The 57339-nt window shown below is 70.8% G+C and carries 48 protein-coding genes and 4 pseudogenes (1 of these 52 only partly in view); 30 read left to right on the forward strand and 22 right to left on the reverse strand.

Annotated features, from left to right (window positions below; all coding sequences use genetic code 11):
* Window positions 1–119 precede the first annotated feature (119 nt).
* From ABFX51_RS16175 to ABFX51_RS16185, 3 genes are all read right to left on the reverse strand, one after another.
* Window positions 120–1724: a succinic semialdehyde dehydrogenase gene (locus tag ABFX51_RS16175; protein WP_091509992.1), complete on the reverse strand. Its 1605-nt coding sequence runs from the start codon at window positions 1722–1724 to the stop codon at window positions 120–122.
* Window positions 1725–1790: 66 nt separating this feature from the next.
* Entirely contained in the window at window positions 1791–2552 is a 762-nt protein-coding gene (locus ABFX51_RS16180) for a hypothetical protein (RefSeq protein ID WP_091509994.1), read from the reverse strand.
* Between the two features lie 118 nt (window positions 2553–2670).
* Complete coding sequence (locus ABFX51_RS16185; RefSeq protein WP_091509996.1) at window positions 2671–3309, reverse strand: TetR/AcrR family transcriptional regulator; 639 nt, start codon at window positions 3307–3309, stop codon at window positions 2671–2673.
* Window positions 3310–3379: 70 nt separating this feature from the next.
* Between ABFX51_RS16185 and ABFX51_RS16190 the strand changes: the two genes are divergently transcribed.
* The 4 genes from ABFX51_RS16190 (at window position 3380) to ABFX51_RS16205 (ending at window position 6834) form a co-directional block, all read left to right on the forward strand.
* Window positions 3380–4525 carry an acyl-CoA dehydrogenase family protein gene (locus ABFX51_RS16190; protein WP_091509999.1) on the forward strand — a complete coding sequence of 382 codons (1146 nt, stop codon included), beginning with the start codon at window positions 3380–3382 and terminating at the stop codon, window positions 4523–4525.
* An 11-nt stretch (window positions 4526–4536) separates the two neighbouring features.
* Window positions 4537–5679, forward strand: coding sequence for a CaiB/BaiF CoA transferase family protein (locus ABFX51_RS16195; protein WP_091510001.1), 1143 nt, complete (start codon window positions 4537–4539; stop codon window positions 5677–5679).
* Between the two features lie 207 nt (window positions 5680–5886).
* Window positions 5887–6054: a hypothetical protein gene (locus ABFX51_RS16200; RefSeq protein ID WP_177228787.1), complete on the forward strand. Its 168-nt coding sequence runs from the start codon at window positions 5887–5889 to the stop codon at window positions 6052–6054.
* A gap of 294 nt (window positions 6055–6348) precedes the next feature.
* Window positions 6349–6834, forward strand: coding sequence for a transcriptional regulator (locus tag ABFX51_RS16205; protein ID WP_091510003.1), 486 nt, complete (start codon window positions 6349–6351; stop codon window positions 6832–6834).
* A 71-nt stretch (window positions 6835–6905) separates the two neighbouring features.
* Here the strand turns inward: ABFX51_RS16205 and ABFX51_RS16210 are convergent, their stop codons facing one another.
* Complete coding sequence (locus ABFX51_RS16210; protein WP_346054137.1) at window positions 6906–7064, reverse strand: hypothetical protein; 159 nt, start codon at window positions 7062–7064, stop codon at window positions 6906–6908.
* On the opposite strand from ABFX51_RS16210, the gene ABFX51_RS16215 reads away from it, so the two are divergent.
* The 3 genes from ABFX51_RS16215 to ABFX51_RS16225 are packed head-to-tail and all read left to right on the forward strand — an operon-like array spanning window position 7063 to window position 8734.
* Window positions 7063–7956: a lysozyme family protein gene (locus tag ABFX51_RS16215; protein WP_428832476.1), complete on the forward strand. Its 894-nt coding sequence runs from the start codon at window positions 7063–7065 to the stop codon at window positions 7954–7956. The two genes, ABFX51_RS16210 and ABFX51_RS16215, sit on opposite strands and share 2 nt — an antisense overlap.
* Before the next feature lie 26 nt (window positions 7957–7982).
* Complete coding sequence (locus tag ABFX51_RS16220) at window positions 7983–8378, forward strand: hypothetical protein (protein ID WP_091510006.1); 396 nt, start codon at window positions 7983–7985, stop codon at window positions 8376–8378.
* Window positions 8379–8389: 11 nt separating this feature from the next.
* Window positions 8390–8734: a DUF3817 domain-containing protein gene (locus ABFX51_RS16225; protein ID WP_091510009.1), complete on the forward strand. Its 345-nt coding sequence runs from the start codon at window positions 8390–8392 to the stop codon at window positions 8732–8734.
* Here the strand turns inward: ABFX51_RS16225 and ABFX51_RS16230 are convergent.
* The 5 genes and pseudogenes from ABFX51_RS16230 to ABFX51_RS16250 form a co-directional block, all read right to left on the reverse strand.
* Window positions 8700–9545, reverse strand: a pseudogene (locus ABFX51_RS16230) (spermidine synthase); the annotation flags it as partial. The gene ABFX51_RS16225 and the pseudogene ABFX51_RS16230 sit on opposite strands and share 35 nt — an antisense overlap.
* Window positions 9546–9566: 21 nt before the next feature.
* Window positions 9567–9998 (reverse strand): annotated as a pseudogene (speD, locus tag ABFX51_RS16235) (adenosylmethionine decarboxylase); the annotation flags it as partial.
* Window positions 9898–11004: a type III PLP-dependent enzyme gene (locus tag ABFX51_RS16240; protein WP_091510014.1), complete on the reverse strand. Its 1107-nt coding sequence runs from the start codon at window positions 11002–11004 to the stop codon at window positions 9898–9900. The pseudogene speD and the gene ABFX51_RS16240, both read right to left, overlap by 101 nt.
* A gap of 13 nt (window positions 11005–11017) precedes the next feature.
* Window positions 11018–12616 carry a solute symporter family protein gene (locus tag ABFX51_RS16245; RefSeq protein WP_091510017.1) on the reverse strand — a complete coding sequence of 533 codons (1599 nt, stop codon included), beginning with the start codon at window positions 12614–12616 and terminating at the stop codon, window positions 11018–11020.
* A gap of 4 nt (window positions 12617–12620) precedes the next feature.
* The gene (locus ABFX51_RS16250) at window positions 12621–12920 is read right to left on the reverse strand and encodes a DUF485 domain-containing protein (RefSeq protein WP_425425835.1); all 300 of its coding nucleotides are present in this window, start codon (window positions 12918–12920) and stop codon (window positions 12621–12623) included.
* 878 nt (window positions 12921–13798) lie between these two features.
* Here ABFX51_RS16250 and ABFX51_RS16255 point away from each other — a divergent pair.
* The 8 genes from ABFX51_RS16255 to ABFX51_RS16290 all read left to right on the forward strand — a co-directional run bounded on the left by ABFX51_RS16255 (window position 13799) and on the right by ABFX51_RS16290 (window position 26379).
* Window positions 13799–18148: a nitrate- and nitrite sensing domain-containing protein gene (locus tag ABFX51_RS16255; protein WP_346054139.1), complete on the forward strand. Its 4350-nt coding sequence runs from the start codon at window positions 13799–13801 to the stop codon at window positions 18146–18148.
* Entirely contained in the window at window positions 18145–18588 is a 444-nt protein-coding gene (locus ABFX51_RS16260) for a roadblock/LC7 domain-containing protein (RefSeq protein WP_091510023.1), read from the forward strand. Before ABFX51_RS16255 ends, ABFX51_RS16260 begins: the two co-directional genes overlap by 4 nt.
* A gap of 7 nt (window positions 18589–18595) precedes the next feature.
* Entirely contained in the window at window positions 18596–19378 is a 783-nt protein-coding gene (locus ABFX51_RS16265) for a DUF742 domain-containing protein (RefSeq protein WP_346054140.1), read from the forward strand.
* Window positions 19359–19970, forward strand: coding sequence for a GTP-binding protein (locus tag ABFX51_RS16270; RefSeq protein ID WP_177228788.1), 612 nt, complete (start codon window positions 19359–19361; stop codon window positions 19968–19970). Before ABFX51_RS16265 ends, ABFX51_RS16270 begins: the two co-directional genes overlap by 20 nt.
* Before the next feature lie 122 nt (window positions 19971–20092).
* Window positions 20093–23326 carry a fused isobutyryl-CoA mutase/GTPase IcmF gene (gene icmF / locus ABFX51_RS16275; RefSeq protein WP_346054141.1) on the forward strand — a complete coding sequence of 1078 codons (3234 nt, stop codon included), beginning with the start codon at window positions 20093–20095 and terminating at the stop codon, window positions 23324–23326.
* A gap of 397 nt (window positions 23327–23723) precedes the next feature.
* A complete protein-coding gene (locus tag ABFX51_RS16280) occupies window positions 23724–24542 on the forward strand; it encodes an LLM class F420-dependent oxidoreductase (RefSeq protein ID WP_091510030.1) in 819 nt (272 codons plus the stop codon).
* On the forward strand, window positions 24539–25342 hold the full coding sequence (locus ABFX51_RS16285; RefSeq protein ID WP_346054142.1) for an LLM class F420-dependent oxidoreductase: 804 nt from the start codon (window positions 24539–24541) through the stop codon (window positions 25340–25342). The genes ABFX51_RS16280 and ABFX51_RS16285 overlap by 4 nt, the downstream gene beginning before the upstream one ends.
* Before the next feature lie 47 nt (window positions 25343–25389).
* Window positions 25390–26379, forward strand: a complete 990-nt coding sequence (locus tag ABFX51_RS16290; RefSeq protein ID WP_091510035.1) for a TIGR03557 family F420-dependent LLM class oxidoreductase — start codon at window positions 25390–25392, stop codon at window positions 26377–26379.
* Here the strand turns inward: ABFX51_RS16290 and ABFX51_RS16295 are convergent.
* Window positions 26369–27289 carry a serine hydrolase gene (locus ABFX51_RS16295; protein ID WP_346054143.1) on the reverse strand — a complete coding sequence of 307 codons (921 nt, stop codon included), beginning with the start codon at window positions 27287–27289 and terminating at the stop codon, window positions 26369–26371. The genes ABFX51_RS16290 and ABFX51_RS16295 overlap by 11 nt on opposite strands.
* A gap of 145 nt (window positions 27290–27434) precedes the next feature.
* Window positions 27435–28064 (reverse strand): cholesterol catabolism transcriptional regulator KstR, encoded by a 630-nt coding sequence (gene kstR / locus ABFX51_RS16300; RefSeq protein WP_346054144.1) that lies wholly within the window; start codon window positions 28062–28064, stop codon window positions 27435–27437.
* Window positions 28065–28158: 94 nt separating this feature from the next.
* Here kstR and ABFX51_RS16305 point away from each other — a divergent pair, with 94 nt between their 5' ends.
* The 3 genes from ABFX51_RS16305 to ABFX51_RS16315 are packed head-to-tail and all read left to right on the forward strand — an operon-like array spanning window position 28159 to window position 34079.
* Entirely contained in the window at window positions 28159–30159 is a 2001-nt protein-coding gene (locus ABFX51_RS16305; protein WP_346054145.1) for an acyl-CoA dehydrogenase family protein, read from the forward strand.
* 30 nt (window positions 30160–30189) lie between these two features.
* On the forward strand, window positions 30190–32928 hold the full coding sequence (locus ABFX51_RS16310) for a DEAD/DEAH box helicase (RefSeq protein WP_346054146.1): 2739 nt from the start codon (window positions 30190–30192) through the stop codon (window positions 32926–32928).
* The gene (locus ABFX51_RS16315; protein WP_346054147.1) at window positions 32925–34079 is read left to right on the forward strand and encodes an SWIM zinc finger family protein; all 1155 of its coding nucleotides are present in this window, start codon (window positions 32925–32927) and stop codon (window positions 34077–34079) included. The genes ABFX51_RS16310 and ABFX51_RS16315 overlap by 4 nt, the downstream gene beginning before the upstream one ends.
* Here ABFX51_RS16315 and ABFX51_RS16320 read toward each other — a convergent pair.
* On the reverse strand, window positions 34055–35290 hold the full coding sequence (locus ABFX51_RS16320; RefSeq protein ID WP_346054148.1) for an alpha/beta hydrolase fold domain-containing protein: 1236 nt from the start codon (window positions 35288–35290) through the stop codon (window positions 34055–34057). The genes ABFX51_RS16315 and ABFX51_RS16320 overlap by 25 nt on opposite strands.
* Before the next feature lie 37 nt (window positions 35291–35327).
* Here ABFX51_RS16320 and ABFX51_RS16325 point away from each other — a divergent pair, with 37 nt between their 5' ends.
* From ABFX51_RS16325 to ABFX51_RS16355, 7 genes are all read left to right on the forward strand, one after another.
* Window positions 35328–36722, forward strand: a complete 1395-nt coding sequence (locus ABFX51_RS16325; protein ID WP_346054149.1) for a WS/DGAT/MGAT family O-acyltransferase — start codon at window positions 35328–35330, stop codon at window positions 36720–36722.
* A gap of 56 nt (window positions 36723–36778) precedes the next feature.
* Window positions 36779–37783 (forward strand): acyl-CoA dehydrogenase family protein, encoded by a 1005-nt coding sequence (locus tag ABFX51_RS16330; protein ID WP_346054150.1) that lies wholly within the window; start codon window positions 36779–36781, stop codon window positions 37781–37783.
* Window positions 37768–38922 carry an acyl-CoA dehydrogenase family protein gene (locus tag ABFX51_RS16335; protein ID WP_346054151.1) on the forward strand — a complete coding sequence of 385 codons (1155 nt, stop codon included), beginning with the start codon at window positions 37768–37770 and terminating at the stop codon, window positions 38920–38922. The genes ABFX51_RS16330 and ABFX51_RS16335 overlap by 16 nt, the downstream gene beginning before the upstream one ends.
* Window positions 38919–39782 (forward strand): bifunctional MaoC family dehydratase N-terminal/OB-fold nucleic acid binding domain-containing protein, encoded by an 864-nt coding sequence (locus tag ABFX51_RS16340; protein ID WP_346054152.1) that lies wholly within the window; start codon window positions 38919–38921, stop codon window positions 39780–39782. Before ABFX51_RS16335 ends, ABFX51_RS16340 begins: the two co-directional genes overlap by 4 nt.
* Entirely contained in the window at window positions 39779–40159 is a 381-nt protein-coding gene (locus ABFX51_RS16345; RefSeq protein ID WP_346054153.1) for a MaoC family dehydratase, read from the forward strand. The genes ABFX51_RS16340 and ABFX51_RS16345 overlap by 4 nt, the downstream gene beginning before the upstream one ends.
* Window positions 40156–41331, forward strand: coding sequence for a lipid-transfer protein (locus ABFX51_RS16350; RefSeq protein WP_091510062.1), 1176 nt, complete (start codon window positions 40156–40158; stop codon window positions 41329–41331). Before ABFX51_RS16345 ends, ABFX51_RS16350 begins: the two co-directional genes overlap by 4 nt.
* Window positions 41332–42098: 767 nt before the next feature.
* The gene (locus ABFX51_RS16355) at window positions 42099–42668 is read left to right on the forward strand and encodes a DUF5134 domain-containing protein (protein ID WP_091510349.1); all 570 of its coding nucleotides are present in this window, start codon (window positions 42099–42101) and stop codon (window positions 42666–42668) included.
* A 3-nt stretch (window positions 42669–42671) separates the two neighbouring features.
* Here ABFX51_RS16355 and ABFX51_RS16360 read toward each other — a convergent pair whose 3' ends face one another.
* From ABFX51_RS16360 to kstD, 6 genes and pseudogenes are all read right to left on the reverse strand, one after another.
* Window positions 42672–43529 carry a MaoC/PaaZ C-terminal domain-containing protein gene (locus tag ABFX51_RS16360; RefSeq protein ID WP_091510065.1) on the reverse strand — a complete coding sequence of 286 codons (858 nt, stop codon included), beginning with the start codon at window positions 43527–43529 and terminating at the stop codon, window positions 42672–42674.
* A 9-nt stretch (window positions 43530–43538) separates the two neighbouring features.
* Window positions 43539–43814, reverse strand: a pseudogene (locus tag ABFX51_RS16365) (2Fe-2S iron-sulfur cluster-binding protein); the annotation flags it as partial.
* Window positions 43815–44384: 570 nt separating this feature from the next.
* Window positions 44385–45128, reverse strand: a pseudogene (locus ABFX51_RS16370) (FAD-binding oxidoreductase); the annotation flags it as partial.
* Window positions 45121–45387, reverse strand: coding sequence for a hypothetical protein (locus tag ABFX51_RS16375; protein ID WP_091510067.1), 267 nt, complete (start codon window positions 45385–45387; stop codon window positions 45121–45123). The gene ABFX51_RS16375 and the pseudogene ABFX51_RS16370, both read right to left, overlap by 8 nt.
* A gap of 1 nt (window position 45388) precedes the next feature.
* On the reverse strand, window positions 45389–46513 hold the full coding sequence (locus ABFX51_RS16380; RefSeq protein ID WP_091510070.1) for a 3-ketosteroid-9-alpha-monooxygenase, oxygenase component: 1125 nt from the start codon (window positions 46511–46513) through the stop codon (window positions 45389–45391).
* Window positions 46510–48285 (reverse strand): 3-oxosteroid 1-dehydrogenase, encoded by a 1776-nt coding sequence (gene kstD / locus ABFX51_RS16385; protein WP_091510072.1) that lies wholly within the window; start codon window positions 48283–48285, stop codon window positions 46510–46512. The genes ABFX51_RS16380 and kstD overlap by 4 nt, the downstream gene beginning before the upstream one ends.
* 112 nt (window positions 48286–48397) lie before the next feature.
* Between kstD and ABFX51_RS16390 the strand changes: the two genes are divergently transcribed.
* From ABFX51_RS16390 to hsaB, 5 genes are read left to right on the forward strand one after another with little or no spacing between them, the layout of a single operon-like run.
* Complete coding sequence (locus ABFX51_RS16390) at window positions 48398–49990, forward strand: FAD-binding protein (protein ID WP_425425836.1); 1593 nt, start codon at window positions 48398–48400, stop codon at window positions 49988–49990.
* 46 nt (window positions 49991–50036) lie between these two features.
* Window positions 50037–51212 (forward strand): 3-hydroxy-9,10-secoandrosta-1,3,5(10)-triene-9,17-dione monooxygenase oxygenase subunit, encoded by a 1176-nt coding sequence (hsaA, locus tag ABFX51_RS16395; RefSeq protein ID WP_091510077.1) that lies wholly within the window; start codon window positions 50037–50039, stop codon window positions 51210–51212.
* Between the two features lie 2 nt (window positions 51213–51214).
* Window positions 51215–52063, forward strand: a complete 849-nt coding sequence (gene hsaD, locus ABFX51_RS16400) for a 4,5:9,10-diseco-3-hydroxy-5,9,17-trioxoandrosta-1(10),2-diene-4-oate hydrolase (protein ID WP_091510350.1) — start codon at window positions 51215–51217, stop codon at window positions 52061–52063.
* Window positions 52063–52962: an iron-dependent extradiol dioxygenase HsaC gene (gene hsaC / locus ABFX51_RS16405; RefSeq protein WP_091510079.1), complete on the forward strand. Its 900-nt coding sequence runs from the start codon at window positions 52063–52065 to the stop codon at window positions 52960–52962. Before hsaD ends, hsaC begins: the two co-directional genes overlap by 1 nt.
* Entirely contained in the window at window positions 52959–53498 is a 540-nt protein-coding gene (gene hsaB / locus ABFX51_RS16410) for a 3-hydroxy-9,10-secoandrosta-1,3,5(10)-triene-9,17-dione monooxygenase reductase subunit (protein ID WP_091510082.1), read from the forward strand. Before hsaC ends, hsaB begins: the two co-directional genes overlap by 4 nt.
* 507 nt (window positions 53499–54005) lie before the next feature.
* On the opposite strand, the gene ABFX51_RS16415 is transcribed toward hsaB, so the two are convergent.
* The 4 genes in view from ABFX51_RS16415 to ABFX51_RS16430 are tightly spaced (at most 59 nt apart) and all read right to left on the reverse strand, a layout consistent with a single transcriptional unit that may run on beyond the window.
* Window positions 54006–55037 (reverse strand): acyl-CoA dehydrogenase family protein, encoded by a 1032-nt coding sequence (locus ABFX51_RS16415; protein ID WP_091510084.1) that lies wholly within the window; start codon window positions 55035–55037, stop codon window positions 54006–54008.
* On the reverse strand, window positions 55034–55984 hold the full coding sequence (locus ABFX51_RS16420; RefSeq protein WP_091510086.1) for an acyl-CoA dehydrogenase family protein: 951 nt from the start codon (window positions 55982–55984) through the stop codon (window positions 55034–55036). Before ABFX51_RS16420 ends, ABFX51_RS16415 begins: the two co-directional genes overlap by 4 nt.
* Window positions 55981–57213, reverse strand: a complete 1233-nt coding sequence (locus tag ABFX51_RS16425; RefSeq protein WP_091510088.1) for an acyl-CoA dehydrogenase family protein — start codon at window positions 57211–57213, stop codon at window positions 55981–55983. The genes ABFX51_RS16420 and ABFX51_RS16425 overlap by 4 nt, the downstream gene beginning before the upstream one ends.
* A gap of 59 nt (window positions 57214–57272) precedes the next feature.
* Window positions 57273–57339, reverse strand: the end of a protein-coding gene (locus tag ABFX51_RS16430) for an enoyl-CoA hydratase (RefSeq protein ID WP_091510090.1). The gene runs 785 nt beyond the window's last position; only the last 67 of its 852 coding nucleotides appear in the window; its start codon lies beyond the right edge, outside the window; the stop codon is at window positions 57273–57275.

Consider the following 57339-nt stretch of genomic DNA (forward strand, 5'->3'; position numbering starts at 1 on the left):
ATGGTGCCTGCCGCAGTCGCGCGAGGTCGCGCCGCCGCTGCCCGAGCCCGCGCCGCCACCGCCGCACCGCCGCGACGGCGGCCCGCGGCGACCACCCCACCCCCAGCGAACCCCCGCCGTCAGCGGATGCGGCGGAGCAGGCGCAGCCCCGCGGTCATCCCGCCGGTCCACAGCTTCGGCGGCACCAGGCGCGGCGGGCGCAGCCGCAGGCCGCGTTGCACCGCGATCGACTGGGATTCCGTGTACTTCAGCAGGCCCTCGGCGCCGTTGCGCCGCCCGTAGCCGGACTCCTTCATGCCGCCCATCGGCAGCGCGACGGAACCGAAAGTCGCCGAGTAGCCCTCGTTGACGTTCACCGTCCCGGCCTTGATGCGCGAGGCCACCGCCCAGCCCGCGGCCTGGTTGCCCGTCCAGATGCTGGCGTTCAGCCCGTACGTCGTGTCGTTGGCGCGCTCGATCGCGTCCTCGATGTCGGTGTAGCCGTAGATCGACACCACCGGCCCGAACGTCTCGCCCGCGAACAGCTCCGCGGTCTCGGGCACATCGGTCAGCACGGTCGGCTCGTAGAACAACGGCCCGAGGTCCGGCCGGGGACGCCCGCCCGTCAGCACCGTCGCGCCCTTCTGCCGCGCGTCCTCCACGTGCGCGGAGATCGTGGCGAGCTGGCTTTCCGACGTCAGCGAACCCATGTCCGCGCCGTAGCCGAGCTCGCCGCCCAGCCGCAGCGCTTCGGTCTTCGCGACGAACGCGCGCGTGAACTCCTCGCGGATGCTCTCGTGCACGTAGATCCGCTCCACCGACACGCACAGCTGCCCGGCGGAGGAGAAACACGCCGTCACGGCACCGGCGGCGGCCTTGGCGACGGGCGCGTCCGGCAGCACGATCATCGGGTTCTTGCCGCCCAGCTCCAGCGAGTACCCCGTCAGCCGCCGCGCGACCTTCGCCGCCAGTTCCTTGCCCGTCGGGGTGGAGCCGGTGAAGCACAGGTAGTCCGACTCCTCCACGAGCGCGTCACCGATCTGCGAGCCGCGGCCCAGCACGATCCGCCACACGCCCGCGGGCAGCCCCGCCTCCTCGGCGAGCTCGTGCAGCCACAACGCGGACAACGCCGTCTGGTTGTCGGGCTTCTGCACCACCGCGTTCCCGGCGACCAGCGCGGGCAGGACGTCCATCGAGGTGAGCGCGAGCGGGTAGTTCCACGGGGAGATCACCCCGACGACTCCCTTGGGGTGCCGCAACTCCCCGGCCTTGGTGAGCAGCGGCAGCACCCCGGCGACCCGCCGGTCACCGAGGATGCGGGCACTGTGCTTCCCGTAGTAGCCCGCGACGAGCGCCGTCGAGGCGACCTCGTCGAACGCGTCGAGGCGCGCCTTGCCGGCCTCCAGCTGGACCAGGTCGAGGATCTCGTCCTGCCGGTCCAGGATCAGGCGGTGCAGCCGCGTCAGCACCTGCTGCCGCTCACGCACCGGGCGCGCCGCCCACGACCGCTGTGCCTCCCGCGCCTCGCCGAACACCTTGCGCACGTCGGGGTCGGTGGCCTGCGGCAGGGTGGCCGTGACGAGCCCGGTGAACGGCGCGGTGATCTCGACGGGTGCCGAGTCCTGGCCACCGGCCGCGCGGCGGGCCAGCTGGGCGGCACGCGCGGCGGACGGTGCTCCGACGACTCCGCCGACCGTGGTCGGTTTGCCTGGTTCGTGGCCCGTGGTCGCGGCAGTGCTCGTCATGGCCCCTCCGGTGGCGCAGCTACGTTACTGACGAGTACACCATACCGGCGGTATGCGAAACCAGTGTTACCTCGCGGCGGGGAGGTCGTCCTCGCCGTCGAGCGCGGAGGCTCCCGGCGCCGGCCACCGGGCGCCGGTAACCCGTGGCGGGCTCGGTTCCGGGGCGGCGCCTTGCGGTACCGGTGGGGTTGCCTCCGGGGCGCTGGGCCAGCCCCTCTCGGGAGCGGCCGTCGGCCCCTCGGACGGGCCGGGCTCCGGGTCCGCGGACAACATCGACACCTGGACCTCGTCACCCTCGTCGTCCGCCTCGGTCTCCACCCGCCGGCGGTGGGGCAGGAGCACGGCCGCCGCCGCGAGGGCCGTCGCCGCGGCGGCCACGACGAACCAGAAACCCGGTTGGATGCTGTAGACCGAGAGGTTGCCGGTGCTCGGCTCGGCGGGCTGGGCGTCGTTGAAGTTCAGCGCCGATTCGATTTCCATCCCGAGCATCAGCGCCACGACGACCGCCCCCGCCACCGCGGCGGACACCGCGAGAGCCGCCCGGCGCCCCACCCGCAGGGCGAGAACTCCCGCGAGGACCAGCCCCACGGCGACCACCAGCACCGGGATGCCGTAGAGCGGCGAGTGGATCTTCCCGTCGTCGCTGATCGTCGGTTCTCCCGGACCGGGAGCCAGGACCTGGCCCCAGCCCGTCCGGTCCATCTGCAGCAGCGGGACCCCGTTGACGGACTGCACCAGGCGCACGAGCGGCAGGAAGCTGCTCACCAGCAACAGGCCGGCGGAAGCGAGCGTGAGCACAGCGCCGAAGATGCGGGGAAAACGCGCCATTTGAACAACGTACCAGCGTCAGGGCCTCAGCTGGAGCGTCGAAAACCCGCCGAGGTACAGACCATTTCCGCACCCGAACGGGTCAAGCGAACCGCGTCATCCGCACCAGTCCGCGTCGTCACCCCTGTGTCGCGGGCCGGCCCGAGTGAGGGCCGGGCCGGCCCGCGTGCCCTACCGCGATCCGCTTCCACTCCTCCAGCAGCTGCTTGCGCCGTGCCGGCGCCCCGCCCAGCTCGGCGTCCAGCGCCAGCCCGCGCGCCAGGTTCACCGTCAGCCAGAACAGGGTCTCCACCTGCTCGGCGGGCAGGTCCCCGACGATCGACCGCACGCGCCGCAACGCGGTCCGCCCGAGCGCCCGGTCGACCGGCCGGATCGCTTCGCGCAGTGCCGGATCCGTGCGCGCGGCTATCCACAGCTCGGTCGACGCCGTGGCGAGCGCGCCCGAATACCCCTCCCACAGCAGGTCCACCGCCGCGGGGATCGCGTCGAGCCCGCCGGGCAGCGCTTCGAGGGACTCGGTGAGCGCGGCCATCCGCTTGGTCGTCAGGTGTGCCACGGCCGCCGCCATCAGCTCCGCCTTGTCCGCGAAGTGGTGCTGCGCGGCGCCTTTCGACACCCCGGCCCGCGAACAGATCTCCTGCATCGACGTCCGCGCGTAGCCGAGCTCGACGAGGCAGTCGATCGTCGCGTCGAGCAGGGCCGTGCGGGTCTGCTCGCGCCGCTGCGCCTGCGTTCGGTGTCCTCGGGGCTCGACCACGGTGCCTCCCGGATGTACATTCCGATCAGAACTTACCTTCCACGCGTAATGTTTTCTAGGAGGCCGCGCCGTGCCACTGCCACCCGCGAAGAGCGCCTGGGCCGAGGGGCTGGACGACGTCCGGGAGCTCGCCAGGACGTTCTGCCAGAAGGAGCTCGCGCCCAACCAGGAGCGCTGGAGCGCCCAGAAGCAGGTCGAGCGCGAGCTGTGGAACAAGGCGGGTGACGTGGGCCTGCTCGCCCTGTCGATCCCCGAGGAGTACGGCGGCGGTGGCGGCACCTTCGCGCACGAGGCGATCCTCTACGAGGAGCAGGCCCGCTCCGGCGACAGCGCGTGGGGCGTCACCGTGCACAACGGGATCGTCGCGCACTACATCCTCGCCTACGCCTCCGAGGAGAAGAAGCGCGAGTGGCTGCCCAAGTTCGCCAGCGGCGAGATGGTGGGCGCCATCGGCATGACCGAACCGGGCACCGGCTCGGACCTGCAGGGCATCAAGACCCGTGCCGTCCGCGACGGGGACTACTACGTCATCAACGGCGCCAAGACGTTCATCACCAACGGCGGGCTGGCCGACCTCGTGGTGCTCGCGGTGAAGACCGACCCGGACGCCGGGGCGCAGGGCGTCTCGCTCATCGGCGTGCCCACCGACACCCCGGGGTTCCGGCGCGGCCGGGTGCTGGACAAGGTGGGGCTCAAGGGCCAGGACACCGCCGAGCTGTTCTTCGACGACGTGCGGGTGCCCGCGGCCAACCTCCTCGGCGAGGAGGGGCAGGGCTTCATCCAGATGATGCAGCAGCTGCCGCAGGAACGGCTGATCATCGCCGTCACGGCGGTGGCGGGCATGGAGGCGGCGATCGACCAGACCATCGCCTACACCAAGGACCGCACCGCGTTCGGCCGCCCGATCTTCAACTTCCAGAACACGAAGTTCACGCTGGCCGAGGCCGCCACCGAAGCGGTCGTCGCGCGGGCCTTCCTCGACCAGTGCATCGAGCGGCACCTGCGGGGCGAGCTGGACGTGCAGGGCGCGGCGATGGCGAAGCTGTGGACCACCGAGCGCGTGAACAAGGTCGTCGACGACTGCCTGCAGCTGTTCGGGGGCTACGGCTACATGACCGAGTACCCGATCGCGCGCGCCTGGACCGACGTCCGGATCAACCGGATCTTCGGTGGCACCAGCGAGATCATGAAGGAAATCATCTCCCGCACGCTCTGAGGAGGACTGCTGTGAAGTCAGGTCCCCTGCGGGGGCTGCGGGTCGTCGAGCTGGCCGGGCTCGCGCCGGCGCCGTTCGCCGCGACCCTGCTCGCCGACCTCGGTGCCGACGTGGTGCGCGTGGACCGCGCGAAACCGGGTGCCGACGTGCTCGGGATCGCCGGTGACCCGCTGATGCGCGGGCGCCGCACCATCGGCGTCGACACGAAACGGCCCGAGGGCGTCGAAGTCGTGCTGCGGCTGGCCGAGCGGGCGGACGTGTTCATCGAGGGCTTCCGGCCCGGCGTCGCCGAGCGCATGGGCCTCGGGCCGGAGGACGTGCACGCCCGCAACCCGCGCGTCGTCTACGGGCGGCTGACCGGCTGGGGCCAGGACGGTCCGCTGGCGACGGCGGCCGGGCACGACATCAACTACGCCGGGATCGCCGGTGCGCTCGAACCCGTCGGGCGCGCCGGCGAACGTCCCGTGCCGCCGCTCAACCTGCTGGCCGACTTCGCCGGCGGCGGGATGCTGCTCGCGCTCGGGATCCTGGCGGCGCTGCACGAGCGGACCGGGTCCGGGCGCGGGCAGGTGGTGGACGCGGCGATGGTCGACGGCGCCGCGCTGCTCACCACGCAGCTGCACGGCATGCGGGCGGCGGGGATGTGGCCGGGGGAGCGGGGTACGAACTTCCTCGACGGCGGCGCACCGTTCTACGACACGTACGAGACGGCGGACGGCAAGTACGTGGCTGTCGGCGCGATCGAGATGCGGTTCTGGGCGGACCTCGTGAAGGTGCTGGACCTGGCGGACGAGGACCTCCCGGTGCACGTGAACCCGGCGGAATGGCCGCGGCTGCGGGAGATCCTCGCGGAGGCGATCGGCAAGCACACGCGGGACGAGCTCGTCGCGAGGGCCGAGGGCACGGACGCCTGCCTGACGCCCGTGCTCAGCCCGTGGGAAGCGGCGGAGCACCCGCACAACGCGGCCCGCGGCACGTTCGTCGACATCGGCGGCGTGGTCCAGCCCGCTCCGGCGCCGCGGTTCGACCGGACCCCGCCGGACGTTCCGGAGCCGCCGCACGAGAAGGGCGCCGACACCGCCGAGGTGCTCGCCGAACTCGGGTACGACGCCCCCACGCTGGACTCCCTCCGCGCGTCCGCCGTCATCGCGTGACCGATGCCGGGGAGACCGGAGCCGGTCTCCCCGGCATGTCGGCGGGGGTGGCGCGGCCGCGCGATTTACGCTGCAATGGACACGGAGAGTCAGCGGTGGCCGCCGACAGGGTGAAAGCCTGTCGTAAAGCCTTGTCGCCGGGCAGGATGGCGGGGTGTCCGGGCGTGGCCGCCGGAGCGGCCCCCGCGAACCGATCGGATGGAGCGTATGTCGGCGAACACCAAGAAGATCGTCATCGTCGCCGTCGTCGCGTTCGTGTTGTTCTTCCTGATCAGCAGGCCCACCCAGTCCGCGGAGGTCGTGCAGAACGTGCTCGGCTGGCTGCGGGACGGCGCGGAGGCGATCGTGACCTTCGTGCGGACCCTGTTCTCCTGACCCCATCAGCGGTTCGCCCGGTGCCGGACGGCATCGGGCCCACTGCCGTGTCCGCGTGTTTCGAGATCACGGAAAGTCACCATTCCCGGCGTTTGGGCGGGGTCGTTCGACCATCCGGGTGGATCAAGAGGATTAACGCCCTGGTCGCCGGATTCCCGGGGAAAAGGGTCTGGCGTCCAGGCCGGAATTGGCTCTACGGTGCTCACATTGCGTGACCAGCGCGTTCTGGCACGCTCCATCGCTCGATATCGCGGTTTCAGTCAGGCTTGTCGGTTGGGGCACGAGGAGGCAGGGATGACCGGAGATCCCGGGGTTGATGCGGTTATCGCCCAGTGGGCGGCCGAGCGGGAGAAGACGCCGGAGGAGCAGGAGATCGACCGCATCACGTCCGCCTGGCTCGCCGACGTCCCACAGCAGCAGCCGCCAGGGATCCCCGGTCAGCGCGCGCGTTCCGGTGCCCGTGGCTGGGCGCAGGTCGAGTCCGCCGACCCCGACTACCTCGACGCGATGCGCGCCCGGCTGCCCGGGGTGCCGCACGAACTGCTCGTCGCCGCCGCGGGCTGGTGGCAGATGATCGGTGACGTCAGCGAGGCCGAGCGGTGGTGGGACGCGGGGATCAGCCCGCTGGACCAGCGCGCGCTCGACTACCGCGCCGCGGGCCTCACGCCGGGCGACCTCAGCCGCCGCCTCGGCCCGATGACCGTCCTGCAGCACCTCCGCCGCGGCAGCGCCCCGGCCTGGTGCGTCGCCCGCCTCGCCCGCCAGCAGAAGGCCGGTTAGTTCTGGATTCGGCCTGCCGACCGGTGCGGGTAGCGGAACCTGAGGCGGCCCCTCGTTCCGGGATCGCCTCCTCATGACCGCCAGGTCACCACGTCGGCGCTGTCCTCGCGAGGAACCGCCTCAGAACCCGCGGCGGTGCCGGTTGCTCGGGTGGTAAAGCGGCTACGCCGCCGCAACAAGGTCGAATACACGCCCGTAACGTAGGTGTCCGTATGGTCGTTGGTGGTCATGCGAACACCGTTGCGGGAGGCAGGATTCTTGGGCACTGAGCAAGCCGAGCAGGAGACGGCCGCGGTGCCCGGAAGGGCGCGGTCCGGTCTCGCGGCGCTGGGGCGGCTCGGGATCGTCGCGGCGGTGCTGGCCGTGGGCGCGACGGCGGTGTTCGTCACCACCAAGGTCACCACCCCCGAGGCGGGCCGCACCACCACCGACATCCCGGCGCTCTCGGTGCCCGCGGTCGACGTCGAACCCGGGTCGACCGCTCCCGTCAACGCCACGGTCGCCGGTAGTCCCGTCGCCAACACCCAGCCCGTCCAGCAGCAGCCGCAGCCCCAGAGCAACAAGACGCCGCTCGCGGTGTGGGCGGACAAGGTTTCGACGGTCACGAACATCCCCGCGCGGGCGCTCGTCGCGTACGGCAACGCGGAGCTGGCGCTGCGTGACAGCCAGCCCGCCTGCCGGGTGTCCTGGGCCACGCTCGCGGGTATCGGGCGCATCGAGTCCAACCACGGGCAGTACGCCGGAGCGGTCCTGCAGGCCAACGGCTATCCCTCCAAGGCCATCGTCGGGGTACCGCTGGACGGCTCGGCGGGCGTGCGCGCGATCGGCGACACCGACGGCGGCCGGTTCGACGGCGACCCGAACTACGACCGCGCGGTCGGGCCGATGCAGTTCATCCCCAGCACGTGGGCGAAGTGGGGCGGCGGCTACGACCCCCAGCAGATCGACGCCGCCGCGCTGGCCGCGGCGAAGTACCTGTGCGCGGGCGGGCGCGACATGTCCAGCGCCGCCGGCTGGTGGCAGGGCATCCTGTCCTACAACAACTCCGTGGAGTACGCGCAGAAGGTCTTCGGCCTCGCCGACTCCTACGCCAAGGCCGCGCAGGCGGTCAAGGTCTCGTGAAGCGGGGCGAGTGCTAGCGTCGGGGTGTGCCAGCCGGGTTCCTCACGCCACGCCGCATCGCCATCGGCGTGCTGTGCCTGGTCAGCCTCGTCGTCTGCTGCGGGCTGGCCTGGTGGCAGTGGAACCGCTTCGAGTCGGCCAGCGGCACGTTCCAGAACCTGGGTTACGTGCTGCAGTGGCCGCTGTTCGGCCTGTTCCCGGCGTTCATGGTGCTGCGCATCCGCAAGCTGCGCCGGGAGGCCGCGGCCGCCGACGACGCGCCCGAGCCTGAGCCCCGCCAGGAGTGGGGCCGCAAGCCGGTCGCCGAGGTGCCCCGGCCGCGGCCCGCGCGCCCGGCCGTCACCGACGACGAGGACGAGGAACTGGCCGCCTACAACCGCTACCTCGCCGAACTGCACGCGCGAGACCAAGAGGAACGCTAGGAGACCCGCAGATGGTGAGCAGCACTGAAGGCACCGCCAAGGCGAGCGTGTCCCTGAAGGGACCGCTGCTGCGCTACCGGGTGCTGGCCTACGCCACCGGTGTCGCGCTGCTGTGCCTGACCGCAGCGTTCATCCTCAAGTACGCCGCAGACTCGCCGGGCATGATGAGCTGGGCGGGCGTCACGCACGGCGTGTTCTACATGGTCTACCTCGTGATGGCCGTCGACCTCGCGCTCAAGGCCCGCTGGTCGATCAAGGGCACGATCCTGGTGCTGCTCGCCGGCACCATCCCGTTCTTGTCGTTCGTCGCCGAGCGGGCCGTCACGCACCGCGTCCAGGAGGGGCGGAAGCTCTGACCCGCAGCGGCGGCACGGTGTTGCCGCGCAGCGCGGTCGCGTCGATCGTCTCCGGGCGGTAGGCCAGCTCCTCTAGGCGCAGGTCCGGTTCGCCCGGTTCGCGGCGGCCGGACAGGAACGCCCACTCGTGCTCGTCCGAGCCGTAGTAGACGACCGTCCCGAACGCCTCGGTGAACCGCCGCCACGCGGTGATCAGCGTGTCGTTGCGCCACATCGTCGGACAGCCCGCCTGGCTGGACACGACACCGCCGGGCGCGAGCACCGCGGCGCAGCGCGCCAGGAACTCCGCCCCGTAGAGCCGGTTGTGCTGTGCCGCCGGGTCGTCGTTCTCGTCCGGCAGGTCGATCACCACGACGTCGTAGCCCGGTTCGCAGTCGCCGAGGAACTCCCAGCCGTCGCGGTAGTGCACCCGCACGGCCCCGTCGCCGCGTTCGGCCGCCGCCAGTTCCTCGGGCGTGTAGCCGTAGGGCAGGTGTTCGGCGCACGCCCGCACGGCCTCGCGGTCGATGTCGACGTGGTCCACCAGTGCCCCCGCATCGGCCGCGATCCGACTCGCCACGCCCTCGCTGGAGCCGATGATCAGCACCCGCCGCAGCCGCTTCGCGAGCAGCATCGGCGGCACCATCAGCGCCTCGTGGTAGGTCAGCTGCGTGGCCTCCGTGCTCTGCCGTTCCTCGTCGCAGAACAGCGAGACGCCCTGCGCGGTCCGCCCGATCAGCACGTGCTGGAACGGGGTGCGCGTCTCGAACAGCACCTCCTCGACCGTCCACGACCGGCTGAGCCCGCGCCCGACCGGCTCGACGAGCTGCCGCGCGCCGTGCCCGCGGTGGGCCGTGGTGGTGCGGACCGATTCCGTGCCGAGCGCGCGGGCGAGCAGGCGCACGGCGAGCTCGGGGTCGGCCCGTTCGCCGCAGGTGAACACGTCCGCGAACGCGGCCCCGATCTCGGGGTAGGCGTGCACGGACGCGTGGGACTCGGCCAGCATCGCCAGCACCGTGACCCCGTGCGGCTCGAACCGGTGGGCCAGCACGTCGATCACCTTCGCACCGGCCTCGGTGACCGCGGTGCGCAGCGCCTCGCGCAGGAACTCCGGGTCGTCGAGCAGCCGGGGCTCGACGCCGTCGAGTTCGGCGAGCACGTGCCGTCCGGAGAAGGTGCCGATCTCACTCAAGGCAGTACGTCCGCAGCGGCTCGATCCCGTTGAACGCCACCGAGGAGTAGCTGGCCGTGTAGGCCCCGGCGTCGAGGATGCCGAGCTGGTCACCCGGCGCCAGCGCCAGCGGCAGTTCGCAGGGCGTGTGTTGGTAGAGCACGTCGTCACCATCGCACGTCGGTCCCGCGAGGATCACCGGCCCCCGCTCACCGCCGCCGTCCTCGAACCGGTACGGGATGGCCTCGTTCTCCGTCTCGGCCAGCCCGTTGTAGCGGCCGATGTCGAGGTAGACCCACCGGTGCTCGCCGCGCCACGCGACCAGCACGACCTCCGTGCGGATGAGCCCGGCCTCGGCGACGACGGCCCGGCCGGGTTCGAGCACCAGCCGTGGGGGTGTGGGGAAGTGGGCCGCGAGCGCGGCGCGCACGACCGCCGCGTACTCGGCGAGCGAGGGCACCGGATCGCGGTAGCGGATGCCGAACCCGCCGCCGATGTTCAGGTGCGCCAACGGGATTCCGGCCTCGGCGGCGACCTTCGCCGCGGTCGCGATCCCGGTGTCCCACGCCGACGGGTCCGGCTGCTGCGAGCCGACGTGGAACGCGAGCCCCGGCGTCAGCCCGAGGTCGGTGGCCAGGCGCAGCAGGGCGACGGCCTCGGCCGGGGTGCAGCCGAACTTGCGGCCGAACGGGGTGGCCGACGCCGGGGTCTCGACCAGCATCCGGACCGAGACCGCGGAACCGGGGGCGTGCCGCGCGATCTGCCGCAGGTCGCTCTCGGCGTCGGTGGTGAACTCGCGCACCCCGTGCTCGAAGGCGAACGCGATGTCCGCGGCCTTCTTGATCGGGTTGCCGTACGACAGGGACTCCGGCGCGGCACCCTCCGCCAGGCAGGCGGTGATCTCCGCGGGCCCGGCGACGTCGAACCCGCCGCCCGCGGCCAGCACGGCCCGCAGCACGGCGGGTTCGGGGTTCGCCTTGACGGCGTAGCACAGGCGCGAGTGCGGGAATTCGGCTGCGAACTCCCGCACCCGCGCGGTGACCAGTGCGGTGTCGACGACCAGGAAGGGCGTCGGCGGGGCCTGCCCGGCCAGGAAGCGGCGGATCCTCTCCGAACTCACGCTCCCCAGGTTGTCAGGTCCCGATGCCGGTCAGCGACCGGACCTCCATCTCGGCCTGCTTGCGCTCGTCGGCCTTGTCGCGGCCGATCAGCGTGCCGACGAACCCGCACAGGAACGAGAACGGGATCGACACCAGGCCGGGGTTGGACAGCGGGAACCAGTGGAAGTCCACGCCCTTGATGATCGACGTCGCCCCGCCGGACACGACCGGCGAGAAGATCACCAGCACCACCGAGCAGATCAGGCCGCCGTACATGCCCCACAGCGTGCCCGTGGTGTTGAAGCGCTTCCAGAACAGCGTGTACAGCAGCGTCGACAGGTTCGCCGACGCGGCGACGGCGAACGCCAGCGCCACCAGGAACGCGACGTTCTGGCCGTTGGCGAGGATGCCGCCGAGGATCGACAGCACGCCGATGCCGAGCGCGGCGCGGCGCGCGACGCGCACCTCGTCCACCGGGTCCGCCTTGCCGCGCTTGAAGATGTTCGCGTACACGTCGTGCGCGAAGGACGCCGAAGCGGTGATCGTCAGGCCGGCGACCACGGCGAGGATCGTCGCGAACGCCACCGCCGCGATGATGCCGAGCAGCACCGTGCCGCCGATGTGCAGCGCCAGCAGCGGCGCCGCCGAGTTCTCGCCACCGGGCGCGGCCTTGATCTCGTCGGCACCGACGAGCGCGGTCGCGCCGAAGCCGATGACCAGCGTGCACAGGTAGAACACGAACACGCACGCCGTCGCCCACACCACCGAGCGGCGCGCCTCGTGCGAGTTCGGCACGGTGTAGAAGCGCATCAGCACGTGGGGCAGGCCCGCCGTGCCCAGGATCAGCGCGACGGCCAGCGACAGGAAGTCCAGCTTCGTGACGCCGCTCTTGCCGTACTGCGCGCCCGGTTCGAGCAGCCGCTCGCCCAGCGGGCTGTGGTAGGCGGCCTGCGACAGCAGGTTCGACAGGCTGAAGCCGAACTTGCCGAACAGGAACACCGTCATCAGCACGACGGACAGGATCAGGATCGCGGCCTTGATGATCTGCACCCACGTCGTGCCCTTCATGCCGCCGACCAGCACGTAGAACACCATGACCAGACCCACGACGGCGATCACGATCGACTGGCCGAACCGGCTGTGCACGTTGAGCAGCAGCGCGATCAGCGCACCGGCACCGGCCATCTGCGCGAGCATGTAGAACAGCGAGATGACCAGCGTCGACGTGGCCGCGGCGGCGCGGACCGGGCGCTGCTTCATCCGGAAGCTGAGCACGTCGCCCATCGTGAACCGGCCGGTGTTGCGCAGCAGTTCCGCCACGAGCAGCAGGTCGACCAGCCAGGCGACGAGGAAGCCGATCGAGTACAGGAAGCCGTCGTAGCCGTTGATGGCGATCGCGCCGGCGATGCCGAGGAACGAGGCGGCGGACAGGAAGTCACCGGACAGCGCGACGCCGTTCTGGCGGCCGGTGAACGCGCTGCTCGCCGCGTAGTAGTCGGCCCGGGACGACTTCCCGCTGCTGGCCCGGTACACGACGAACAGCGTGATCGCGACGAAGATCGCGAACACCGAGGTGTTGAGGATCGGGTTGCTGCTGTCGGGGCTGCTGCCCGCCGCGAACGTGGTGAACATGGGGTTACTGGACTCCTGCCTGCTGCCGCACGACCTCGACCTGGGGGTCGAGCCTGCGCTTGGCGAACCGCAGATAGGCGATCGTGATCAGGGCCGTCGAGACGAACTGCAGGATGCCCAGCACGATCGCGACGTTGATCTCGCCGTAGACCTTGGTGCTCATGAAGCCGTGCGCGTACGCCGCGAGCAGCACGTACCCGAGGTACCACGCGATGAACAGCAGGGTCATCGGGAACGCGAACCGGCGGAACCGGCCGCGCAACGTCGTGAACTCCGGACTCCGCTGGATCGCTTCGTAGTCCACGGTCGTGGCACGCGGGCGAGGCTGTGGGGCCTCTTCGCCTGCCCCGAACAACGCCGGCGCCTGACCGGGGCCCGGGGCGGAGGTTCTCGTCGCTGGATTCTGGACGACGTTCTGCATGGCTGCCTCCCAGCGAGCTGGCGAACCTTTGAGCCGCACATGCTAGCCACGGCTTACTACGGCTCTTGCGGGAGGCTGGGTTCACTGCGTGAGCACCGATTAGTGCTTTCACCAGGAGGAATGGGCCGTTCAGGCTAGCCGCGGCAGAAAGCGCTTGCTGGCGGTCTCACTGTTAGTAGTCAGAAAGCGCTACCACCACCGAATCGAGTGACAGGTGAGTTGCTCACCAATTCGGAGCGTGAAGTGGAGAATTATTGTCCGATTTGCCCTGTTGGCGGGGGAAATCCGGCCTGTTCAGCAGCCCGCGGAAGCCACAAGATCGGGCGTTATTCTTCTGTAACTCCGGCGCCCGGCGTACGGTCAGTGCGCCTTTTCCTCACTCTCCCGGCCACCCCTGGGCTATGTGGGTGAAAGCGGAGGAAAGCGGTCTCACCAGGGCCGTCACGCAATCGGAGGCTCCGGGCGCCGACCCGCGCACCCGGCGGTCAACCCCCTGTCACAACGGGTATTTCCGCAGGTCGGCGCCCCCTTTTGCGGGAGGGTCCCGATGCTACCCATTGGTGTAAGCTCCTCTGGCCACGTTGACTCGCTGTGATCGAAGGTAACCGATCTTGTCCGGGCATCGGTGCACATCGCATCATGCAGGGGCACCGGGAGCAGCAGGTCGACGCGGCCGGGGACGGCGTCCGTCGGCCCGCGGGCCACGCACAGACGAACGTCGCAGGACGCGCACACGAGATGCCGGACAGGGAGTCACCTTCGTGACCGTTGCAGGACAAGGCCAAGTGCCGGTGGGACAGCTCCTGGGTCAGCAGCCGAGGCGGCCCGCCAAGTGGCGCGCGATCACCAGATGGCGGGACTGGAGCATCTCCGTCAAACTGGCCGCCGTCACGCTGGTCCCCATCGTCATCGCGCTCGTGCTCGGTGGCATCACCATCAGCAACCAGGTGCAGCGGTCCACCGACTTCGAGCGGATCGACCGGCTCGTCGTGCTCAGCACCGACGTGCGCGCCCTCGTCGACGCGCTGCAGCAGGAGCGCACCCGCACCGCGGCGCTGCTCACGCAGGGCACGGTCGGCAGCTCCCCCGAACTCGACGCGGCCCGCGCCGCGACCGACACCGCGCTCAAGCCGCTGGCCACCGACACCGCACGGGTGACGCAGGTGGACAACGCGGTGGCGGCGCCCGGCACCGCGAGCAACAACGCGCTGGCCCGGCTCGGCGAGGTCCGCCAGCAGGTCGCCGCGGGGCAGCTCGACTCCGTGCAGGCGCTCGACGCGTACTCCGCGATGACCACCGCGCTGCTGGGGCTCGACACCTCGCTCGTCGCCGGGATGGGTGACCCGTCGATCAGCGGCACCGCCAACGCGCTGCACGACCTCCAGGTCGCCAAGGAAGAGGTCTCGACCTCCCAGGTGCTCGTGACCTACGGCATCGCGCGCAGCAGCCTCACCCCGACCCAGCTGAACCAGCTCCGCACCGCGGAGGTGCGCCTCGCCGACCGGCTCGAGGACTTCCGCGCCGCCGCGACCGGTGCGCAGGGGCAGGACTTCGACCGCACCGTCACCGGGCAGGACTTCGACACCCGCAGCAGGCTCGTGAGCACCGTGCTCGCCGCGCAGGGCGTCACCGTGGGCGACGCGCTCGAAGCGATCTCGGGTGAGCAGTGGACGGCGGTCTCCACCGCGGTCGTCGACTCGCTGCGCGCGGTCAGCGGCCGCCTCGGCGACCAGGTCGCGACCACCTCCGCCGACCTGGTGGACAGCTCCGGCACCGACGCGGGCCTGCTCGCCGTGCTGCTGTTCGCCGCGCTCGTCGTCACCGCCGCGGTCGTCTTCCTCATCACCCGCCAGCTGCTGCGCTCGCTGCGGCTGCTGCGCCGCAGCGCGCTGGACGTCGCCGACCGGCAGCTGCCCGCCGCCGTGCAGAACATCCAGGAGGGGCGCGAGCAGAGCGCCGAGGTCACGCCCGTCGAGGTCGGCACCGGCGACGAGATCGGCCAGGTGGCCAAGGCGTTCGACGCGGTGCACAGCCAGGCGCTGCGCCTGGCGATCGAGCAGGCCGCGATGCGGACCGGCTACTCGAGCGTGTTCGTCAACCTCTCGCGCCGCAGCCAGAGCCTCGTGCAGCGGCAGCTGCAGCTGATCGAGCGGCTGGAGCGGGACGAGGAGGACGCCGACCAGCTGGCGACCCTGTTCCAGCTCGACCACCTCGCCACCCGCATGCGGCGCAACAACGAGAACCTGATGGTGCTTTCCGGCGCCGAGCCGGGCCGCCGCTCCGGGCAGCCGATCTTGATCGCCGACGTGCTGCGCGCCGCCGTGTCGGAGATCGAGCAGTACCAGCGCGTCGTGGTGCAGCCGCCGCCCGAGGGCCGGATCGTCGGGTACGCGGCCAGCGACCTGATGCGCCTGATCGCGGAGCTGCTGGACAACGCGACGGCGTTCTCGGCGCCCGAGACGCAGGTGACGGTGTCGACGCGGGTCGCGGACAACGGTGCCGTGGTCGTCGACATCATGGACAAGGGCATCGGCATGAACGAGGCCGAGGTCGCCGAGGCGAACGCCCGGCTGACCGAGGCCGCGACCGTCGACCTCGCGACCTCGCGCCGGATGGGCCTGTTCGTGGTCGGCCGCCTCGCGGGGCGGCACCGCATCGGCGTCGCCCTGCACGGTGGCAAGGACATCGTCGGCGTGCGGGCGACCGTGACCGTGCCGGCGGAGCTGGTGATGGGCCTGCCGCAGGCCGAGCCCCCCGCGCCGCTCCCGCAGCCGCAGGACCCGGCGCTGGCGCGGCGCCGCACCGTCAACGGCACGGGCCGCGCGGGTGCGCTGACCAGCCTGGCGGGGACGTCGGGCACCCTCGGCGACGGTGCCGCCGTGCCGGGGCCGTGGAGCCAGAACGGGCACACGGGCATGCTGCCGCCGCGCCCGCCGTCGGACCTCGAGGTGTCGGGGACGGCGTTGTTCAACCCGATCCCGGCGGACGAGCAGGACCTGCCCGAGGCGCCGTCGTCCCCGGCCGACCTGCCGGGTGGCGCGCTGCCCGCGGGCAAGGCGCTGTTCGAGGCGAACACGAGTTCCGGCGCGCTGACGGAGTGGTGGAGCGCGGCCGCGGCCGAACCCGCGCCGCCGCCCCCGCCGCCCACCCCGCGTGAGACGACCCCGATCTTCGACGAGACGCTGTCGGCGTGGTTCCGCAGCGACAAGCCCGCGCCGAAGCCGGCCGAGAAGGCCGCCGAGTCCGGGAAGTCCGAAGCGGCCGAGGAAACCAAGGCGAACACCGGCTGGGACTTCGCGGTCGACGAGAACTTCCGCGCGGTGCAGGCCGCGGCCCAGGCCGAGCCCACGAGCTTCACCGAGTCGGGCCTGCCGAAGCGCCGCCGCGGCGAGCAGCTCATGCCGGGCAGCGTGGCGCCGGGCACGGCCGCGCCGCGGTCGCCGGAAAGCGCTTCCCCGGAGGCGCCCGCACTTCCGACCCGCGACCCCGCGGACATCCGTGGTCGCCTGAGCAGCTTCCAGCAGGGCATCAGCCGGGCCCGGCACGCGGCCCGCGAGCAACCTGCCGAGACCGGTGACGCGCAGTCGGCGGCGCCGTCCGCCGGGGCCACGGGGTTGCAGCGCCGGCCGCAGGTCGAGCACGGTGGCCAGGCGTGGCCGGACGCCGACCAGGCGGCCGCCGCCGAAGCGGATGCGCTGCCCCAGCGCCGTCAGGGCGGCGAAGGCGCGGCCGAAGGTGGGCTGCCGCAGCGGCAGCGCCGTGCAGAAAGCGCTTCCCCGGAGGGCGAGCTGCCGCAGCGCCGTCCGGGTGGGGATGCGTCCTTGCGGCAGGCCGGCGCCGAGAGCGGTGCGTCCGAGCAGCAGGAGAGCGGCTTGCCGCGGCGGCAGCCGGGCGCCGAGCGTCAGCAGGGCGCGGAAGGCGGCCTCCCGCGGCGGCAGCCCGGCGCGGCCCCGCACGAGGGCGCCGAAGCCGAACGCCAGGGCGCCGAGGGTGGCTTGCCGCAGCGGCAGCAGGGTGCCGAGGGCGGTCTGCCGCAGCGGCAGCCGACGACGGACAGTGGCCTGCCGCGTCGGCAGCCCGGCGGGGAGCTGCGGAGTCAGCCCCCGCAGACCGGGGGTGGCAGCAGCCTCTTCGGCGGCCAGCCGGGCGAGGACGGCTCGCTCCCGCGCCGGCAGCGTGGTGAAAGCGTTTTCTCGCGTCAGCGTGGCGGGGAGAACGGCCTCGACCAGCGGCGCCGGCCCGCCGACACCGACCCCGGTGCCGCGGAGCGCCGGCCCGCCGCCGACTCCGGTCTCGCGCAGCCCCAGCCGGGCGTCGCTCCCGGTTTCCCGCAGCGCCAGCCGGGCGGTGACACCGGCCTCCCGCAGCGCCAGCGCGGCGGTGAGAACGGTCTCGCGCAGCGCCAGCCGGGTACGGACGCCGGCCGCCAGCCGGGCGGTGACACCGGTCTTCCGCAGCGCGGGCGCGGCGGCGAGAACGGCCTCGTGCAGCCCCAGCCAGGCGACTCCGGCCTTCCGCAGCGCCAGCGTGGCGGCGATAACGGCCTCGCGCAGCCCCAGCCGGGCGACTCCGGCCTCCCGCAGCGCGGGCCGGGCAGTGACGGCTCCCTGCCCCGCCGCCAGCCGGCGGCCGCGCAGGCCGGGACCGACGCCGACCAGCTCCCCCAGCGCCGCCCCGGCGTCGAGCCGCCCCGGCGGCTCGAACCGCCGGAGGACCCTGCCGAGACCTCGGGTGCCTTCCTGTGGCGCAAGCCGCAGTTCGGCGAGGAGGGCCAGCCTCCGCTGCCCCGGCGGCAGGACGAAGCCGAGCCCCTCCCCGGTGCCGGGGAGTCCGCGTGGTCCTTCGCGGCGGACGAGAGCTGGCAGGCGGTGCAGGCGCTGTCGCAGACGGCTCCTGCGAGCTACACGGCGGCGGGACTGCCGCGCCGCCGTCGTGGTGAACAACTCATGCCGGGCAGTGCGTCTTCCACGGGCGGGCTAGGCCCCCGAACCCAGCGCGACCCGCAGGATGTGCGCGGCAGGCTGAACAGTTTCCAGCAAGGTGTCCGGCGTGGACGGCACCGCACGGGTCAGCCGGCCGAGTCTGATCACGAAACGATGGAGGGTGAATGACCTCGCCGCAGCCACAACAGAACCAGTTCGGATGGCTGGTCAACGACTTCGCCGAGCGCGTCCCCGGTGTCGCGCACGCGGTGGTCGTGTCGGCCGACGGGCTGCTGCTGACCGCGTCGAACCGCTTGCCCCTCGACCGTGCCGACCAGCTCGCCGCGGTTGCCTCCGGTCTCGTCAGCCTCACGCAGGGGGCGGCGCGCTGCTTCGAGGCCGGTGCGGTCAACGAGACCGTGGTGGAGATGGAGCTGGGCATCATGGTGCTGATGTCCATCAGCGACGGCTCGTGCCTGGCCGTGCTGGCCGCGCCCAACTGCGACATCGGGCAGGTGGCCTACGAGATGACGATGCTGGTCGACCGCGTCGGCCAGATCCTCACCCCGGAACTGCGCGCGCAGCTGCAGGGTTCCGGGGGTCCCCTGATCGGCGAACCGGTGGGATGATGCCGCGATGACCCCTCCCGCGGAGGACGAAGACGCGACGTTCGCGGACGTCCTCAACGGCTTCACCTTGGATTCCGGCCGTGCCCGCCGGAAGCGGAAGAAGGCCAAGGAGACCGAGGAGGCCGAGGCGCCGGCCGCGTCGCAGGACGAGCCGGCGCCCGGTCCGGCACCGGTGCCGTCGCCCGCGCCGGCACCGCCCGGCAGGCCACCGGGGTACGAACCCCCGGTGCTGCAGCCCCCGGCGGCGCCGCCCGCCCAGCAGGGCTCGGGCTACTTCGAGCCGCCGCAACAGGGGTCGGGGTACTTCGAACCGAACCAGGGGTCGGGGTACTTCGAACCGGCGCGGGGCACGAACTTCGGCACCGGCTTCTTCGAGCCCGCGGTGGCCAACAGCGGCCCGGCGCTGCCCGAGCGGCCCGAGCCGGCGCCCCTCGACGAGGAGACCGCCGCGGTGCGCCCGTACGCTCTCACCGGCGGACGGACGAAGGCCAGCTACGCGCTGGAACTGGAGACGCTGGTCTCGGTGAAGGACGGTGTCGCCGCCCGCCTCGACGCGGGGCTGGTGATGCAGTACGAGCACCGTCAGATAGTGGAAGAATGCCGGAAGCCACGTTCGGTCGCGGAAATCGCGGCACTGCTGCGGGTTCCGGTCGGCGTGGCCAGGGTGCTCATCAGCGACACGGCCGACGCCGGTCTGATCACCGTGCACAAGACCGTGTCCGGCAGTGACAACGCCGAGGCGCATCTCATGTTGATGGAAAGGGTGTTGAGTGGACTCCGTCGGCTTTAAAGCACCGCGGCCGGCCGCGCCGCAGACCATGACCTCGGCCAAGATCGTGGTGGCCGGTGGCTTCGGCGCCGGCAAGACCACCTTCGTCGGGTCGGTGTCGGAGATCGTGCCTCTCACCACCGAGGCGATGATGACCGACGCCAGCCGCGGCATCGACAACCTCGACAACACCCCGAACAAGGCCACCACCACCGTGGCGATGGACTTCGGCAGGGTGTCGCTGGACGAGGACCTGATCCTGTACCTGTTCGGTACCCCGGGTCAGCAGCGGTTCTGGTTCATGTGGGACGACCTCGTGCGCGGGGCGATCGGTGCCGTCGTGCTCGCGGACACGCGCCGGCTCGCGGACTCCTTCGCGCCGGTCGACTTCTTCGAGGACCGCAGGCTGCCGTACATCATCGGCGTCAACACGTTCGACGGCGTGCTGCACCACGACCTGAACGACGTTCGTGAGGCGCTGGCCATCGACCCGGGCATCCCGATCGTCCGCTGCGACGCGCGGGACCGGGAGTCGACCAAGCAGACGCTGATCACGCTGGTCGAGTACGCGATGCGGCAGTGGATCTCGCTGCGGGCGGCCAACGCCCGCTGACGCGGCAACGGGCACCGGGTGCGGAGCGCGCCCGGCCTGTCGCGTGCCCGGAAAACCCCAGTGGCCCACGTCACGCTGAAGTTCGGGTGTAAAACAGTAGGAAGTCCGAGTATTTTGGGGACATGAGCGCGTCCCTGTACGAAGCTGTGCACCCGGTTCGGTTCGTGACGGCGTCGAGCCTGTTCGACGGGCACGACGCCTCGATCAACATCATGCGCCGCATCCTGCAGGCGCAGGGCGCCGAGGTCGTGCACCTCGGGCACAACCGGTCGGTCGACGAGGTCGTGACGGCCGCGATCGACGAGGACGCCCAGGGCGTGGCGATCAGCGCCTACCAGGGCGGTCACGTCGAGTACTTCTCCTACCTCGTGGAGCTGCTGCGCGAGCGCGGCGCCGGCCACGTCCGCGTGTACGGCGGCGGGGGCGGCGTGATCGTGCACGACGAGATCGAGCTGCTGCACTCGCGCGGGGTGGCCCGCATCTTCTCCCCGGACGACGGCCTGGAACTCGGGCTGCCCGGGATGATCAACCTGATGATCCGCGAGTGCGACTTCGACCTCGCGGCACGGCAGGCCGGTTCGCCGGAGGACCTCCTCGCCGGTGACGTGCCCACGCTCGCGCGCGTGATCACGCGGCTGCAGGCGGGGGTGCTGGACGAGGACTGGCGGGCCCGGATCGCCGAGGCGGCCACGAACAGGAGCGTGCCGGTGCTGGGTATCACCGGTACCGGTGGCTCGGGCAAGTCCTCGCTGACCGACGAGCTGGTGCGGCGGTTCCGGCTGGACCAGCAGGACAAGCTGCGCATCGCGGTGCTGGCGATCGACCCGACGCGCCGCCGGGGCGGCGGGGCGCTGCTGGGCGACCGGATCCGGATGAACTCGCTCGGGTCGTCGGTGTACTTCCGGTCCCTGGCCACGCGCACCACGAGCGGTGAGATCCCGGAGGGGCTCGACGACGCGATCCTGGCGTGCAAGGCCGCCGGGTACGACCTGGTGATCGTGGAGACGCCGGGTATCGGCCAGGGTGACGCGGGGATCGTCGACCACGTCGACCACTCGCTGTACGTGATGACGCCGGAGTTCGGCGCGGCCTCGCAGCTGGAGAAGATCGACATGCTCGACTTCGCCGACGCGGTGGCGATCAACAAGTTCGAGCGCCGTGGTGCGGAGGACGCGCGCCGGGACGTGGCGCGCCAGCTGGTGCGCAACCGCGAGGAGTTCGGTGCCTCGCCCGAGGACATGCCGGTTTTCGGGACCAGTGCGGCGAAGTTCAACGACGACGGTGTGACGTCGCTGTACCAGTTCCTGCGGGACCTGCTGGCGGACAAGGGACTTCCGGTCGCCGCGGGCACGCTGCCGCGCGTCGAGGGCAAGGTGTCCACGGGTGCCAGCACGATCATCCCGACGTCGCGCACGCGGTACCTCGCGGAGATCGCGGACACCGTCCGCAGCTACCACCGGCACACGCAGGAGCAGGTCGAGGCGGTCCGCGAGCGCGACCAGCTGGCGGCGGCGAAGGCCGCGCTGGAGAAGGTGGACGCGGACACCACCGCGATCTCCGAGCTGCTCGACGAGGCGGAGTCGCGTGTGGACGGTGAGACGCGGCGGCTGCTGGAGCACTGGCGGGAGCTGGCGGAGTCCTACCGCGGCGAGGAGCTGGTGTTCAAGGTGCGCGACAAGGAACTGCGCACCCAGCTGTGGCGGGAAACGTTGTCCGGCAACAAGATCCCGCGTGTCGCGTTGCCGCGCTACACCGAGAACGGCGAGCTGCTGTCGTTCCTGCGCCGTGAGCACCTGCCCGGCTACTTCCCCTACACGGCGGGCGTTTTCCCGTTCAAGCGCGAGGGCGAGGACCCGGCGCGCATGTTCGCGGGGGAGGGTGACGCGTTCCGCACCAACCGGCGGTTCAAGTACCTGTCCGCGGAGTCGCCCGCGAAGCGCCTGTCCACCGCCTTCGACTCGGTGACGCTGTACGGGCACGACCCGGACACCCGGCCGGACATCTACGGCAAGGTCGGCACTTCCGGTGTGTCGATCGCATCGCTGGAGGACATGAAGGCCCTCTACGACGGGTTCGACCTGACTGCGCCGAACACGTCGGTGTCGATGACCATCAACGGTCCCGCGCCGACGATCCTCGCGTTCTTCCTCAACACCGCGATCGACCAGCGCGTGGACGCCTTCCGCGCCGAGCACGGCCGCGAGCCGGCGCCCGAGGAGTTCGACGAGCTGCGCGAGTGGACGCTGCGGCAGGTGCGCGGCACGGTGCAGGCGGACATCCTCAAGGAGGACCAGGGGCAGAACACCTGCATCTTCTCCACCGAGTTCTCGCTGCGGATGATGGCCGACATCCAGGAGTGGTTCATCGAGCACGGGGTGCGCAACTTCTACTCGGTGTCGATCTCCGGGTACCACATCGCGGAGGCCGGGGCGAACCCCATCTCGCAGCTGGCCTTCACGCTCGCCAACGGGTTCACCTACGTCGAGTCCTACCTCGCGCGCGGGATGCACATCGACGACTTCGCGCCGAACCTGTCGTTCTTCTTCTCCAACGGCATGGACGCGGAGTACTCGGTCCTGGGCCGCGTCGCGCGGCGGATCTGGGCCACGGCGATGAAGGAGCGCTACGGCGCGAACGAGCGCTCGCAGAAGCTCAAGTACCACGTGCAGACGTCCGGCCGCTCGCTGCACGCGCAGGAGATGAGCTTCAACGACATCCGCACGACGCTGCAGGCGCTGTGCGCGCTGTACGACAACGCGAACTCGTTGCACACCAACGCTTATGACGAGGCGATCACCACTCCGACGGAGAACTCGGTGCGCCGAGCGATGGCCATCCAGATGATCATCAACAAGGAGTGGGGCCTGTCGAAGAACGAGAACCCGCTGCAGGGCTCGTTCATCATCGACGAGCTGACCGACCTGGTCGAGGAGGCCGTGCTCACCGAGTTCGACCGGATCTCCGAACGCGGCGGCGTGCTCGGGGCGATGGAGACGGGCTACCAGCGCGGCCGCATCCAGGACGAGTCGATGCTGTACGAGCGGCTCAAGCACGACGGCTCGCTGCCGATCGTCGGGGTGAACACGTTCCGCAACCCGCACCCCGAGGACGACGAGGTCGAGGTCGAGCTGGCGCGCGCGACGGAGGAGGAGAAGCAGTCCCAGCTGCAGCGCGTGCGGGACTTCCAGCAGCGGCACCGCGCGGAGGCCGAGCAGGCGCTGAAGGCGCTGCGTGAGGCGGCCACGAGCGGGGAGAACGTGTTCGCGGTCCTGATGGACGCGGCGCGGGTGTGCACGCTGGGCCAGATCACGGACGCGTTCTTCGAGGTCGGCGGTCAGTACCGCCGGAACGTGTAGCGCGTCACGCCCGGACGGCGGTGAGGTGCCAGACCGGCATCGGCAAGCGCCCCTGCCCGTCGAGCCGCTTCCCCGGCGCGTCGGGCAGGGCCTGTCCCGGGACGGTGGTCGCGTAGTGGGCCGGGACCAGGCGGGTGATCCGCCAGCCCTCGCCGAAGGTGCGGCGCAGGTTGTCCTCGGAGACGGTCGGCGGGCCCGGGCATCGAGGCCAGCTCCTCGGAGGACCAACAGCAGCACGCGTACGGGACCAACCGCTTACCGGCCCGGCCCGACGATGCGAGGAACAGGGCGTTGCCGCCCGGGCCGGGCCCCGTAAGGGCACCTCCGCATGCGCGTGAACGCACCCGGAGGTGCCCCCCGGGGAATAGCCGGCGGCGGTGCCGGGTTGCGCGGACGTATGAAGTACGGAATCGCCACCTTCGTGACCGACGAGACGATCCAGCCCGCACCGCTCGCCCGCGCCCTGGAGGAACGCGGTTTCGACTCCGTGTTCCTGGCGGAGCACTCGCACATCCCGGCGAGCCGGGAGACCCCGTACGAGGGCGGTGGCGAGCTGCCGGACTACTACCGCCGCACGCTCGACCCGTTCGTGGCGCTGTCGGCGATGGCGGCGGTGACCGAGGATCTCCTGCTGGCGACCGGCGTCGCGCTGGTGATCCAGCGGGACGTGATCCACACGGCGAAAGAGGTCGCCAGCCTGGACCTGATCTCCGGCGGCCGCGTGCTCTTCGGCGTCGGCGTGGGCTGGAACCGCGAGGAGATGCGGAACCACGGCACCGAGCCGCGCACCCGCGGCGCCCTGCTGAACGAGCAGATCGAGGCGCTCAAGGCGATCTGGACGCAGGAGCAGGCCGAGTACCACGGGAAGTTCGTCGACTTCGACCCGATCTTCGCGTGGCCCAAGCCGGTGCAGGCGCCGCACCCGCCCGTCTACGTCGGCGGGGAGAGCCCGAAGGCGCTGGACCGCCTGCTCAAGCACGGCGACGCCTGGCTGCCGCGCCCGCACACCGAGATCGCGGAGATCAAGCGGGTGCGCTCGTGGCTGGCCGACAACGGCCGTCCGGACGTGCCGTTCACCGTGTTCGGCGCCCCGGCCGACAAGGGCAAGCTGGAGCAGTACGCCGAAGCCGGCGTCGAGCGCGTCACGTTCTTCCTGACGCCGGGGCCCGAGGCCGAGGCGCTGAAGAAGCTCGACGAGTTCGCGGCGCTCCGGTGAAGGTCGGCATCAGCACCTTCGTCACCGACGAGAGCATGCCGCCCGCCGCGCTGGCCAAGGCGGTGGAGGAGCGCGGTTTCGACGCGTTGTTCCTCGCGGAGCACTCGCACATCCCGGTCTCCCGCGAGACGCCGTACCCGGCGGGCGGTGAGCTGCCGCGTCCGTACTTCCGGGCGCTCGACCCGTTCGTGGCACTGGCCGCGGCCGCGGCGGTGACGAAGTCGCTGCGCCTGGGCACGGGGGTCAGCCTGCTGGTCCAGCGTGACGTGATCCACACCGCGAAATCCGTCGCCAGCCTGCACCTCATCTCCGGCGGCCGCGTGCTCTACGGCGTCGGCGTGGGCTGGAACCGCGAGGAGATGCGCAACCACGGCACCGACCCGCGCACGCGGGGCAGGCTGCTCGACGAGCGGATCGAGGCCCTGCGGGTCCTCTGGAAGGACGACGAGGCGAGCTACTCCGGTGAGCACGTCCGGTTCGACCGGGTCTTGCAGTGGCCGAAGCCCGCGCAGCCGCCGATGATCTACATCGGGGGCAACAGCGAGGCCGCCGCCGACCGGGCTCGACGGCTCGGGGACGGCTGGTTGCCCAACGCGGTGCGCGATCCCGCGCAGGTACCGGCGCAGCTCGCCATGGTGCGGGACACCGGCCTGCCGGTGACGGCCACGTCGGCGCCGCCCGACGAGCGGCTGTTCGCCGCGTACGCCGAGGCCGGCGCGGAACGCGTCACGCTGTCGCTGCCACCCGGGCCGGAGGCGGACACGCTCCGCAGGCTCGACGAGTTCGCCGCGCTGCGCTGAAGCTCGGTACGGTTGCCCTATCGCACGTCAGAAAGGTTGATGAGGTCGTGAGTGACGTTCAGATCGGCATCGCCGCGGCGCTGGAGCAGTTCTCGCCGCGCGAATCCATCGAGCTGGCCGCGCTGTCCGAGCAGCACGGGTTCTCCGGGCAGATGGCCGCGGACCACTTCCAGCCGTGGGTGCCGCAGCAGGGGCAGGCGTCCTTCGTGTGGAGCGTGCTGGCCTCGCTCGCCGAGAACACGACCGGTGACCTCGGTCCCGGCGTGACGTGCCCGTCGTTCCGGCTGCACCCGGCGATGGTGGCGCAGGCCGCCGCGACGCTGGAGGCCACGTACCCGGGCCGCACGTGGCTCGGCATCGGTTCCGGTGAGGCGCTCAACGAGCACATCATCGGCGGCTACTGGCCCGAGGCGCCCGAGCGCGTGCGCCGCATGTTCGAGGCGCTGGAGATCATCCGCAAGCTGTTCAGCGGCAAGGACGTCAAGCACTCCGGTGAGTTCTTCAAGCTGCACACCACGCGCCTGTGGACGCTGCCGGACACCCCGCCGCCGGTCTACATCGCCTCGGCGGGCCCGTACACCTCGCGCAAGACCGGTGAGCTGGCCGACGGGCTGATCACGCCCGGTGCCTCGCTGGACAAGCTGGCCGGCATCCTCGACAACTTCGCGCAGGGCGCCCGCAAGGCCGGCAAGGACCCCGACACGATGCCGAAGCTGCTGCAGGTCCACCTGTCCTGGGCGGAGACCGACGAGCAGGCGCTGGCCAACGCGATGGACCAGTGGCCCAACGGCGGGATGAAGTTCCCGAAGGCCGACGTCCGCTCGCCGTTCGACTTCGCGCAGATGGCGAAGCTGGTGCGCGAGGAGGACTTCGAGGGCCGCATGGTCATCTCGTCCGATCCCGACGTGCACCGCCAGTCGCTCCAGCGCTACATCGACGCCGGGTTCAACCGGATCTACGTGCACAACGTGGGCCGGAACCAGAAGGAGTGGATCGAGGTCTTCGGCCGCGAGGTGCTGCCCAAGCTCAAGGCTTGAGCAGCGCGGCGAGCTGGCCCGTGCCGTCCGTGAGGGCCTTGGCCATCGAGCGGTAGCAGGCCAGCGGCGCCGAGGTCAGCACGATCACGACGTACCGGGAGTCCTGCCCGAGCAGGCCCGTGGTGTGGAAGTAGGCGGTGTTGCCGGTGCTGCCCCAGCCCTGCTTGATCGCCCAGGTCGTGCCGGGCAGGCCGTCCGGGATGCCGAAGAACTGGTCCGTGCCGTCCGCGGCCGTTCGCGACGCGTGGTACATGGCGTCGTAGATCAGGTCGCGGGCGGCGCCGGGCACGTTGTCCTCGAGGTACCGGTACACCGCGACCAGGTCCTCGGGGGTGACCTTGGTGGCTCCCCACTGGCCTGCCGCGCTGGGCGGCTGGGTGCTGGTCAGGCCCATCAGCTTCACGTCCCGGGTGATGATGGACGTGCCGCCTTCGCTCATCCAGAACGCGCTGGCGATGCTGTCGTCGCTGGTCGAGAGCATCTTGGTGAGGCGGTTCTGAATGGCGGGGCCGGGCACGTGCCAGTCGTTGCGCGCGAGCACGTCGATGGCGATGAGCAGCTTCACCACCGACATGCTGGAGAACGTCGTGTCGGCGTTGAGGCTGGTGACCGCCTGGCCCGCGGTGCGGTCGTAGACCTCCAGCCCGACCTTCGCGTCGGGCACGGTGCGGCGCACGGAATCCTGCACGCGGTTGGCGAGCTGCCGGGCGTCCGCGGCGGACAGCGCCGGTGGCGGCGCCGGCGCGGAGTCCGTGGCCAGCGCCGGAGTGGTGGTCTCCGTCGGCTGGGGCTGCGACTGGGGTTGCGGTGCGGCGGAGACCCTCGTGCTGGCGGCCGAGATCGAGGCCTCGTCGTGCGTCACCGAGACCACGATCATGACTGCGGCGCCCGTCGCGACCGCTGCGAGCACGGCCCGTGCGACCGTTCCACGTTTCACATGCCAAGAAACGCGGTCACCCGATCGGGTTGTTGCGTCTCACCGCGAACTCAAACGTGACGCTCAGCGGATTGACAGCCCGCACACAGCCAAGATCACCGAACGCGCCGGCGCGTGTTCAGCCCGCAGCGGGCCGGTCCAGCAGCAGGTGCACCGACAGCTCCAGCCGGTTCGCGACGTCGGCGGCCGAAGCGCGCCGGGTGACCCACGCGACCAGGTTCGCCATCCACACGTCGGCGATGAGGTGGAAGACCGCGCGGTCGTGCTCGGTCGGCTCCTCGATGCGCATGGCCTTGGCGAACATGTCCTCCATCAGCCGCCCGACCTGCTCGACCTCGGCGGCCGCGGTCGTGTCGGCGAACATGAACGCCCGGACCATGGCCTCGGTCAGGTGCGGGTCGCGCTGCATCATCCGCGTGTTGCGGTTGAGCACGAAGATCAGCCGCTCGCCGGGCGTGTCACCCGGGATGGCGCTGCGCTCCAGCTTGTCCTTGGCGCGCTCGAACTCCCTGGCCAGGCCCGACACCAGCAGGTGGATCTTGGACGGGAAGTAGCGGTACAGGGTGCCCAGCGCGACGTCGGCCTTGTCGGCGACCGCGCGCATCTGGACCGCGTCGTAGCCGCCCTTGGACGCCAGCGCCAGCGTGGCGTCGATGATGCGCCGGCGGCGGTCCCGCTGCGCGGCGGAACCGAGCTCGTCACCCAGCCCGTTCCTGGTCTGGGCGGTTGCCCTCGTCTTACCGGCCATCGACCTCTGCTCCGAAACTTGTTCCACTGTCGGTGCACAGCTTACCTAACGGTCTTCCTTCGGAAAAACTGAAACACGTTCTATAGTTGGCTCCATGGTCATCGGGGTGACGGCGGAGCAGCGGGCCTGGGCGGAGTCGGTCCGGCGCGGGGCGGTGGCGGAGCTGTGTTCGGTCGCGCTGCCGGAGGAGCTGGGCGGCGTGGGCGGCACGGTGACCGACCTCGCGGTCGGCCTCGCGGAGGCGGCCGCCGCACTGACGCCGGGGCCGCTGTTCGGCACCGCGCTGGCGGGACTGGTGCTGGCCCGCCGGCCCGATTCGGCGCTGGCGAAGGAACTGGTCCCGCGGCTGGCGGACGGCAGCGCGCGGGCGGCGGTCGCGTTCGGACCCGGCGGCCTGGTGATGACCCCTGAACTGCGGGTGCGCGGCCGGACGGATCCGGTGCTCGACGCGGATCCCGGGGCGTATTCGCTGCTGGCGGCCGATCGCGCCGGGGAGACGGTGTGGTTCGTGCTGCCGCCGCGTCCGGTCGAGCACGCCGATGGTCTGGACCTGTCCCGTGAAGTCGGCTTTCTCGTGCTGGACGAGGAGATCCCGCAGAGCGCCTTGCTGGACGAACCGGTCGCCGAACTCGCCGCGACGCTGGCCGCCGCCGAGGCGGCCGGTGTGGCGGACTGGTGCGTGCGCACCGCGAGCGAGTACGCGAAGGTCCGCGAGCAGTTCGGCAGGCCCATCGGTTCGTTCCAGGCCGTCAAGCACCTGTGCGCGGAGATGCTGTGCCGCGCCGAGGTCGCGGCCGCTCTGGCCTGGGACGCGGCGGAGGCGGGTGGGGCGCACCCGCTGGCGTCGGCGGTCGCGGCGGCGGGAGCGCTGGACGCGGCCGTGGACAACGCGAAGGACTGCATCCAGGTGCTGGGCGGCATCGGGTTCACGTGGGAGCACGACGCGCACCGCTACCTGCGGCGGGCGGTGACCCTGCGGCAGCTGCTCGGCGGTTCCGGGCGGTGGCGGCGGCGCGCGGCGGAGCTCGCGTTGTCCGGGCAGCGGCGGCAGCTCGGGGTGGCGGTCGCGGAGGATCCCGTGGTGCGCAAGGAAATCGCCGCGATCGCCGCGTTGCCCGAGGACCAGCGGCGGGTGCGGCTGGCCGAGACCGGGTACCTCGTGCCGCACTGGCCACGACCCTATGGGCTCGACGCCGGTCCCGAGCAGCAGCTGGTGATCGACGCGGAGCTGCGCCGGGCGGGAGTCCGGCGGCCGGACCTGGTGATCGGCGCGTGGGCGGTGCCGACGATCCTCGAACACGGCACGGCCGAACAACAGGAGCGGTTCGCCGGTCCCACGCTGCGGGGCGAAATCACGTGGTGCCAGCTGTTCTCCGAGCCGGAAGCGGGTTCGGACCTCGCCTCGCTCCGGACGAAAGCGACCAAAGTGGACGGTGGCTGGCGGCTGTCGGGCCAGAAGATCTGGACCTCGCTGGCGCGGGAGGCGGACTGGGCGATCTGCCTGGCCCGCACCGATCCCGACGCCCCCAAGCACCGCGGCATCACGTACTTCCTCGTCGACATGACGTCTCCCGGCATCGACATCCGGCCGCTGCGGGAGATCACCGGGGACGCCGTGTTCAACGAGGTGTTCCTCGACGACGTGTTCGTGCCCGACCGCGATGTCGTCGGCGAGGTGCACGGCGGCTGGCGCTTGGCGCGCACGACGCTGGCGAACGAGCGGGTCGCGATGGGCGGCGGGTCGTCGGTCGGCGAGGCCGTCGAGGAGCTGCTGTCCGCCGCGGCCGGGCCCAGCGAGCGGCTGGGCGCGCTGGTGACCGAGGGGACGGCGTGCTCGCTGCTCGACCTCAGGGCGACCTTGCGGCGGCTGGCGGGCCAGGACCCCGGCGCGGAGTCGAGCGTGCGGAAGCTGATCGGCGTGCGGCACCGGCAGGCGGTGGCCGAAGCGGCGCTGGACCTGCGGGGGCCCGCCGGGGTGGTGGACGGGGCCGCGCAGCACGAGTTCCTGCTCACCCGGTGCCTGAGCATCGCGGGCGGGACGGAGCAGGTGCTGCTGACGCTGGCGGCGGAACGGCTGCTCGGTCTGCCGCGCTGAGCTGTCGGTGGTCCCGCCTATCGTGGGACCGTGGAGCTCACCCCGGACACGCACGCGATCTTCGTGCCCTCGGACCCGCCGCGTGACGGCGTGCTCGCGCTGTGGGGCGACGGCGCGGGTCCCACGCCGGTGGAGCTCGTGCTGCCGCAGGGCAAGGCGTTCCGGCGGACCACAGTGGACGCGCACGTGCTGCCGCTCGCCGAAGCGCTGCCGTTGCTGCTGTCCGTGCGCGAGCCCGCCTCCCCGGCGGTGGCCGCCTGGTCGGCCGCCGTGCACGCCGCGCTCACCCTCGTCGCGCGCGGTCGGCTGCTGCCCGCGGTCACCTCCGGCGGCGTCGACACGTGGCGCGTGGGGCCGCTCGACGGCGCCGATGAGGCGTTGCTGCGTGACCTCGCGGCGGCGTTGCCGCCCGAGGCGCACGCGTTGCCGTTGTCCGGGCTCAAACGCGTCCGGCTGCACTCGCCCGAGACGCTGGTGCGCGCGCTGTGGGACGCGACGGCCGACGTGCTGGTCCGGTCACCCGCCGCGAGCGTCGTCGCGGGCGGACCGGCCTTCGCCTCGCCGCAGCCGACGTTGCTCGACGCCGCGGACGCGGAGTGGCTCGCCGCGCAGCAGCCCACCGGCGCCCAGCTCCAGCTGCGCGTCGAAATCCGGGAGGAGGAGCCCGAGCAGTACACGTTCGCGGCGGTGCTCGCGTTGCGCAGCGCGCTCGACCCGAGCCTGGTGGTCGACGCCGCCACGCTGTGGGACGCGCCGGACGCGGTGCTCGCCCGCCTCGGCGACCAGGTCGAGGCTCAGCTGCTGCTGGCGTTGCGGCGCGGGGCGCGGGTGTGGCCCCCGCTGGGTCGCGCGCTTGAAGCCGCCACGCCTGCCGAGGTCCTGCTCACCGACGACGAGCTGGTGGAGCTGCTCGACACGGGCAGTTCCGCGCTCGGCGCCGCGGGCGTGGAGGTGCTGTGGCCACGCGGGATGTTCAGCGAGGGCGTGCGGGTGCAGGCGAGCGCCACTCCGGCGCCGGGGAGCGAGGCGAACGCCGCGTTCCGCATGACCGACCTGCTGAAGTTCCGGTGGCAGCTCAGCCTCGGCGGCGAGACGCTGACCGAGGCCGAGATCACCGCGCTCGCCGAGGCCAAGCGGCCGATGATCCGGCTGCGTGGCCAGTGGGTGCGGGTCGACAGGGGCATGCTCGCGAAGCTGCGCCGCGGTGGCCGCGAGCTGACCGCCGCCGAGGCACTGGCCGCGGCGCTGACCGGGGCGCTGGAGGTCGACGGCGAGGAGCTGGATTTCGCGCCGCCGCCCGCGTTGTCCGGCCTGCTCGACCGCATCCGCGAGGTGCCGTCCGCGCAGGTGGAAGTGCCGTCCGACCTGCAGGCGACGTTGCGGCCCTACCAGCGCGCCGGGATCGCGTGGCTCGCGCGCATGACGGAGCTGGGGCTGGGCGGCGTCCTCGCCGACGACATGGGGCTCGGCAAGACGATCCAGCTCATCGCGCTGCACCTGCACCGGCGTGCGCTCGGCGCGGGGCCGACGCTCGTGCTGTGCCCGACGTCGCTGCTGGGCAACTGGGAGCGCGAGTTCGCGAAGTTCGCGCCTTCGGTGCCGGTGCGGCGGTTCCACGGCGGCAGGCGGCACCTCGACGAGGTCGCGCCCGACGAGGTGGTGCTCGCAACGTACGGGGTGCTGCGCCGCGACCGCGAGGCGCTGGCGGAGGTGGGCTGGGGGCTGCTGGCCGCCGACGAGGCGCAGCACGTGAAGAACCCGTTGTCCCGCACGGCCAAGGAGCTGCGCCGCGTGCCCGCCGCCGCGCGCGTCGCGCTCACCGGCACCCCGATGGAGAACCGGCTCACCGAGCTGTGGTCCATTTTGGACTGGACGACACCGGGGCTGCTCGGCTCGCTGGACCACTTCCGCCGCACCGTCGCACGGCCGGTGGAGCGCGACCGGGACCGCGAGCGCACCGAGCGGCTGGCCGCCACCGTGCGCCCGTTCCTGTTGCGGCGCCGCAAGAGCGACCCCGAGATCGCCCCGGAGCTGCCGCGCAAGACGGAGACCGACCGGTTCGTGCCGCTGACCACCGAGCAGGCCACGCTGTACGAGGCCGTCGTGCGGGAGAACCTGGCGATCATCCGCGAGTCGCAGGGCGTGCAGCGGCGCGGGCAGGTGCTCAAGCTGCTCACCGAGCTCAAGCAGATCTGCAACCACCCCGCGCAGTACCTCAAGCAGAGCGGGCCGCTCGCGGGCCGGTCGGGCAAGCTGACCGCGTTCGAGGAACTGCTCGACGTGATACTCGACGAGGGCGAGAGCGTGCTGGTGTTCAGCCAGTACGTGCAGCTGGGCAAGCTGCTCGTGGCGCGGCTGGCCGAACGCGGGCTGCCCGCGGAGATGCTGTCGGGCGCGACGTCGGCGAACCGGCGTGAGGAGCTGGTGGCGCGGTTCCAGGGCGGTGACATCCCGGTGTTCGTGCTGTCGCTCAAGGCGGGCGGCGTCGGCCTCAACCTGACCCGCGCGACCCACGTGATCCACTACGACCGCTGGTGGAACCCGGCGGTCGAGGACCAGGCGACCGACCGCGCGTACCGGATCGGGCAGGACCGGCCCGTGCAGGTGCACCGGCTGATCGCGGAGGGCACGCTGGAGGACCGCATCGCGGCGGTGCTGGAGTCCAAGCGCGGGCTGACCGAGGCCGTCGTCGGCGCGGGGGAGGACTGGCTCACCGAGCTGTCCGACGAGCAGCTGGCCGAGCTCGTGCGCCTGGGTGAGCAGCCGTGACCCCGCGCCGCACCTTCGGCGGCACGTGGTGGGGCCGGGCGTGGGTGGAGGCGCTGGAGGGGCGCGCGGAGCTGGACCCGAACCGGCTGCCGCGCGGGCGCACGTACGCGAGGAAGGGCCGGGTCAGCGCGCTGGACGTGACGTCGGGCGAGGTGCGGGCGTTCGTGCAGGGCAGCCGTTCCGTGCCGTACCGCGTGAAGATCCGCACGGCGGTCTTCGGTGACGAGCAGTGGTCCGCGCTGCTGGACATCATCGGGCGCCGCGCGGGGCACGCCGCCGCCCTGCTCGACGGCGAACTCCCGCCGGAGCTGGCCGAGGACGCGCGCGAGGCCGGGGTGGACCTGCTGCCGGGGCCGGGCGATCTGAAGCCGCGGTGCTCGTGCCCGGACACCGCCGATCCGTGCAAGCACTCGGCAGCGGTGTGTTACCTGGTGGCCGACGAGGTCGACGCGGATCCGTTCGTGTTGTTCCTGTTGCGGGGCAGGGGTCGTGAGGCGGTGCTATCGGAGCTGCGGGCCCGGCGGGCGCGCACCACGGTGGTCGAGGAACGGGTCGAGCCGGGGTTATCGCCCGAGGACGCCTTCGCGCGTGCGGTCGCGCCGTTGCCCCGGCTCCCGGCGCCGCCGGCGGAGCCCGGGCAGCCGGTGACGCTGGACCTCCCGCCGCCCGGCGTCTCGTTGCGGCCCGACGTCCTGGCCGGGCTGGCGGCGGACGCGGCGGCGCGGGCGCGCGACCTGCTGCGGGGTGGGCCGCTGGAGCTGACGGCGGAGGAGGACCTGGCCCGCCGGGCCGTGCACGGCGACGTGATCAGCCTGGCCAGGGCCGCGGGGCTGCCGGCCGGAGAACTCCGCCGCTGGGCGACCGCTTGGCAGGCGGCGGGCCGGGGCGGGCTGGCCGTCCTGCGCGAATCCTGGCAGCCACCACGCGGTGCGCTGCTGGCGGCCAAGGCCGAACTCGACGACGCCGACCTGCCGGGCGAGACGAAGGTCTGGCGCAACCGCCTCACCCGCGCCGACGTCCAGCTCCGGCTGGGCCAGGACGGTCTGTGGTACCGGTTCCGCCGCGGTCCTCAGGGCTGGCTGCCCGTCGCCCCCGGCTCCCGCGCTCCGCTGGACGCGATGACGGACTACCCGGCGAGCGAGCGCAGGTAGGCCCACTCCAGGAAGCGCTCCACCCCGCGGACGACGTGCGCGCTGCGGATGGACGGGAAGATGTCGAAAGCGTGCTGTGCGCCCGAAATCTCCGCGTAGGCGACCGGATTCGGCGACACCGCGCGCAACCGCCGCACGAACTCGCGGGCTTCGGCCACCGGGACCATCGTGTCGCGCTCGCCGTGGATGACGAAGAACGGTGGCGCCTTGTCGTTGATCCGGTCCAGCGGAGAGGCGGCGACGTAGTCCTCGTGGAACCGGACCGGGTCCTTGCCGACGACGAACCGGGCCAGCAGCGTCTTGAGCCGGTACTCGCTGGCCTTCGCACCGCTCGTCGCGGCGAAGTCGTAGACGCCGTAGTGCGGGACGCAGGCCTGGATCGTCGTGTCTTCGTCCTCGAACCCGGGCTGCAGCTTCGGGTCGTTCGGGGTCAGCGCCAGCAACGCCGCGAGGTGCCCGCCCGCGGACCCGCCGGTGGCGGCGAGGAACGCCGGGTCGCCGCCGTAGCCGTCGATGTGCTCGCGGATCCACGCCACCGCCCGCTTGATCGCGACGATGTGGTCCGGCCAGTGGGCCTTGGGCGAGAGCGGGTAGTTGACCGCGACGCCGATCCAGCCGCGCTGGGCCATGTGCTGCATCAGCGGGATGCCCTGGTGGTCCTTGCTGTCGACCATCCACGCGCCGCCGTGGATCTGCAGCAGCACCGGCCTGCCCTCGACGGTCTCGCGCGGCCGGTAGATGTCGAGCAGGAACCGCTTGCCGCCGGGCGCGTACGCCACATCCCGATCTCGCCGGACTTCCGGGTTGCGCATCCGGAACGGCATCACGAGCTGCCCCCACGGCGTCGCCAGGTCCTTCGGGTCCGGCGGGCGGCGCAGGTCCTCCAGGTACTGCTCGCCCAGCGCCTCGGCGAGCGCGTGCTCCACCTCGCCACGGGCTCGCTGCGCGTCGGCGATCAACGCGCCGAGCCCGGCCATCGACGCCATCGACAGGGCCAGCCCGGCGCGGTCGGAGCGCGTGCGCAGCCCGTGCCGCGCGAGGTGGGCCGCGGTGTCGGCGGCGGTGAGCGCGAGCAGGTGCGGGGCCAGTTCGTTCGTGAGCCAGCCGGCGAAGAACGCGGGGATCGCGGCCCGTTCACCCGGCAGGGGGCGCAGTGCGTTCGCGGTGAGGGCGAGCTGTATCGCCCGCCGGGTGAGGAAACGCGGTCGCATAAAGCTGATCTTAGGCTTTCCGCCTAGGATGAGCAGGGTGCAACCGCTCAGTGGCCTGGACGCCAGTTTTCTGTACCTGGAAACACCTTCGCAGGTCCTGCACATCTGCGGCCTGCTCACGCTCGACGGTTCGACGATGCCCGGCGGATATCGCTTCTCCGCGTTCCGCGAGAAGCTGGCCGAACGGGTCGCCGCCATTCCGGAATTCCGCCGGAAACTGCACAATTCGCCGCTGAACTTCCTGCACCCGGTGTGGGTGGAGGACGAGGGGTTCGACGTCGACTCCCACCTCCACCGGGTCGCCGTGCCCTCCCCGGGCGACCGGGAGACGCTGGCGGAACTGTGCGCGCACTTCGCCTCGCAGCCGCTGGACCGCGATCGCCCGCTGTGGGAGATGTACGTCATCGAGGGGCTCCCCGGCGACGGCGTCGCGGTGCTGCTGAAGATGCACCACGCCACCGTCGACGGCGTCAGCGGGGCGAACCTGATCGCGTACCTGTGCGGGCTGGAGCCCGATTCGCTGCTGCCGCTGCCGGAGCGGGAGGACAACCACGAGCCGCCGGGCCACCTCGACCTGCTGCGCTCGAGCCTCGTGTCGCTGGCCCGCCGTCCCGTCGAGGTCGCGAAGCTGCTGCCCGACCTGCTGGAGATGGCGCCGCGCTGGATCGGCCGCGCGCTCAAGCGCACCGGGATGCCGGTGCCGTTCACCGCGCCCCGCACGTCCTTCAACCGCACGATCACGGGCCTGCGCACGGTCGCGTACACGAGCCTGGAGCTCGACGAGATCAAGTCCGTGAAGAACGCCTTCGGGGTGACGGTGAACGACGTCGTGCTGGCGCTGTGCGCCGGGGCGCTGCGCCGGTACCTGGAGGCGCGCGGCGAGCTGCCGGACGAGCCGCTGGTCGCGACGGTGCCGGTGTCGGTGCAGGACCGCGTGGAGGAGAGCACGGGCAGCAACCAGGTCTCGGCGTTCTTCGCGCAGCTGCCCACGCAGCTGGCCGACCCCGCCGCGCGCATCTACGCGATCGCGGAGAGCAACCGGGTCGCGAAGGAGCACCACTTCAGCATCAAGCCGGAGATGCTGCAGGACTGGGCGCAGTTCGCCGCGCCGCGGTTGTTCGGGATGGCGGTGCGGGCCTATTCGGCGCTGCGGCTCGCGGAGAAGCACCCCGTGGTGCACAACCTGGTCGTCTCGAACGTGCCGGGCCCGCCCACCCCGCTGTACCTGCTCGGCGCCAAGATCACCGGTTTCTACCCACTGGGGCCGGTGTTCCACGGCGCCGGGCTGAACATCACCGTGTTGTCCAACGCGGGCAGGGTGGATGTGGGCCTGCTGGGCGCACGAGAACTCGTTCCAGAGTTGTGGTCACTGGCCGACGCGCTGCCGGAGGAGATGAAAGATCTGCTGGAGGCCGCTCGCGGTCTTGCCTGAGCCGCACTCCTCGGCTAAGACTAGAACAGGTTTCAGTCTCAGCCTGAGGAGCCGGCGTGGACTTCACCCTCGACGAGGCCCAGCGGGAGATCGCCGGCCTGGCCGCCGACGTCCTCGCGCGTGAGATCGACTTCGGCCGCCCGCCGGGGCCCGGTGGCTACGACGAGCAGGTGTGGCACGCGCTGGCCAAGGCCGGGCTGCTGAACCTCGCGGTGCCCACCGAACTCGGCGGGGACGGACTGGGCCTGGCCGAGGTCGCGGTGCTGCTCACCGAGCTCGGCCGCGCCGCCGCGCCGGTGCCGTCGCTGACATTGGCGTTCGGCCTGCTGCCGCTGGCGGCGCTCGGCACCCCCGAACAGCGGGCCTGGCTGCTGCCGGAGATCGCGAGCGGGGATGCGCTGGTCACGGCGGCCCCACACGAACCGTCGGCCCCGCTCACGGCCCAGCCGGAGACTCGCGCTGTTGCCGAGAGCGGCCGGTGGCGGCTCACCGGGGTCAAGACGAACGTGCCGTTCGCGGCCGCCGCCACGCGGGTGCTCGTGCCCGCCGGGACCGGGGTGTTCCTCGTCGACCCGCGCGCCGAAGGCGTCACGGTCGCCGGGACGACCCTGCGGCTGGACGGCGTCGTGGTGGACGAGGCCGACCAGCTCGGCGGCGCCGACGCGCTCGAAGTCCTCCGCCGGTACGCGATGGCGGGCATGCTCGCGCTCGGCGACGGCGCGCTCGCCGGGGCACTCGACCTCACCACGCGGCACGTCGCGCAGCGGCACCAGTTCGGCCGTCCGCTGGCCACCTTCCAGGCGGTCGCCCAGCAGATCGCCGACGTCTACGTCGCCTCGCGCACCGTGCACCTCGCCGCGCTGTCCGCCGTGTGGCGGTTGCACACGGGCCGGGACCCGCAGCCGGATCTCGACGTCGCGGCGTACTGGCTCGCCGAGGAGGCACCACCCGCACTGGCGACCTGTCATCACCTGCATGGCGGACTCGGCGTCGACATCAGCTACCCGCTGCACCGGTACTACGCGCAGATCAAGGAGCTGAGCGCATGTTTGTCGAGCTGACACCCGCTCAGCGACGGCTCCGGGCCGAGCTGCGCACGTACTTCGCCGGGCTCGTCACCCCCGAGGAACGCCGCGCGCTGCTGCGTGAGCGGCACGGCGAGACGTACCGGCGCATCGTGCGGCGGATGGGGCAGGACGGCTGGCTCGGCGTCGGCTGGCCGGAGGAGTACGGCGGGCGTGGCTTCGGCGACCTCGAGCAGCACCTGTTCGCCGACGAAGCCGCCCGCGCCGACGTGCAACTGCCCTCGGTGACGCTGCAGACGGTCGGCCCCACCCTGCAGCGCTACGGCACGGAGGCGCAGAAGAAGGCGTTCCTGCCGCGCATCCTCGCCGGGGAGGTCCATTTCGCCATCGGGTACACCGAACCGGACGCGGGCACGGACCTGGCGTCGCTGCGCACGAGCGCGGTCCGCGACGGGGATTCCTACGTCGTCAACGGGCAGAAGATCTTCACCACCGGCGGCCACGACGCGGACTACATCTGGCTCGCGGTCCGCACGGATCCCGCGGCTCCCAAGCACAAGGGCATCTCGATCCTCATCGTGGACACCCGCGACCCCGGCTACTCGTGGACGCCGATCATCACGTGCGACGGCGCGCACCACGTCAACGCCACGTACTACACCGATGTGCGCGTGCCCGTCGACATGCTAGTGGGGGAGGAGAACCAGGGCTGGCGCCTGATCACCACCCAGCTCAACCACGAACGCGTCATGCTCGGTCCCGCCGGACGCATCGGCGCGCTGTACGACCGGGTGCACGCGTGGGCCGCCGCGCGTGACCTGCTCGACCTCCCCGACGTGCGCCGCGCGCTGCGCGAAACCGCGGCCACCACGAGGATCAACGAGCTGCTGAACTGGCAGGTCGCCGCGTCCCCGCCGGAAACACCGGTCGACGTGGCCGACGCGTCGGCCACGAAGGTCTTCGGGTCCGAGCGCCTCCAGCGGATCGGGCGGCTGCTGGAGGGGCTCGTCGCGCGGCACGGCGACCTCGGCGACCCGGAGACAGCCGAGCTCGCGGAGTGGCTCGACGTGCAGGCGCGCCGCAACCTCGTGCTGACGTTCGGCGGAGGGGTCAACGAAATCCAGCGGGAGCTGATCGCGACCGCCGGGCTGGGACTGCCGAGGGTGCCGCGATGACGATCGAAGAGGCCGCGGCACGCATTGCCGCACAAGGGGAATCCCGGCCCCGGCTCGCCCGCGACCCGGTGAACCCGGCGATGGTGAACAACTGGCTGGAGGCGCTGGGCGACACCAACCAGCGCTACGCCGCCGAAGGCATCGCGCCGCCGGCGATGGCGCAGGTGTGGACGATGAACGGGCTGCACGGACAGCGCGCCACCGACGATCCCCTGGGTGCGATGATGGCCGTGCTCGACGACGCCGGGTACACCTCCGTCGTCGCGACGAACTCGGAGCAGAACTACCGGCGGCACCTGCGGCACGGCGAGCACGTCGCGGCGACCACCCGTCTGGACGGCGTTGTCGGTCCTAAAAGGACAGCACTCGGTGAGGGCTACTTCGTGACCACCACGACCACGTGGTACGTGGGCGACGAGGTGGTCGCGGACATGATGTTCCGGGTGCTCAAGTTCAAGCCGAAGCCCGCGCAGCCCGGGGTGCTGCGGCCGGTGATCTCCCGGGATACGGAGTTCTTCTGGGAGGGCACGAAGGCGGGGGAGCTGCGGATCCAGCGTTGGGGCGACGTGCTGCGGCACCCGCCGGGGCCGATGCCGCCGGACGGCAACCTCGACGCGAAGCCGGACTGGGTCGTCGCGAGCGGGCGCGGCACGGTGTACAGCTACGTCGTGCACCACCGGCCCGCCGTACCGGGAAAGCGCTTGCCGTTCGTGATCGCGCTGGTGGAGCTGGAGGAGGGCGTGCGGATGGTGGGCGAGGTGCTCGACGTGGAATCTGTCCACATCGGACAACCGGTGGTGGCCGAGTTCGTGCGCGTGGACGACGAGCTGACGCTGCCGGCGTGGCGGGTGGTCCCGTGATCGGCACGCAGCTGCCCCCGCTGACGATCGAGGTCACGCCGACCTTTGTGATCTCCACCGCGCTGGCGACGCGCGACTTCCAGGACGTGCACCACGACCGGGACGCCGCGATCGCCCGTGGCTCGAAGGACATCTTCGTCAACATCCTCACCGACACCGGCCTGGTGCACCGGTTCGTGACGGACTGGGCGGGGCCGCGCTCGTTCGTGCGCTCGATCAAGATCCGGCTGGGTGTGCCCTGCTACGCCTACGACACTCTGACGCTGTCGGGCGAGGTCGTCGAGCAGGACGGCGACGAGGTGACGATCCGGGTGTCCGGTCGGGGCGATCTCGGGGAGCACTTGGCCGGCATCGTGACGGTGGGAGGTGTGTCGTGACGCTGTCCGGAGCGGCCGCGATCGTCGGTGTGGGGGCGACGGAGTTTTCCAAGGACTCCGGCCGCAGCGAGCTGCGCCTGGCCGCGGAGGCGGTGCAGGCAGCACTCGCCGACGCGGGTCTCCGGCCGTCCGATGTGGACGGTCTGGTGTCGTTCACGATGGACTCCAACGCGGAGGTCGCTGTCGCTCGCGAGCTGGGCATACCGGAGCTGACGTTCTTCAGCCGCATCCACTACGGCGGCGGTGCGGCGGCTGCGACGGTGCAGCAGGCGGCGATGGCGGTGGCGACCGGGGTGGCGGACGTGGTGGTGGCGTACCGGGCGTTCAACGAGCGCTCCGGGATGCGCTTCGGGCAGGTGTCGGCCGCGGCGGCGGGGCAGGTGAACTCCTCGGGCGTGGACAACAGCTTCCATTACCCGATGGGGTTGGGCACGCCGGCCGCCACGGTGGCGATGGTGGCGCAGCGTTACCTGCACGAGTACGGCGCGACGAGCGAGGACTTCGGCCGGGTGGCGGTGGTGGACCGCAAGCACGCGGCGACGAACCCGCGGGCGTGGTTCCACGGCAAGCCCATCACGCTGGCGGAGCACCAGGCGTCGCGGTGGATCGTGGAACCGTTGCACCTGCTGGACTGTTGCCAGGAGACCGACGGGGCGGTGGCCCTGGTGGTGACGAGCGCCGCCCGGGCGAGGGACCTGCCGCACCCGCCCGCGGTCGTGACGGCGGCGGCGCAGGGCAGCGGGCCGGACCAGTACACGATGACCAGCTACTACCGGGACGAGCTGGCGGCGCTGCCGGAGATGGGCGTGGTGGGGCGGCAGCTGTGGGCGCAGTCGGGCCTGCGGCCGGAGGACGTCGACGTGGCGGTGCTGTACGACCACTTCACCCCGTATGTGTTGCTGCAGCTGGAGGAGCTGGGTTTCTGCGGCCGCGGGGAGGCGAAGGACTTCATCGGGGGCGGGACGCTAGAACTGGACGGTGCGCTACCGCTGAACCCCCACGGCGGCCAGCTGGGGGAGGCGTACGTGCACGGCATGAACGGCATCGCGGAGGCGGTGCGGCAGGTGCGGGGCACGGCGGTGAACCAGGTGGCCGGTGTGGAGCACGTGCTGGTGACAGCAGGCACAGGCGTACCGACAAGCGGCCTGGTGTTAGCCCGCGACGCGGGTTGACGCCAGGCGGCGTTCCGGCGCCGCGAGGTCGGTCGGCGGCGGGTGGGTGGGTTTGCCGACTGGCGGGGGATCACGCCGCCCCCGAGCCGTCAGCCGCCACCGCCGAGTCACCACTCGCCACCCGCGAGCCGTCCCCCGCCAGCCGCGAGCCGTCGGCCGCCACCCCCGAGCCGCGAGCCGTCCCCGCCAGCCGCCACCGCCGAGCCGCCAGCCGTCGGCCACCAGCCGGCGGTCGCCAAGCCGCCAGCCGTCGGTCGCCACCCCCCGAGCCGCCACCCGCCAGCCGTCAACCGCGAGCCGTCACCCGCGCCCCCCAGCCGCCGCCAACCGGGCATCCAGAGCCAGGGCGCGCGGTCGCAGCCAACCGGCATTGCAGGCTATGGCGCGCGCGGTCGCCAACCGGCATCACAAGCTGGCGGCCTGACGTGAGCTCGCGACCCGATTGACCACCGCCGACGGGTGCGCCCTGCCCCGCGACGCCACTTGGCGACCGGCGGCCAGGCTCCACCCCGCGGCGCCGCTTGACGACCGGCCAGGGCCGCCCACTCCCCGCTGATCCACGAGGCGCGCCCCGCCTCTCCGGCCATTGACGGGCGCGGTCACCCGGCCGAAGGAGACCGCTCACTCGCATGGCGCAACTACCGTCACCAACCGAGAAGGCGCGGTATCCCACAAGGGATCCCGCCACGCCACGACGGCGGGTGATGGTGCATTTCACCTGCTTGACGGCTAGCTCGGGGACTACCGCGTCGGCGACGGTGGGAGGTATGCACATCCCGGACTTCCTCGCGTGGAGCCTCACGGTGCTTTTCGCGTTGCTGGCTGTGCCTAGTGTGTACCGGTTGACGCGGCTGCACGGCGGGGTCGATGCCGATGTGCGGCAGCGTGATCTGGCCGAGCTCCTGATGGTCGTGGTGATGATCGCGATGGTGTCCCCGCTGGGCGGGCCCATCCCGGCGGCGGGCTGGCAGGCTGTGCTGGCCTTGACGGCGGGCTGGTTCGCGGTCGCGGCGTTCCGGGGGCGGCAGTGTTCCCCGGTGCACCACACGGTTTGTGCCGCGGCGATGTTGTACATGATCACGGCGATGCCCCGGCACGGCATGGAACACGGCCCGTGGCTCACGATGTCGGAGATGCCGGGCCGGCTGGCGTGGCCCGTGCTCGCGGTGCTGGCCGTCGCGTACTTCGCCGTGGACACAACGAGATCCGGCTTGGCGGCATGGCGCGAGGTGCGCGGTGCCCCGGTCCGGGAGGTGCTGCTGACCCGCCCGGTCCACCGTGCGGCGATGGGCGCGGGCATGGCGTACATGCTGATCGCCGGCGTGGTCCCGGCCTGAACGTCACGTCGTGATCAGCACCGCGTCCGCGAGCGCGGGGGCATCCCGCTCGACGGTGTTGGTGGCGAGCAGTAGTCGTTTCCCGTCCTGCCACACCCGTGTCCGCAAGGTTTCGCCCGGGAACACGACGCCCGCGAAGCGCGCCGAGAACGACTGCGCACGCGTGACGTCGCCGTCCAGCACCGCGTCGGTCACGGCCTTCGCGACCATCCCGTAGGTGCACAGGCCGTGCAGGATCGGCGCGTCGAACCCGGCGCCGCGGGCGAACTCCGGGTCGGCGTGCAAGGGATTCCGGTCACCGCACAACCGGTACAGCAGCGCCTGCTGTGGCAACGTCGGCGTGTCGATCGTGGCGTCCGGCTCCCGATCGGGCCGCTCCACCTTTTCGGAGTCACCCCGTCGTCCCCCGAAGCCGCCCTCACCTCGCGCAAAAATTCTCGACTGCGCGGTCCACAGTGGAGTACCATCGGAACCGGCAACGCTCGTCTCGCTCACCACGACCGCGGCCTTGCCCTTGTCCAGCACATCGACAACCCGAGTGTGCCCGACGGCTTTCCCCTCGACCGGGATCGGCCTGTGCACGGTGACGGCCTGCGCGCCGTGCACGACTTTCGCCAGGTCTATCTCGATGCCCGGCATCCGTACGGCGGGCGCGTCGACGCTGCGCAGGTTCGCCGCGACCGTCGCGAAAGTGGGCAGCACATGGAGGTCGCGCTCGTAGGCGTAGCGCAATTCCGCCGGGTTCGTGGGATCCGAGCCGGCGCCGAGTGCGAGGTGGTACAGCAAAACATCGGACGCCGTCCAGGAAAAGCTGACCTCACCGAGGTCGGCACCGATGGCGAGCGCGGGGTCGATGGGCACGCGGCACTCCTACTCGTAGGTGACCGACACCTCGTCGGTCAGCGGCACCGACTGGCAGGCGAGGACGATGCCGTCGGCGATGTCGTCGGAGTCGAGGACCTCGTTGTTGAGCATCTTGACCTCCCCGGCGACGAGGCGGCAGGCGCAGGCACTGCACTGCCCCTCGCGGCACGAGTAGGGCGCGTCGAGCCCTTGGTCCAGCAGGAAGTCGAGCAACTTTCGCTGCCGCGGCCAGGCGTACTCGTGCCGCACCCCGTCGAGGTCCACCCGCAGCCTGGTCGCCCCGTCGCTGGGAGACGCCGGTTCGGCGCCGCTCTGTCCGGCAACGGGCGCACCCGCCCCGGCCGGCGGCGCTTCGCCGGCGAGAGCGGCCGTGTCGGGTTGCTCCCCGTCCTTCGCCGGGATCGCCGCGGGCCGCTGCGTGTCCTTGGCCAGGGTGGTTTGGAATTGCTCGGTCTGGCCAGCCCCAGTGGTCGCTCCGGGCCGCCTGGTTTGGTTGGCTTCGCTGATTACTCCGAGCTGCTCAGCGGTCTCGGCTACGGTCGTCGTCCCGGACTCCGTGCTCTCGGCTACGGCGGCCGTCCCGGGCTGCTCAGTGCCGGCGGCTGCGCTGGCTGCTCCGGGCTGCTCGGTGCTCTCGGCTACGGCCGCCGTCCCGAACTGCTCCGTGCCCTCGGCTATGGTGGCCGCTTCGGGCTGCTTCGTGCTCCCGGCTACGGGGGCAGCCCCGGGCTGTTCGGTGTTGTCGGCTGTGGTGGCCGCTCGGAGCTGTTCCGTGTTTTCGGCCGCGGTTGCCGCACCCAGCTGCTCCCTGTCTTCGGCCGCGGTAGCTGCTCCGGCCTCTCTCGCCGTACCGGGCTCCTTTGCCCGGCCGGCGGGAGCACCTCGCTCAACCGCGAACGGATTGCCACCCAGCGACACGAACCTTTCCAGGTGAATGCGCTTCCTGGGCACGCCGAGATCCGTCAACGCCTGTTTGGCCGCGGCCATGAACGGCGCCGGGCCACACAGGAACGCTTCGAACTCGGCGAACGGCCTCGCCAGAGCGCGCAGCTGCTCGACGTTCGGCAAGCCCTGCACCGACTCGAGCCAGTGCAGCACCACGAACCGGTCCGGAAACTCCCGTGCCAGTGCGGCGAGCTCCCCGGCGAAGATCACCGACTGCTCGTCACGATTGGCGTAGACCAGGGTGACGCGGCCCGTGCCCTGCCGCAACGCCGTCTTCAGGATCGACATCACCGGCGTGATCCCGCTGCCACCGGCGAACAGCAGCAGGTTCTCGTCGAAATCCTTCGGCGTGAACACACCCGCAGGGGCGAGCACGTCGACAGCCGCGCCAGGCCGCACGTTGGCGCAGATCCAGTTGGAGCCGTAGCCGCCCTCGGTGCGCTTCACCGTGACCTTGAGCCGCGTCCCCTCGTGCGGCGCGCTCGACAGCGAGTAGCACCGCGCCGCCTCGCCCACGCGCAACGTGAGGAACTGGCCGGGCCGATACCGGAAAGCCTCAGCTTGTTCAGGCGTCAGCTCGAAGACCACCGACCGCGCGTCCGGGGTTTCGACGATCACCTCGGCCACAGTGAGCGTGTGGACCTCAGGCATCCAGAACCCCGAATTCCCCCTGGCGCACCGATTCCGCGACGCTCACGGTGAGCTTCTCGCACGTGTCCAGCAGAGCCGTGCTCTCGCCCGCCGCCACGTGCTCGGCGAACACGGGGCAACTTCCGGCCGCGTCGGTCGTCCACTGGATGCTCGTGTGCTTCCAGCTGTTCTTCTTCACCAGCACGCAGGTGCCGCAGTGTGAGCAGGTGTGCGGCCGCAGTCCGGCGGTGAGGAACTCGGTGCGCTCGGCGGTGGTCACGTCAGACTCCCGCCTGCTGCCGGGCCAGGTTCTCGGCGACCTCCCGTGCCCAGACCTCGTTCGCTTTCGTCGTGTCCACTTCGAACTCGAAGCGGCGCGTCATGTCCTCGGTGACCTCCTCGATGTCCACATAGAACTGTTCGTACCAGCGGCGCAACTGGTACACGGGCCCGTCCTCCTCGCAGAGCAACGGGTTGTCGATCCGTGTCTTATTCTTCCATATCTCGACGTCCTGCAGGAAGCCCACGCCTATGCTCTTGGCGAACTTCCCGGCGATTTTGTCCGCCTGTTCGTCTGAAACGCCGGGCAGCTTCTTCACGCTGACACCCCATTGGAGGACAAAGGAGTTCGGCGTCACCGGATAGTGGCAATTGATGAGCACGTTCTCGATCTCGAACCCCTTGAACGTGTTGACCAGTTTGTTGATCATGTAGGACGGTCCGAAGTACGAGGCCTCCGAGCGGAGCAGGTTCTCCTCCCCGCCGTAGTTGGACGCCATGCCGACGTCCGGGCGCCCCTTGGTGTTCAGGTACTGCGTCGCGATGTGGCCTTCGAAGACGTTCTTGAAGTAGGTCGGGAAGGCGTAGTGGATGTAGAAGAAGTGCGCCATGTCGACCATGTTGTCCACGATCTCGCGGCAGTTGGAGCCTTCGATGAGCACGGAGTCCCACGTCCAGTTGCTCCACTCGCCACTGAAGATCCCGTCGATCCGGGGGATGACGACGTTCTCCGGCGGCGGGTTGCCCTGTGGGTCGTGCCAGACGAACAGCTGCTTGTTCTCCTCGAGTGTGAGCCAGGAACGCGTGCGAGCGCGCAGCGGAACCCTTTTGGCGTAAGGGATGGAGACGCACTTGCCGTTGCCGGCCCAGCGCCAGTCGTGGAACGGGCAGGCGATCTCGTTGCCCTTGACGGTGCCTTGCGTGAGATCACCCCCCATGTGGCGGCAGTACCCGTCCAGGACGTTGAGCTTGCCGTCCTCGCTCTGGAACACGACTAGCTTGGTGCCGAAGGCGGAGATGGCGTGCGGCTTCCCGTCCTTGAACGAGTCGGCGAGGCCCAGGCAGTGCCAGCCCCGGGCGAAGCGCTCCGGCGGAGCCCCGGCGTCGATGGTGCGGACTTCAGTCATCGTCGACCTCCAGTGCGATTCTGGGCGGCCAGGTGCGCGGCCGCAAGGTAGCCGAAGACCATCGCGGGCCCGATCGTCGCGCCGGGGCCCGCGTACGTGTGGCCCATGACCGCCGCGCTGGTGTTGCCCGCCGCGTACAGCCCCTCGATCACGGACCCGTCTTCCCGCAGCACGCGGGCGTGGGGGTCGATGCGGAGCCCGCCCTTGGTGCCCAGGTCACCGGGCACGATCCTGACCGCGTAGAACGGCGGCTTGTCCAGCGGGCCGAGGCTGGGGTTGGGCTTGTTGCGGGGATCTCCGTAGTAGTGGTCGTAGGCGCTGTTCCCGCGCCCGAAGTCCTCGTCGATGCCGGTGCGGGCGAAACCGTTGAACCGTGCGACGGTGTGTTCGAGTGCATCCGTCGGCACCCCGATGCGTTCCGCGAGCGCGTGGAGTGTTCTCGCCTTCGCGGCGACACCGGCCTTGAACCACCGGCCGGGCAGCGGTTGCCGCGGGCCGAGCCCGGTGAACATGTAGCGGTTGCGGTAGCGCTGGTCGAACACGAGCCAGGTCGGGATGTGCTCACCAGGACCGTCGCCCGGGCCGTACATGGCGTGCACCGCCTCGACGTACGGCGCCGACTCGTTGACGAACCGTTCCCCGCGGGCGTCGACCATCAGGCAGCCGGGCCGGGACCGCTCGGCAAGGGCGAACCACGGCCCGCCGGTGAGCGGGATCGTCGGTCCCCACCACGCGTCGTCCATCAGGTCCACGGCGGCACCGAGCTTCAGCCCGGCCACGATGGCGTCCCCGGTGTTGGCGCGTGCGCCGACGGTCCATTCGGTGCCGATCGGCTGGCGCTGGTACTTGGTGCGCATTTCCTCGTTGCGCTCGAACCCGCCGGCCGCGAGGACGACGCCCAGCCTGGCGTGGAGGACTTCGCCGCCCGTCGTCACCACTCCCGTGACCCGGCCGTCCTCGGTAACCAGGTCGACAAGCGGGGAATTGAGGCGGACCGGGACTCCGGCGTCGCGCAACCCGGTGCGCAATCCCGCCGCAAGCGCTTGCCCCATGCTGAGCAGGCGGCGCCCGGTCAAGCGGCCGGTCAGCCAGCGGCCGGCGAGGGTGAGCAGCCGGAGCGCGCCACGGGGGTGCCGCGCGAGGAGGCTCAGCCACCGGTAGTCGGCCTGGGTGATCGGGACCCCGAGGGGCGCCGCGCTGTACGGGGGTTCGAGGGCGGCGAGGTCGTCGCCGAGGAGGCGGCCGTCGAAGGGCACGGGCTCGACGGACCGGCCCGCAGCGCGCCCGCCCGGTGCTTCCGGGTGGTAGTCGGAGTAGTGGGGCACCCACTGGAACCGCAGGGGTGTCCGCCGCTGCACGAACGCGACCACCTCCGGCCCCCGGTCCAGGAAGGTTTCGCGTAGCTCCGCGGGGACGACGTCCCCGACGATGGCTTCGAGGTAGGTCCGCGCCTGGTCAGGGGTGTCGGGCTCGTCGAGTCCGTGCCGGTGCTGCTGGAGGCGTGCGCGGGGGAGCCGGCTGGAACCGCCGTCGTTCGCCTGTGTGTCCTCGCCCGCAGCCTGTCCGGCAGCGCACAGCACCTCGTTGTTCGGAATCCACACCCCACCGCCGGACCGCGCGGTGGAGCCGCCGAACTTGCCTGCCTTCTCCAGCACCACGACCTGGAGTCCCTGGTGAGCGGCGGCGAGTGCGGCGGTCATGCCGGCTGCCCCGCTGCCGACCACGACGACGTCGTACTCCGCGTGGTCGCCGTTGCCGTGCTCGACGGCCATGTCACCTCCGAAGTGAAACGCGTTCCAGTCGAGAACCCGCCTGTTCGCCGCTCCCGTCGTCACGATAGACGAGAACGTGTTTCAGTTCTAGGGTGGCGGGGTGAGTGCTTCTGTGGACGTGATCGTGATCGGCTTCGGTGCGGCCGGGGCGTGCGCGGCGATCGAGGCTGCCGACAGCGGGGCCTCGGTGCTGGTCCTGGACCGTTTCGCGGGAGGCGGTGCCACGGCGTTGAGCGGTGGTGTCGTCTACGCCGGCGGCGGCACCGAGCATCAGCGGGCAGCGGGCGTGGACGACTCCGTCGACGCCATGTACGACTACCTCCGGCTCGAGGTCGGTGACGCCGTTTCCGACGAAACGCTCCGGCGGTTCTGTCAGGGGAGCGCCGACATGATCGCCTGGCTGGAGAGCAACGGCGTGCCCTTCGAGGGCAGCCTGTGCCCGTACAAGACCTCGTACCCGAACGACGACTACTACCTGTACTACTCGGGAAGTGAGACAGCCGGCGGCTTCCGCGAGGCCGCCAAGCCCGCTGCCCGTGGCCACCGGGTCAAGGGGCGTGGCACCTCGGGAAAACTCCTGTTCGCACGCCTCGCCGCAGCCGCACGCCGACGCGGTGTGCGTGTGCTGGACGGGACGACGGCGACCGAACTGCTCACGGACGCGGCCGGGGCGGTGTCGGGCGTGCGCGTGCGGACCCTGCGCAACGCGCCGTACTGGATACGCCGGGCGCACCGTGCACTGGGGCGTTACTCCGCCAAGCCGGGGATCTACATCCCGGCCTTGCGCAAGGTGTTGCATCGGCGAGTCGAGCGCCTCGAACGCCGCTATGCCCGCGAGGAAACCCTTTACGCCGCCCGTGGAGTCGTGCTCGCCGCGGGTGGCTTCATTGCCAATCGGGCCCTGGTGCGGGAGCACGCGCCGGCCTATCGCGGCGGTTTGGCCTTGGGCACGTCCGCGGATGACGGGACCGCGATCCGTCTCGGTGCGGGCGTGGGGGCCGAGACCGCGCTGCTTGACCGGGTGACGGCATGGCGGTTCGTCACGCCGCCCAGTGTGTTCGTACGTGGCGTCATCGTGGACGAGGCGGGGCGCCGGGTGATCGACGAATCCCGGTACGGCGCCGCTGTGGGTGAAGCGTTGATCTCGCGACACGGTGGGAAGGGCTGGCTGCTGGTCGACGACGAAATCGTCGCCGAGGCGAAGCGGGCGGCGCGGCGAGAAGCGCAGTGGTTCCAATGGCTCCAGGTGCTGTACATGCTCAGGTTGGGGCGCGTGACAGGCGCATCGTTGGCGGAGGTCGCGGAGCGCGCCGGGATCGATGTGGCGGGCCTTGAGGCCACGGTCGAGGCGTACAACGCGGCGGCTTCGTCAGGGGCCGCGGACCCGGCAGGCAAGCCTGCTGAGTACGTCCAGTCGTTGCGCACGCCTCCGTTCTCGTTGCTGGACATCTCCATCAAACCCAGCCTGGGTTTTCCGTGTCCGATGCTCACGCTCGGTGGGCTGGTAGTGGACGAGGGGACCGGCCAGGTGTGGAACGAGGCGGGGGCGCCCATCGCCGGTCTCTACGCCGCCGGACGGTCGGCGGTGGGAATCTGTTCCAGGTCTTATGTCAGCGGCCTTTCGTTGGCGGATTGCGTGTTCTCGGGACGGCGTGCGGGTGCCGCGGCGGGCGGCCGTGATGACAAAAACGAGAACGTGTTCTAGTCTTGGTCATGGAAGCGCAGGTCTGACGAGGACGGGGCAAACGCCGATGAGCGAGCAGGACACGCATCGAGTGATCGCCGGAGTCGCCGAGCTCCTGCCGGTCCTGCGCGAGCGGGCCCAGGAGACCGAGGACGCCCGCCGCGTTCCCGACGAGTCGATCAAGTCCCTGCAGGAGACGGGCTTCTTCAAACTCCTGCAGCCGAAGACGTACGGCGGTTACGAGGCCGACCCGGTGACCTTCTACACGGCGGTCAAGATGATCGCGAGCGCCTGCGGCTCGACGGGGTGGGTCGCGTCGATCCTCGGTGTGCACCCGTGGCACGTCGCCCTGTTCGACGCGCAGGCGCAGGAAGACGTGTGGCGCGAGGACGTCGACACCCGCATCTCGTCCTCATACGCCCCCATGGGCAAGGCGACCGTCGTCGACGGTGGCTACCGGCTGTCGGGACGGTGGAGTTTCTCGTCCGGTTGCGACCACGCGACCTGGGTGCTGTTGGGTGCCCCCGCGTTCTCCGGCGGCAAGCCTGTCGATTTCTGTACGTATCTCCTTCCGATCTCGGACTACACGATCATCGATGTCTGGGACACCGTGGGACTGCGGGGAACCGGCAGCAACGACATCCTCGTCGAGGACGTGTTCGTGCCGCAGCACCGCGTGCTGAGTTTCCGGCTGACCTCGCAGTGCAAGACCCCGGGCCAGGAGGTCAATCCCGGTCCGCTGTACCGCCTGCCGTACGGGTCCGTCCACCCGTCGACCATCACCGCGCCCATCATCGGCATGGCGCAGGGCGCTTACGACGCCCACGTCGAGCACCAACGGCAACGCGTCCGGGCATCCTACGTGGGCGAGCAGTCCAAGGAGGACCCGTTCGCGAAGGTGCGCATTGCCGAAGCAGCCAGCGAGATCGACGCTGCCTGGCTCCAGCTGACCCGGAACATCGACGAGCTGTACCAGCACGCGTGTCGTGGCGAGAAGCTGCCCTTCGCCACCCGCCTGCGGGTACGGCGCGACCAGGTTCGTGGCACCGAGCGCGCCATCGCGGCCGTCGACCGGCTTTTCGAGAACTCCGGCGGGCGCGCGCTGAAGATGGGCACCCCGATTCAGCGCTTCTGGCGTGACGCCCACGCCGGCCGCGTGCACGCCGCGAACGATCCGGAACGCGCTTACACGATGTTCGGCACCGGTGAGTTCGGCCTCCCCGTCGAGAACGCGATGGTGTGATCATGAGCGAGGGTAAGTACGCCGAAGTCCGCGACGGCCTGCGCCTGCACTACCACGAAGCCGGCGCGGAACACGCCGAAACGGTGGTGCTGCTCCACGGCGGAGGCCCGGGCGCTTCCGCCTGGAGCAACTTCGGCCGCAACATCCCGGTGTTCGCCAAGGCCTACCGCACGATCGCCGTGGACCAACCCGGATTCGGCCGGTCCGACAAGCCGACCGAGCACCCTCAGTACTTCACGCACAGCGCCGAAGCCGTGATCGGACTGCTGGATCGCCTCGGCATCCAGAAGGCCCACCTCGTCGGGAACTCGCTCGGTGGCGGTACCGCGGTCCGCCTCGCCCTCGATCACCCGGACCGGGCCGGCAGGCTCGTCCTGATGGGGCCTGGCGGGCTGAGCGTCAACGTCTTCGCGCCCGACCCGACCGAGGGGGTCAAGAACCTCGGCCGGTTCGCCGCGCCGCCGGGCCCGAGCAAGGAGAAGCTCGAAGCCTTCCTGCGCGTGATGGTCCACGATCAATCACTGATCACCGAAGAGCTCATCGACGAACGGTTCACCGCCGCCAGCACACCGGAGTCACTGGCCGCCATGCGCGCCATGGGTGCGTCCTTCGTTCGCCCCGACAGCTACGAGCAGGGCATGCTCTGGCGCGACGCACATCGCCTCCGCCAGCGGGTGCTGCTCATCTGGGGCCGCGAAGACCGGGTGAACCCGCTCGACGGTGCCCTGGTCGCCCTGAAGATGATCCCGCGTGCGCAGTTGCACGTGTTCGGTCAGTGCGGCCACTGGGCGCAGCTGGAGAAGTTCGACGAGTTCAACCGGCTCACCCTCGACTTTCTCGGGAGCGCGTAATGGGTATCAGGTCGTTGGGGTACCTCCGGATCGAAGCCACGGACATGGACAAGTGGCGGGAGTACGGGCTCAAGGTGCTCGGCATGGTCGAAGGGAAAGGGACGAACCCCGAGGCGTTGTACCTCCGCATGGACGACTTCCCCGCCCGCCTGGTGATCGTGCCGGGCGAGACAGACCGCCTGGCACAGGCTGGATGGGAGGTCGCCAACGCTCCCGAGCTCGACGAGGTCCGTGCCGCCCTCGAGTCGCACGGCGTGCCCTACAAGGAAGGCAGCGCGGAGCAGCTGGCCGACCGGAGGGTCACCGAACTGATCACCTTCGACGACCCCTCAGGCAACACCCTGGAGGTGTTCCACGGCGTCGCGCTCGAACACCGGCGTGTCGTGAGCCCGTACGGCCACCGGTTCGTCACAGAAGAACAGGGCCTGGGCCACGTCGTCCTGTCCACTCACGACGATGACGCCTCGCTGCGGTTCTACCGTGATGTGCTCGGCTTCCGGCTGCGCGACTCCATGCGGCTGCCACCGCAGATGGTCGGCCGTCCCGCCGACGGACCGCCCGCCTGGCTGCGGTTCTTCGGCTGCAACCCTCGGCACCACAGTCTGGCGTTCCTCCCGATGCCGACGCCGAGTGGCATCGTGCATCTGATGGTCGAGGTGGAGAACACCGACGACGTGGGGCTGTGCCTGGATCGCGCGAAGCGCCGCAACGTACCGATGTCGGCAACTCTCGGTCGGCACGTCAATGATCTGATGCTGTCGTTCTACATGAAGACTCCCGGTGGTTTCGATGTGGAATTCGGTTGTGAGGGACGACAGGTCGACGACTCCCGCTGGGTCGCCCGCGAGAGCACCGCGGTGAGCCTGTGGGGCCACGACTTCAGCGTGGGCATGAGGTGACCGTCGAGACAGTCGGCCCTGCCCGGTTCCGCACCGTGCTGGGGCACTTCTGCACGGGCGTCACCGTGATCACCACCCACGACGGAACCGCTCCCGCCGGCTTCGCCTGCCAGTCGTTCTCTGCGTTATCGCTCGAACCACCCCTGGTGCTTTTCTGCCCTGCCAAGCAGTCACGTACCTGGCCCGCCATACGACGAGCCGGGTGGTTCGCCGTGAACGTCCTCGCCGAGGAGCAGAGCGAGGTGAGCGCGGCGTTCGGTGCGCGCGGAGCCGACAAGTTCTCGTCCGTCGAGTGGACGCCTGCCCCGTCGGGATCGCCAGTTCTGGCCGGAGCGCTGACCTGGATCGACTGCAGAGTGGAAGTAGTGCACGAGGCGGGGGACCACTACGTTGTGGTCGGTGCGGTCACCGCGACCGGCGAGCCTTCCGGTGGGCGCCCGTTGCTCTTCTACCGTGGCCGGTACACCACCGCGGAACCGGAGCGAGCAGATCTCGGCGGACTGCTCGCGTGGGCCGGCCCCGACGACTGGCTGTGACCAACTCTAGCCGAAGAAACCGCACTGGGAAATCCCACTTTAGGTAGATGTGCGGGAACGTGTGTTCGATTAAACTGGCGCCTGCCTGGGGGAGGCCGCAGCTGCCGTGACAGCCTGGATCCTCTGGTGCAGAACAGTTTCCGCGCAAATGTCTGGAGGATCTCGTGGTGATGGACTATGACCTGCTCGCGATGTGGCCGCGATCTGCCGGGCGGCGACCGGTCAACCGTGTCCGGCGTGGCCGGCTGCACGGAGCAGCTGCCGGCGGAACCCCTGTCGAACGATCTGGATCAGGCTGAGGTCTGCTGGCCGGGTGTGTTCTCGTAGCACCTCGTGCACAAGGTGAGGCTGTGTAACGCTTCCCGGTTGCGTGCGCGGGGAAGGGTCTTCGGCCTGGCCGAGTGCGGTGCCGCGTGTGTACCCGTCGCTCCCGTTGCCGGCCGGGTTCGTTGTCCGGTCTGCTGGCCCTGGCAGGAATGAACAAGCTGGCGTCGCCTGACTCCCGCCTCAACCGGCGGTGGCGGGTGTTCGAGGAAGTAATCGTGAAAGGTGGTGGTGTGGTTGACCGAAGAGCTGGGCCGTGCCGTGTGCCCGCTTGAAAAAGCGGTGGGCGTCATGTTCCCAGGTGATGGCGATGCCGCCGTGGAGCTGGATCATCTCCGCGGCGACGGTTGAGAGTGACTCGGAGCAGTGTGCTTTCGCGACCGCGGCCAGACGTGAGACGTCGGCGTCCGGTTCGGACACCGCGAAGGCCGCTGAACGGGCGGTCTCGACCAACACGTGAAGATCGGCCATGCGGTGCTTCAGCGCCTGGAAACTTCCGATGGGCCGGCCGAACTGTTCACGCTGCTTGCTGTAGGCAACGGTGAGCTCCAACGCTCGAGCGGCGCTGCCCGCTTGCTCGGCGGCGAGAACAGCGCAGGCGACGTCCCGGACCCGGTGGAGGCCGGTGCTGAAGTCACCGTGACCGATCCTCACGGCGGGCGTGTTGCCGAAGTGGATCTCGGTGAGCCGGCGGGTCTCGTCCATCGGTGTCGAGGGGATGCGGCGAACCTGCCGGAGGTCCGCTTCGAAGAGACCCAGCCCGTCGGGAGCCTCAGCGATCACGAGGAGAATGTCCGCCAGATCTCCGTCGAGGACGTAACAGGCGCGCCCGTCGACGACGGATCCCGAGGCGGTGCAGGCGGCCTTGCTGGGGTTCCATTCGCCATCACCCGACGTCCAGGCCAGTGCTGCTGTCGAGCCTTCGGCGAGGCTCGACAGCAGCCAGGCTGCCACCTCGCCATCGCCTGCTTCGAGGAGGGCGGAGGTGGCGAGCACGGCCGAACCGAGGAACGGGGACGGAACGAGCCTTCGTCCCAGTTCCTCGGCCACGATCTGCAGCTCGCGCAGGCCGGCGCCGAGACCGCCGTACTCTTCCGGGATCAGCAAGCCGGCGACGCCCACCTGGTCACGCAAGGGCGGCCACGGATCCGGGTGCCGTTCGACCGCAGCTCGTACGGTTCGTTGCAGGCTGACCTGCTCGTCGGTGAGGGTCACGGGAGTGCCTTCAACAGGCGAGTGCGGTGGAACTGGGAGGTGCCCCAGGCGCTGGCGAGTGCTCGAACTTTCGTCAGGCGCAGGCTCAAGGGATGCTCGGCGGTGTAGCCAATCGCGCCATGGACTTGGAGTCCGGTGCGTGCGGCCAGAAGTGCGGCCTCTCCCGCAGCGACCTTCGCTGCGGAAACATCGCGTTGTCTGTCTGGCGTGGCAGCGGTGACAGCGGCGCCGTACACGAGGGGACGAGTCAGCTCCAACTGCGTCACCACATCAGCGAGGAGGTGTTTGATGGCTTGATAACGGCCGATTTCACGGCCGTACTGTTGCCGCTGCAGGGCATAGGTAACGCTGCTGTCCAGCAGCCACTGACCTGCTCCGAGCAATTGCGCCGCGGTGGCCAGCGAGCCGAAGTCGAAGGCACGTTCGGCGTCGTCAGCGGTCCCGATCCGGTCGCCCGGTTCGGCGCAGAACAGGCGACGGGTGGGATCAACCGATGAAAGCGGGGTTGTCGGTGCGAACACGTGCACGGTGTTGGCCTGTACGAAGACGCGAAGGTTCGCTACGTCGGCGTCGAGGGCGTAGGGGACTTCAGGAGGTGCGGCTACGGAAGCGAGCGTTTTACCGGCGGCGATGCCTTCGAGAACTTCGTCGTCGAGGAGGGCGGGCAGGACGGCGATCGTGTCGACCCACGGTCCCGGGACTGCGTGGTAACCGAGTCGCTCGAACGCGATCACCAGGTCGACGGCCGTGGCGTCGAGACCCCCGTAGCGCTCGGGGACGGACAGGGCGGTGACGCCCAGCTCAGTCAGCCTTTGCCAGATCTTGAGGCCGGGGCCGTGTTCACCAGTGGCCCAGGCCCGAGCGGCAGCCGAGGTGTCCATACCCGTCAGGAGGTGATCCATACTCGCTGCGAACTGTCGCTGTTCGGGGGACAGGACGAACTTCATCGGTCACCTCTGGGCAGGCCGAGCAGGCGTTCGGCGATGGTGTTGCGCTGGATCTGGTCGGTCCCGCCGTAAATCGTGCCCGCGAGCGAGAACAGCCAGCCGTCAGGCCAACGACCGTCGAGAGGTTCTTCCCGGATGGCGGCGGGACCGGATTCGCTGGCGACATGACTGGCCGAGAACGCAGGTTCCGTCAAGGAAGGAGGTACGAACCTGGCACGCACTTCAGCGGCGGTGCCGAGCACATCGAGTGCCGTCTCGTGCAGGTTCACGTCGAGATGGGACCAGAACAGCTTGTTCACGCTCGACTCCGGGCCGAGCTCGCCACCTTCGGCGAGCCGCGTCACGGTGGCGAACGTGTAGAGCTGGTAGGCGCGAGCACCGATCCAGGCGTCCGCCACACGGTCGGCGGTGGCCTCTGGTTCGCCGTGCCGACGCCACAACCTCACCAGCCGATCGGCCGCCGCGAGAAACCGGCCGGGGCTCCGCAGTGACAGGCCGCGCTCGTTGTTCGCCGTCGTCATCGCGACTCGCCAGCCTTGGCCCGGGGCGCCGATCACGTCGCGGTCGGGGACGAACACCTCGTCGAGGAAGATCTCGGCGAACCCCGGTTCGCCGTCGAGCTGGGCGATGGGGCGGACTTCGACGCCGTCAGTGCGGAGGTCGAACATGAAGTACGTGAGACCTCGATGCCTTTCGCTGCCGGGCTCGCTGCGGAAGAGACCGAAAGCCCGGTCGGCGAAGGCCGCTCGTGAACTCCAGGTTTTCTGCCCTGACAGCAGCCAGCCGCCGTCCGTCCTCACCGCGGTGCTGCGCAGGGCAGCGATGTCGCTGCCGGCTTCCGGTTCCGACCACGCCTGCGCCCAGATCTCCTCGCCGCGTGCCATGGGCGGGAGGATCCGGGCCTGCTGCTCAGGGGTTCCGTGCGAGAAGAGGGTGGGAGCGAGCATGAAGATGCCATTCTGGCTGACCCTGCTCGGGGCCCCGGCGGCGTAGTACTCCTCCTCGAACAGCACCCACTCCAGAAGGCTTGCCTCCCGCCCACCGAACTCACGGGGCCACGAGACAACAGACCACCGGGCTTCGGCGAGCTTGGCTTCCCACTGCCGGTGTTGCTCAAAACCCTCGCGGGTGTCGAAGGAGGCCAGTTGTTGTCGTGGCACGTTGTCCGCGAGCCAGGTGCGGGCTTCTTCCCGGAAGGCGAGGGTGCGCTCGTCGAGGTCGAGGTCCATGGTGGGTGTTCCTCACTCTCGTCGTCGGTCGGGGTGGGGAGCGGGAGGCATGACCGCAGTTACCCGCCTTGCCCTGCCCGGTTCGCGTCCCGCATCGATTGAGGTGTCTGGCCGCCGAGCGAATCG

Source organism: Amycolatopsis dongchuanensis (genome assembly GCF_039542405.1).
Classification (GTDB): domain Bacteria; phylum Actinomycetota; class Actinomycetes; order Mycobacteriales; family Pseudonocardiaceae; genus Amycolatopsis_E; species Amycolatopsis_E sacchari.

Excerpts from the sequence above, each read along its gene's own strand:
- ABFX51_RS16175 (WP_091509992.1), bottom strand. The coding sequence starts at position 1,724 with ATGACGAGCACTGCCGCGACCACGGGCCACGAACCAGGCAAACCGACC.
- ABFX51_RS16180 (WP_091509994.1), bottom strand. The coding sequence starts at position 2,552 with ATGGCGCGTTTTCCCCGCATCTTCGGCGCTGTGCTCACGCTCGCTTCC.
- ABFX51_RS16200 (WP_177228787.1), top strand. The coding sequence starts at position 5,887 with ATGTCGGCGAACACCAAGAAGATCGTCATCGTCGCCGTCGTCGCGTTC.
- ABFX51_RS16205 (WP_091510003.1), top strand. The coding sequence starts at position 6,349 with ATGACCGGAGATCCCGGGGTTGATGCGGTTATCGCCCAGTGGGCGGCC.
- ABFX51_RS16215 (WP_428832476.1), top strand. The coding sequence starts at position 7,063 with ATGCGAACACCGTTGCGGGAGGCAGGATTCTTGGGCACTGAGCAAGCC.
- ABFX51_RS16210 (WP_346054137.1), bottom strand. The coding sequence starts at position 7,064 with ATGACCACCAACGACCATACGGACACCTACGTTACGGGCGTGTATTCG.
- ABFX51_RS16225 (WP_091510009.1), top strand. The coding sequence starts at position 8,390 with ATGGTGAGCAGCACTGAAGGCACCGCCAAGGCGAGCGTGTCCCTGAAG.
- ABFX51_RS16245 (WP_091510017.1), bottom strand. The coding sequence starts at position 12,616 with ATGTTCACCACGTTCGCGGCGGGCAGCAGCCCCGACAGCAGCAACCCG.
- ABFX51_RS16260 (WP_091510023.1), top strand. The coding sequence starts at position 18,145 with ATGACCTCGCCGCAGCCACAACAGAACCAGTTCGGATGGCTGGTCAAC.
- ABFX51_RS16265 (WP_346054140.1), top strand. The coding sequence starts at position 18,596 with ATGACCCCTCCCGCGGAGGACGAAGACGCGACGTTCGCGGACGTCCTC.
- icmF (WP_346054141.1), top strand. The coding sequence starts at position 20,093 with ATGAGCGCGTCCCTGTACGAAGCTGTGCACCCGGTTCGGTTCGTGACG.
- ABFX51_RS16280 (WP_091510030.1), top strand. The coding sequence starts at position 23,724 with ATGAAGTACGGAATCGCCACCTTCGTGACCGACGAGACGATCCAGCCC.
- kstR (WP_346054144.1), bottom strand. The coding sequence starts at position 28,064 with ATGGCCGGTAAGACGAGGGCAACCGCCCAGACCAGGAACGGGCTGGGT.
- ABFX51_RS16305 (WP_346054145.1), top strand. The coding sequence starts at position 28,159 with ATGGTCATCGGGGTGACGGCGGAGCAGCGGGCCTGGGCGGAGTCGGTC.
- ABFX51_RS16320 (WP_346054148.1), bottom strand. The coding sequence starts at position 35,290 with ATGCGACCGCGTTTCCTCACCCGGCGGGCGATACAGCTCGCCCTCACC.
- ABFX51_RS16335 (WP_346054151.1), top strand. The coding sequence starts at position 37,768 with ATGTTTGTCGAGCTGACACCCGCTCAGCGACGGCTCCGGGCCGAGCTG.
- ABFX51_RS16340 (WP_346054152.1), top strand. The coding sequence starts at position 38,919 with ATGACGATCGAAGAGGCCGCGGCACGCATTGCCGCACAAGGGGAATCC.
- ABFX51_RS16355 (WP_091510349.1), top strand. The coding sequence starts at position 42,099 with ATGCACATCCCGGACTTCCTCGCGTGGAGCCTCACGGTGCTTTTCGCG.
- ABFX51_RS16380 (WP_091510070.1), bottom strand. The coding sequence starts at position 46,513 with ATGACTGAAGTCCGCACCATCGACGCCGGGGCTCCGCCGGAGCGCTTC.
- kstD (WP_091510072.1), bottom strand. The coding sequence starts at position 48,285 with ATGGCCGTCGAGCACGGCAACGGCGACCACGCGGAGTACGACGTCGTC.
- hsaA (WP_091510077.1), top strand. The coding sequence starts at position 50,037 with ATGAGCGAGCAGGACACGCATCGAGTGATCGCCGGAGTCGCCGAGCTC.
- hsaD (WP_091510350.1), top strand. The coding sequence starts at position 51,215 with ATGAGCGAGGGTAAGTACGCCGAAGTCCGCGACGGCCTGCGCCTGCAC.
- hsaC (WP_091510079.1), top strand. The coding sequence starts at position 52,063 with ATGGGTATCAGGTCGTTGGGGTACCTCCGGATCGAAGCCACGGACATG.
- ABFX51_RS16420 (WP_091510086.1), bottom strand. The coding sequence starts at position 55,984 with ATGAAGTTCGTCCTGTCCCCCGAACAGCGACAGTTCGCAGCGAGTATG.
- ABFX51_RS16425 (WP_091510088.1), bottom strand. The coding sequence starts at position 57,213 with ATGGACCTCGACCTCGACGAGCGCACCCTCGCCTTCCGGGAAGAAGCC.